General features: G+C 66.2%; 54 protein-coding genes, 1 tRNA gene and 1 riboswitch (2 of these 56 running past the window's edge). Of the genes, 26 read left to right on the top strand and 29 right to left on the bottom strand.

Annotated elements, in window-relative coordinates:
• The 7 genes in view from F2P46_RS09110 to F2P46_RS09080 are tightly spaced (at most 42 nt apart) and all read left to right on the top strand, a layout consistent with a single transcriptional unit that may run on beyond the window.
• Positions 1-807 carry the 3' portion of a hypothetical protein gene (locus tag F2P46_RS09110; protein ID WP_166887832.1) on the top strand. The gene continues 999 nt to the left of window position 1, outside the view, so the window shows 807 of its 1,806 coding nt (coding positions 1,000-1,806); its start codon lies beyond the left edge, outside the window; its stop codon occupies positions 805-807.
• Complete coding sequence (locus F2P46_RS09105) at positions 804-2,603, top strand: hypothetical protein (RefSeq protein ID WP_166887830.1); 1,800 nt, start codon at positions 804-806, stop codon at positions 2,601-2,603. Before F2P46_RS09110 ends, F2P46_RS09105 begins: the two co-directional genes overlap by 4 nt.
• The gene (locus tag F2P46_RS09100) at positions 2,600-4,375 is read left to right on the top strand and encodes a hypothetical protein (RefSeq protein ID WP_166887828.1); all 1,776 of its coding nucleotides are present in this window, start codon (positions 2,600-2,602) and stop codon (positions 4,373-4,375) included. The genes F2P46_RS09105 and F2P46_RS09100 overlap by 4 nt, the downstream gene beginning before the upstream one ends.
• 36 nt (positions 4,376-4,411) lie before the next feature.
• Positions 4,412-7,189 (top strand): bpX6 domain-containing protein, encoded by a 2,778-nt coding sequence (locus F2P46_RS09095; protein WP_166887826.1) that lies wholly within the window; start codon positions 4,412-4,414, stop codon positions 7,187-7,189.
• Positions 7,177-7,668: a DUF805 domain-containing protein gene (locus F2P46_RS09090; RefSeq protein ID WP_166887824.1), complete on the top strand. Its 492-nt coding sequence runs from the start codon at positions 7,177-7,179 to the stop codon at positions 7,666-7,668. Before F2P46_RS09095 ends, F2P46_RS09090 begins: the two co-directional genes overlap by 13 nt.
• A 42-nt stretch (positions 7,669-7,710) precedes the next feature.
• Entirely contained in the window at positions 7,711-8,394 is a 684-nt protein-coding gene (locus F2P46_RS09085; protein ID WP_166887821.1) for a DUF805 domain-containing protein, read from the top strand.
• An 18-nt stretch (positions 8,395-8,412) separates the two neighbouring features.
• On the top strand, positions 8,413-8,910 hold the full coding sequence (locus F2P46_RS09080) for a DUF805 domain-containing protein (protein WP_166887819.1): 498 nt from the start codon (positions 8,413-8,415) through the stop codon (positions 8,908-8,910).
• Positions 8,911-8,992: 82 nt separating this feature from the next.
• On the opposite strand, the gene F2P46_RS37575 is transcribed toward F2P46_RS09080, so the two are convergent.
• From F2P46_RS37575 to F2P46_RS09050, 6 genes are read right to left on the bottom strand one after another with little or no spacing between them, the layout of a single operon-like run.
• The gene (locus F2P46_RS37575) at positions 8,993-10,312 is read right to left on the bottom strand and encodes a DUF58 domain-containing protein (RefSeq protein WP_166887816.1); all 1,320 of its coding nucleotides are present in this window, start codon (positions 10,310-10,312) and stop codon (positions 8,993-8,995) included.
• Complete coding sequence (locus tag F2P46_RS09070; protein WP_166887814.1) at positions 10,305-11,297, bottom strand: MoxR family ATPase; 993 nt, start codon at positions 11,295-11,297, stop codon at positions 10,305-10,307. The genes F2P46_RS37575 and F2P46_RS09070 overlap by 8 nt, the downstream gene beginning before the upstream one ends.
• On the bottom strand, positions 11,287-12,699 hold the full coding sequence (locus F2P46_RS09065; RefSeq protein WP_166887811.1) for a DUF4350 domain-containing protein: 1,413 nt from the start codon (positions 12,697-12,699) through the stop codon (positions 11,287-11,289). The genes F2P46_RS09070 and F2P46_RS09065 overlap by 11 nt, the downstream gene beginning before the upstream one ends.
• Entirely contained in the window at positions 12,696-14,318 is a 1,623-nt protein-coding gene (locus F2P46_RS09060; RefSeq protein WP_166887808.1) for a hypothetical protein, read from the bottom strand. The genes F2P46_RS09065 and F2P46_RS09060 overlap by 4 nt, the downstream gene beginning before the upstream one ends.
• A gap of 9 nt (positions 14,319-14,327) precedes the next feature.
• Positions 14,328-15,275 (bottom strand): stage II sporulation protein M, encoded by a 948-nt coding sequence (locus F2P46_RS09055; protein ID WP_166887805.1) that lies wholly within the window; start codon positions 15,273-15,275, stop codon positions 14,328-14,330.
• On the bottom strand, positions 15,272-15,943 hold the full coding sequence (locus F2P46_RS09050) for an RDD family protein (RefSeq protein WP_166887802.1): 672 nt from the start codon (positions 15,941-15,943) through the stop codon (positions 15,272-15,274). The genes F2P46_RS09055 and F2P46_RS09050 overlap by 4 nt, the downstream gene beginning before the upstream one ends.
• A gap of 274 nt (positions 15,944-16,217) precedes the next feature.
• Here F2P46_RS09050 and F2P46_RS09045 point away from each other — a divergent pair, with 274 nt between their 5' ends.
• Entirely contained in the window at positions 16,218-16,895 is a 678-nt protein-coding gene (locus F2P46_RS09045) for an energy transducer TonB (RefSeq protein WP_229509179.1), read from the top strand.
• Positions 16,896-17,711 carry an ATP-grasp domain-containing protein gene (locus F2P46_RS09040; RefSeq protein WP_166887796.1) on the top strand — a complete coding sequence of 272 codons (816 nt, stop codon included), beginning with the start codon at positions 16,896-16,898 and terminating at the stop codon, positions 17,709-17,711.
• 240 nt (positions 17,712-17,951) lie between these two features.
• On the opposite strand, the gene F2P46_RS09035 is transcribed toward F2P46_RS09040, so the two are convergent.
• The 3 genes from F2P46_RS09035 to F2P46_RS09025 all read right to left on the bottom strand — a co-directional run bounded on the left by F2P46_RS09035 (position 17,952) and on the right by F2P46_RS09025 (position 20,243).
• Entirely contained in the window at positions 17,952-18,701 is a 750-nt protein-coding gene (locus F2P46_RS09035) for a DUF4303 domain-containing protein (RefSeq protein ID WP_166887793.1), read from the bottom strand.
• 41 nt (positions 18,702-18,742) lie between these two features.
• Positions 18,743-19,246 (bottom strand): DUF2004 domain-containing protein, encoded by a 504-nt coding sequence (locus tag F2P46_RS09030; RefSeq protein WP_166887790.1) that lies wholly within the window; start codon positions 19,244-19,246, stop codon positions 18,743-18,745.
• Positions 19,247-19,322: 76 nt separating this feature from the next.
• Positions 19,323-20,243: a LysR family transcriptional regulator gene (locus tag F2P46_RS09025; RefSeq protein ID WP_166887787.1), complete on the bottom strand. Its 921-nt coding sequence runs from the start codon at positions 20,241-20,243 to the stop codon at positions 19,323-19,325.
• A 107-nt stretch (positions 20,244-20,350) separates the two neighbouring features.
• Here F2P46_RS09025 and F2P46_RS09020 point away from each other — a divergent pair, with 107 nt between their 5' ends.
• The 3 genes from F2P46_RS09020 to F2P46_RS38790 all read left to right on the top strand — a co-directional run bounded on the left by F2P46_RS09020 (position 20,351) and on the right by F2P46_RS38790 (position 21,409).
• Complete coding sequence (locus tag F2P46_RS09020; protein ID WP_166887784.1) at positions 20,351-20,680, top strand: nuclear transport factor 2 family protein; 330 nt, start codon at positions 20,351-20,353, stop codon at positions 20,678-20,680.
• Between the two features lie 86 nt (positions 20,681-20,766).
• Positions 20,767-21,192 (top strand): DUF6348 family protein, encoded by a 426-nt coding sequence (locus F2P46_RS09015; RefSeq protein WP_166887781.1) that lies wholly within the window; start codon positions 20,767-20,769, stop codon positions 21,190-21,192.
• Positions 21,173-21,409, top strand: coding sequence for a DUF6348 family protein (locus tag F2P46_RS38790; protein ID WP_166887778.1), 237 nt, complete (start codon positions 21,173-21,175; stop codon positions 21,407-21,409). The genes F2P46_RS09015 and F2P46_RS38790 overlap by 20 nt, the downstream gene beginning before the upstream one ends.
• A 6-nt stretch (positions 21,410-21,415) precedes the next feature.
• Here the strand turns inward: F2P46_RS38790 and F2P46_RS09005 are convergent, their stop codons facing one another.
• From F2P46_RS09005 to F2P46_RS08985, 5 genes are all read right to left on the bottom strand, one after another.
• Positions 21,416-21,808, bottom strand: coding sequence for a DUF5071 domain-containing protein (locus F2P46_RS09005; RefSeq protein WP_166887775.1), 393 nt, complete (start codon positions 21,806-21,808; stop codon positions 21,416-21,418).
• Between the two features lie 64 nt (positions 21,809-21,872).
• Entirely contained in the window at positions 21,873-23,486 is a 1,614-nt protein-coding gene (locus tag F2P46_RS09000) for an RICIN domain-containing protein (RefSeq protein WP_166887772.1), read from the bottom strand.
• 165 nt (positions 23,487-23,651) lie between these two features.
• Positions 23,652-25,754, bottom strand: coding sequence for an EAL domain-containing protein (locus F2P46_RS08995; RefSeq protein ID WP_166887770.1), 2,103 nt, complete (start codon positions 25,752-25,754; stop codon positions 23,652-23,654).
• 20 nt (positions 25,755-25,774) lie between these two features.
• Positions 25,775-26,350 carry a YfiR family protein gene (locus F2P46_RS08990; RefSeq protein ID WP_166887766.1) on the bottom strand — a complete coding sequence of 192 codons (576 nt, stop codon included), beginning with the start codon at positions 26,348-26,350 and terminating at the stop codon, positions 25,775-25,777.
• Positions 26,347-28,374: a TonB-dependent receptor gene (locus F2P46_RS08985; RefSeq protein ID WP_166887763.1), complete on the bottom strand. Its 2,028-nt coding sequence runs from the start codon at positions 28,372-28,374 to the stop codon at positions 26,347-26,349. The genes F2P46_RS08990 and F2P46_RS08985 overlap by 4 nt, the downstream gene beginning before the upstream one ends.
• Positions 28,375-28,809: 435 nt before the next feature.
• Between F2P46_RS08985 and F2P46_RS08980 the strand changes: the two genes are divergently transcribed.
• Positions 28,810-29,094 (top strand): hypothetical protein, encoded by a 285-nt coding sequence (locus F2P46_RS08980; RefSeq protein ID WP_166887760.1) that lies wholly within the window; start codon positions 28,810-28,812, stop codon positions 29,092-29,094.
• Between the two features lie 282 nt (positions 29,095-29,376).
• The gene (locus tag F2P46_RS08975; RefSeq protein WP_166887757.1) at positions 29,377-29,808 is read left to right on the top strand and encodes a hypothetical protein; all 432 of its coding nucleotides are present in this window, start codon (positions 29,377-29,379) and stop codon (positions 29,806-29,808) included.
• A gap of 121 nt (positions 29,809-29,929) precedes the next feature.
• On the opposite strand, the gene F2P46_RS08970 is transcribed toward F2P46_RS08975, so the two are convergent.
• The 9 genes from F2P46_RS08970 to F2P46_RS08930 all read right to left on the bottom strand — a co-directional run bounded on the left by F2P46_RS08970 (position 29,930) and on the right by F2P46_RS08930 (position 36,424).
• A tRNA-Lys gene (locus tag F2P46_RS08970) sits at positions 29,930-30,005 on the bottom strand.
• An 81-nt stretch (positions 30,006-30,086) separates the two neighbouring features.
• Positions 30,087-30,848 (bottom strand): tol-pal system protein YbgF, encoded by a 762-nt coding sequence (gene ybgF / locus F2P46_RS08965; RefSeq protein WP_166887754.1) that lies wholly within the window; start codon positions 30,846-30,848, stop codon positions 30,087-30,089.
• A gap of 117 nt (positions 30,849-30,965) precedes the next feature.
• Complete coding sequence (pal, locus tag F2P46_RS08960) at positions 30,966-31,493, bottom strand: peptidoglycan-associated lipoprotein Pal (protein ID WP_166887751.1); 528 nt, start codon at positions 31,491-31,493, stop codon at positions 30,966-30,968.
• 55 nt (positions 31,494-31,548) lie between these two features.
• On the bottom strand, positions 31,549-32,814 hold the full coding sequence (tolB, locus tag F2P46_RS08955; RefSeq protein WP_166887748.1) for a Tol-Pal system beta propeller repeat protein TolB: 1,266 nt from the start codon (positions 32,812-32,814) through the stop codon (positions 31,549-31,551).
• Positions 32,807-33,868, bottom strand: a complete 1,062-nt coding sequence (gene tolA / locus F2P46_RS08950) for a cell envelope integrity protein TolA (protein WP_166887745.1) — start codon at positions 33,866-33,868, stop codon at positions 32,807-32,809. The genes tolB and tolA overlap by 8 nt, the downstream gene beginning before the upstream one ends.
• A gap of 5 nt (positions 33,869-33,873) precedes the next feature.
• A complete protein-coding gene (locus F2P46_RS08945; protein WP_166887743.1) occupies positions 33,874-34,308 on the bottom strand; it encodes an ExbD/TolR family protein in 435 nt (144 codons plus the stop codon).
• Between the two features lie 12 nt (positions 34,309-34,320).
• Positions 34,321-35,010 (bottom strand): protein TolQ, encoded by a 690-nt coding sequence (gene tolQ / locus F2P46_RS08940; protein ID WP_166873229.1) that lies wholly within the window; start codon positions 35,008-35,010, stop codon positions 34,321-34,323.
• A 29-nt stretch (positions 35,011-35,039) separates the two neighbouring features.
• A complete protein-coding gene (ybgC, locus tag F2P46_RS08935) occupies positions 35,040-35,444 on the bottom strand; it encodes a tol-pal system-associated acyl-CoA thioesterase (RefSeq protein WP_166873232.1) in 405 nt (134 codons plus the stop codon).
• 233 nt (positions 35,445-35,677) lie between these two features.
• Complete coding sequence (locus tag F2P46_RS08930) at positions 35,678-36,424, bottom strand: SDR family oxidoreductase (RefSeq protein ID WP_166887740.1); 747 nt, start codon at positions 36,422-36,424, stop codon at positions 35,678-35,680.
• Positions 36,425-36,554: 130 nt separating this feature from the next.
• Positions 36,555-36,665: riboswitch (ZMP/ZTP riboswitch) on the top strand.
• Between the two features lie 102 nt (positions 36,666-36,767).
• Between F2P46_RS08930 and glyA the strand changes: the two genes are divergently transcribed.
• From glyA to F2P46_RS08875, 11 genes are all read left to right on the top strand, one after another.
• Complete coding sequence (gene glyA / locus F2P46_RS08925) at positions 36,768-38,015, top strand: serine hydroxymethyltransferase (protein ID WP_166887737.1); 1,248 nt, start codon at positions 36,768-36,770, stop codon at positions 38,013-38,015.
• 34 nt (positions 38,016-38,049) lie between these two features.
• Complete coding sequence (nrdR, locus tag F2P46_RS08920) at positions 38,050-38,517, top strand: transcriptional regulator NrdR (protein WP_166887735.1); 468 nt, start codon at positions 38,050-38,052, stop codon at positions 38,515-38,517.
• Between the two features lie 158 nt (positions 38,518-38,675).
• The gene (pilV, locus tag F2P46_RS08915; RefSeq protein WP_166887732.1) at positions 38,676-39,254 is read left to right on the top strand and encodes a type IV pilus modification protein PilV; all 579 of its coding nucleotides are present in this window, start codon (positions 38,676-38,678) and stop codon (positions 39,252-39,254) included.
• Entirely contained in the window at positions 39,251-40,198 is a 948-nt protein-coding gene (locus tag F2P46_RS08910; RefSeq protein ID WP_166887618.1) for a PilW family protein, read from the top strand. Before pilV ends, F2P46_RS08910 begins: the two co-directional genes overlap by 4 nt.
• Positions 40,199-40,204: 6 nt before the next feature.
• Positions 40,205-40,825, top strand: a complete 621-nt coding sequence (locus F2P46_RS08905) for a PilX N-terminal domain-containing pilus assembly protein (protein ID WP_166887729.1) — start codon at positions 40,205-40,207, stop codon at positions 40,823-40,825.
• Entirely contained in the window at positions 40,822-44,646 is a 3,825-nt protein-coding gene (locus tag F2P46_RS08900) for a pilus assembly protein (RefSeq protein ID WP_166887726.1), read from the top strand. Before F2P46_RS08905 ends, F2P46_RS08900 begins: the two co-directional genes overlap by 4 nt.
• Positions 44,647-44,669: 23 nt before the next feature.
• Positions 44,670-45,119 carry a type IV pilin protein gene (locus F2P46_RS08895; protein WP_166887724.1) on the top strand — a complete coding sequence of 150 codons (450 nt, stop codon included), beginning with the start codon at positions 44,670-44,672 and terminating at the stop codon, positions 45,117-45,119.
• The gene (locus F2P46_RS08890) at positions 45,116-45,685 is read left to right on the top strand and encodes a GspH/FimT family protein (protein WP_166887721.1); all 570 of its coding nucleotides are present in this window, start codon (positions 45,116-45,118) and stop codon (positions 45,683-45,685) included. Before F2P46_RS08895 ends, F2P46_RS08890 begins: the two co-directional genes overlap by 4 nt.
• Positions 45,686-45,994: 309 nt before the next feature.
• Entirely contained in the window at positions 45,995-47,071 is a 1,077-nt protein-coding gene (gene ribD, locus F2P46_RS08885; RefSeq protein ID WP_208296557.1) for a bifunctional diaminohydroxyphosphoribosylaminopyrimidine deaminase/5-amino-6-(5-phosphoribosylamino)uracil reductase RibD, read from the top strand.
• A 6-nt stretch (positions 47,072-47,077) separates the two neighbouring features.
• The gene (locus F2P46_RS08880; RefSeq protein ID WP_166887716.1) at positions 47,078-47,707 is read left to right on the top strand and encodes a riboflavin synthase; all 630 of its coding nucleotides are present in this window, start codon (positions 47,078-47,080) and stop codon (positions 47,705-47,707) included.
• Positions 47,708-47,780: 73 nt separating this feature from the next.
• Positions 47,781-48,239, top strand: coding sequence for a GNAT family N-acetyltransferase (locus F2P46_RS08875; RefSeq protein WP_166887713.1), 459 nt, complete (start codon positions 47,781-47,783; stop codon positions 48,237-48,239).
• Between the two features lies 1 nt (position 48,240).
• Here the strand turns inward: F2P46_RS08875 and F2P46_RS08870 are convergent, their stop codons facing one another.
• Entirely contained in the window at positions 48,241-49,179 is a 939-nt protein-coding gene (locus F2P46_RS08870) for a GlxA family transcriptional regulator (protein ID WP_166887711.1), read from the bottom strand.
• Positions 49,180-49,472: 293 nt separating this feature from the next.
• Between F2P46_RS08870 and F2P46_RS08865 the strand changes: the two genes are divergently transcribed.
• The gene (locus F2P46_RS08865) at positions 49,473-51,419 is read left to right on the top strand and encodes a S9 family peptidase (RefSeq protein WP_208296554.1); all 1,947 of its coding nucleotides are present in this window, start codon (positions 49,473-49,475) and stop codon (positions 51,417-51,419) included.
• Positions 51,420-51,492: 73 nt separating this feature from the next.
• Here the strand turns inward: F2P46_RS08865 and F2P46_RS08860 are convergent, their stop codons facing one another.
• The 5 genes in view from F2P46_RS08860 to F2P46_RS08840 are tightly spaced (at most 20 nt apart) and all read right to left on the bottom strand, a layout consistent with a single transcriptional unit that may run on beyond the window.
• Positions 51,493-52,470 carry a hypothetical protein gene (locus F2P46_RS08860; RefSeq protein WP_166887709.1) on the bottom strand — a complete coding sequence of 326 codons (978 nt, stop codon included), beginning with the start codon at positions 52,468-52,470 and terminating at the stop codon, positions 51,493-51,495.
• A 9-nt stretch (positions 52,471-52,479) separates the two neighbouring features.
• Entirely contained in the window at positions 52,480-53,271 is a 792-nt protein-coding gene (locus tag F2P46_RS08855) for a hypothetical protein (protein ID WP_166887708.1), read from the bottom strand.
• Positions 53,272-53,282: 11 nt separating this feature from the next.
• Positions 53,283-53,681 carry a DUF4150 domain-containing protein gene (locus tag F2P46_RS08850; RefSeq protein WP_229509177.1) on the bottom strand — a complete coding sequence of 133 codons (399 nt, stop codon included), beginning with the start codon at positions 53,679-53,681 and terminating at the stop codon, positions 53,283-53,285.
• A gap of 20 nt (positions 53,682-53,701) precedes the next feature.
• Positions 53,702-54,781, bottom strand: a complete 1,080-nt coding sequence (locus tag F2P46_RS08845) for a hypothetical protein (RefSeq protein WP_166887705.1) — start codon at positions 54,779-54,781, stop codon at positions 53,702-53,704.
• Positions 54,778-55,713 carry the 3' portion of a DUF2169 domain-containing protein gene (locus tag F2P46_RS08840; RefSeq protein WP_166887703.1) on the bottom strand. The gene runs 180 nt beyond the window's last position, so only the last 936 of its 1,116 coding nucleotides appear in the window; its start codon lies off the right edge, out of view; the stop codon is at positions 54,778-54,780. The genes F2P46_RS08845 and F2P46_RS08840 overlap by 4 nt, the downstream gene beginning before the upstream one ends.

Raw genomic sequence — 55,713 nt, 5'->3', positions numbered from 1 at the left:
GCGCGCGTGGTCAGCAACGGCACGCACCTGACGTTCATGCGTTTTCCGTCCATGGTATTGGGCCCGCCGCGCAGCGTGCCGCACCCGCCGCTGGCGCACTTCCGGGCGCCACCAGGGCTCGATCGCTGGTTGCCGACGTTTTTCCTGATCGACCATTCCCCCACCGGCGTCGGTGCGCGCGTGTTCATGATCGATGTCGACAATCAGCTGGTGTGCTGGAGCACCGGCATCGCGCATTCCATGCATGAGGTGCGTTTCGACCCGCTGACCGACAAGGTGGTGGGCGCCATCCAGACCGACAACATGCTGCTGTACGCCCGCAGCGATGGCAAGCACACTACGATTCATTCGCTGGCGGCGAAGGCCGCGCAGGCGGAGACAATCGGCGAGTATGAGTTTGCCGTGCTGCAGGTGCGCTTCGGCGGCACGCAGGACGGCTGGCTGTATGCCATGCAGCTCAGTGTGGGGGAATGGCGGCTGATCGACCGCAAGGCCACCCGGCACACCCGGATCCTGGTGCCGCACGGCGCCAAGGTGATTGGCGTCACGCGTGCCGTGCATCAGACCGGACACGGGCCGGCCTTGCTGGTGCTCGCGGCGGACCGGCTCACGCTGGAACTGTTTTCAAAAGGTGACAAGCGGGTGGTCGTGCGCAGCGAGGCGCCGATCGCCCAGGCGACGCTCGATCCGTCGAGCGACCGGCTGTGCTGGCTGACCGGCGCGCACGAACTATGCGTCAAGAACGTGTACCACAGCGGCCCGCCGCTGTTGCGGGTGGGGCCGGCGCACCAAGCGGGCGGCGCATGAAGCTGCCCGCGCAACTGGCGCCGTGGCGCGCCTGGCTGGCGCTGCTGCCGGCGGAACTGGCCGTGCCGCTGGGCGCCATGCTGCTGCGCCTGCAACCGCTGGTGGGCCGCATGGCGGGCGTGGCGCCGGCGCCGGACAGCACGCTGGTCGGGGCGGGCGGCATTGCCCGGCGCGGCCCCTACCATCGGCTGCTCCTGAGCGAATGGGCGGTGCTGGACGGCGCGCCTGATGAATTCTTGCGCCGCGCGGCCGCCGGCGAACTGCTGTTTTCGGCGCCCGAGCCGCAAGTGCAGCGCCGTGGACGCACCTGCGTGGCGCTGTTCGACGCCGGCCCGGAGCAACTGGGCGAACCGCGCCTGGCGCAACTGGCGCTGTTCATCCTGCTGGCGCGCCGTGCGCAGGATGGCGCGGCCGATTTCAAATGGGGCATCCTGCAGCGGCCGGACCGGCTGCACGCCAACAGCGGGCGCGATGCGCTGCGCTCCCTGATGGGCGCGCGCACGCTCGAACGCGTCCGCGCGCAGCACCTGGACGGCTGGAATGCGGTCCTGGCCGGGCTTGGGCTGGGGGACGAGGCCGAGGTGTGGCAAGTGGGCGCCCCCGGCGCCGTCGCCACCGCGCGCGCCAGCGCCCACGCCGCCATCGGACAGTCGCTGTTCGACGCCAGCCTGGAGGTGGCCATCACGCAGGCACGGCAGACGCGCCGCTTGCAGCTGGAGCTGCCCGCGCCGCAGGTCGGCGCGGGCCTGCTGCGCGATCCGTTCAAGCCGCCGCCGCCCAAGCTGCGCAGCGACGTGAGCGCGGGCGACACCGCCTCGCTGCTGTTTGCGCCGCGCTTCGCCGTCAGCGGCGACTGGATCGTCGCGGGCAGGCAGGCCGGCGGCAGCGTGCTGCACGCCGTGCCCACCTCGGCATCCATCGAGCCGGCCCAGCCGCGCCGTTCCCATCCGACCCCGCATGCGAGCGAACTGGGCGTGGTTCTGTTCGGCAAAGTGCTGGCGCGCGTGGTCAGCAGCGGTACGGAGCTGACGCTCATGCGTTTTCCGGGCCAGGCATTCGGCCCGCCGCGCAGCGTGCCGCAGCCGCCGCCGGAGCACTTCCACGCGCCGCCGGGTGAGAACCGCTGGCTGCCGACGTTTTTCCTGAGCGACCGTTCTCCCAAGGGAATCGGCGCGCGCGTGTTCATGATCGATCTCGCCGGCCAATTGGTGTGCTGGAGCGCCGGCAACGAGAAGCATGCGCCGGATGTGCGTTTCGATGCGCTGGCCGACAAGGTGGTGGGCGCCACCCAGAGCGCCAACACGCTGCTGTACGCCCGCAGCGACGGCAAGCGCACCACGATCCATTCCTTGAAGGCCAGGACCGTCGAGCCGGAAACAATCGGCGAATTCGCGTTCGCGGCGCTGCAGGTGCGCTTCAGCAGCACGCCGGAAGGCTGGCTGTACGCGGTGCAGATGAACGTTGGAGAATGGCGGCTGATCGCCCCCAATTGCGACCGGCGCACCCGGATCCTGGTGCCGCACGACGCCACAGTGATCGGCGTCACGCGTGGCCGGCCTTACGGTCCGGCCCTGGTGGTGCTCGCCGCCGACCGGCTCACCCTGGAGCTGTTTTCAAAAAGCGACAAGCGGGTGATCGTGCGCAGCGAGGCGCCGATCGCCCAGGCGACGCTCGATCCGTCAAGCGACCGGCTGTGCTGGCTCACCGGCACGCACGAATTATGCGTCATGAACTTGCACGACAGCGGCCCGCCGCTGTTGCGGGTGGGGCCGGCTCAGGCAGCGGAGGGCGCATGAAGCTGCCCGCGCAACTGGCGCCGTGGCGCGCCTGGCTGGCGCTGCTGCCGGCGGAACTGGCCGCGCCGCTGGGCGCCATGCTGCTGCGCCTGCAGCCGCTGGTGGGCCGCATGGCTGGCTCGGCGCCGGCGCCGGAGAGCACACCGGTCGGGGTGGGCGGCATTGCCCGGCGCGGCCCCTACCATCGCCTGCTCCTGAGCGAATGGGCGGTGCTGGACGCCGCGCCCGATGAATTCTTGCGCCGCGCCGCCGCCGGCGAACTGCTGTTTTCGGCGCCCGAGCCGCGCGTGCAGCGCCGCGCGCGCAGCTGCGTGGCGCTGTTCGACGCCGGTCCGGCGCAACTGGGCGAGCCGCGCCTGGTGCACCTGGCGCTGTTCATCCTGCTGGCGCGCCGCGCGCACGAGGAAGGCGCCAGCTTCCGTTGGGGCATCTTGCAAACGCCCGGCGCGCTCGATGCCGGATGCGGCCAGCAGGCGCTGATGCGCCTGATAAACGCGCGCACGGCGCTGCGTGCTGGCACCGCCGCGCGCGACGGCTGGAATGACGAACTGGCCGGACTCGATCCGCATGCCGAGGTATGGCAGGTGGGCGCGCCCGACGCCGTGGCGCTGCGGCGCGAAAGCGCGCGCGCCGGCATCGTCCAGCCGCTGCTCGGGGATGGCCTGCAAGTGAGCATCGCGCAGCGGGGCAGGGCGCGCGAGCTGACGCTGGACCTGCCGGCGCCAGCCAGCGCGGTGCGCCTGTTGCGCTATCCGGCCGGCGAGCCGGCCAAGCCGGCGCGCAACCGCATGGGCGGGCGCAATACGCCCTCGCTCAAACATGCGCCGCGCTTTGCGTGCTACCAGGAGCGCGTGGTCACCGGCCGGCCGGACGGTGGCACGCTCAGTTTTTCTTATCTGGACGCGTACGCCAGCATGCCGCCGGCGCCGCGGCGCCAGCGCGTGCCGAAACGCGGCAGCGTGCTGGGCATCTGGCCGCTGGGCGACAGGGTGGCCGACGTGGCCGCGTGCGGCGAGAAGCTGATGTTCCGGTATTTCGGCGGGGTGTTCGAACGCTGCGAATGCGCGCGCCCGCCAGCAAGGCGGTTCGCGGCGGCGCGCGGCTTGGGGCGCTGGCTGCCGATTTTCTTCCTGCGCAAGACCGACTATGACCAGGTCTTGATGATCGATAGCGCCGCGCGCCTGGTGCGCTGGCGCGCGCGCCATGACGGCGCTGGCGCGACCAGCTTCGAGCTGCTGGCCGGCGGCGTGGTCGGCGCGGTCCAGAGCCAGAACCGGCTGCTGTACGCCAGCGTGGCGGACGGCTTGACCAGATTGCATCGTTACGAGTCCGCCGCGCCGGAGCCGGTCGACGACCTGGTGTTCGAGTGGCCGGTCCTGCGCGTGCTGTACGGCGAAGTGAACAGCCTCGCCCCGGAGCACATGCTGGCCCTGCAAACCAGCGACACCGAATGGCTGCTGGTGCATGGACGCGCCTCGCGCACGCTGGTGATCGGCGACGGCGCCACGGTGATCGGGGTGGCCCGCCTGGCGCCCGACAGCGCCGAGCTGGCGCTGCTGGTGATCAATCCCGACCGCTGCACGGTGGAGCTGCGCGGCGCGACGCAGCGGCGCACGATCGTGCATGCGCATTTTCCGATCGCCCACCTGACGCTCGATCCGTCCAGCCAGATCATGAGCTGGCTGCTGACCAGCCACGAACTGTTCGTGCGCCGGCTGCACAGCGAACTGGCGCTGCTGCATTACACGCCGCCGGCGCACGTGTACCCATGAGTGCGCGCGTGCATGACATTCCCGATAGAGGTCCGTATGGATATTGAAATTCGCCAACCGCTGTTTTGCGGCTACCTTGAAGTACGCGCGCTGTGGTTCGACTTGCCACTGCTGGGCGAGGCCGAGGCGCGCCGGCGCGTGCTGGGACACTGGCAGGCCGGATCGCAGCTGTTCCTGGCCGCGGGCGGCTATCTGCTGGCCTGGCCGGCGCCGCGCTGGCGGCATGTGGAAGCGCTCGACGCGCTGGCGCTGTGCCGGGTTGGTGAAGTGCTCAGCAGCGCGCCGCTGACGGCGGCCGAACTGGACGCGCTTCCGGCCGGCGCTTACTGGCTGGTGCGGGGCGGGGTGGCGCAAGCGGCGGTGCCACAGGCGCGCGTCGATCCCGCGCCGTGGCTGGCGCTGGACGCGATCGCGCTGCGCCAGCCGCTGGCGCCGCCGCCTCCACCGGTCGAGTTGACCATGCAGGTCCCGATGGCGCTGGGCGACGTGCTGGGCGAGGCCATGCCCGTGCGCAGTGCCGACAGCATCGGGTTCGCGCGCAAGGAGATCGAGCGCATCGAACGGGACGGGGAGGGGACGGGCGTGCCGGAGCCGTCCGGCGCGCGCGCCGCCGCGCTGGCGGCCGGCGTGGCGCTCGGCGTGCTTGGCCTGCTGGCGCGCGGCCTGGGCGCCGGCGGCGCGGCGGGTGCGGGGCAGGGCACAGGGTACGTTCCGGCGTATGGCGCTGGAACGGGAACGGGGACTGGCAAGGGCGCGGCCAAGGGGCCGGGGCAGGACGGCGGCGCGGGGCAAGGCAAGCGCGCCGGGCCGGGTCCATGGGCGCGCCGCCTGTCGGCGCTGATGGCGCGCCTGGCGTCGCTGACCCGGGTGTCGAAAGTGCTGGGCTGGCGCCAGGCCACCTATCTCCAGCAACTGTTCGACCTGTTTGACAAGGGCGACCTGGCCGAAGCGCTGCGCCACGCGGTGCCGATCGATACGATCGGCGGCGGGGCGTCGCGACCGGCCCTGGGCAGGCCGCGTCCGCGCACCAGCTTGACCGTGAGCGGCCCGAGTCCCTCCGCGCCGTCGATCAACTTCGCGGAAGACCTGGTGACGCAGCTGCGCGCAGCCTACCGGCGCAGTTTCGAGCGGCTCGACCGCGAAGGGCGGATCGACGAAGCCGTGTACGTGCTGGCCGAGCTGTTGCAGTGTCCCCTGGAAGCGGTCACCTATCTCGAAAAGAAGGAGCGCTATCTGCAGGCGGCGCAACTGGCCGGCACGGTGGAACTGGCGCCAGCGGTGGCGGTGCGGCTGTGGGTTCTGGCCGGCGATATCGAGCGCGCGGTGCGCGTTGCGCGCCTGCACAACGATTTCGACGCCGCCGTGCGCCTGCTCGAGGGCCGCGACAGCGAGCACGCCGCGCCGCTGCGGCGCGCCTGGGCCGAGTACCTGGCCGCGCGCGGCGACCTGATGGCGGCGATCGATGTCATCTGGCCCTTGCCCGAGCATCATGCGCTGGCGCTGGGCTGGCTGGTGCAGGCCGAACGCAGCGGCGGCACGCTGGGCATGCAGGCGCTGGCGCGCAAACTGGCGCTGATGCCGGGCACCTTGCGCTCGAGCGCGGTGGCGATCGACGCGCTGCTGGCGGCGCCCGGCGAGGAAGGCGTGCAGCGGCGCGCGCGCCTGGCGGTGGCGCTGGTCGGCGCCCTGCCGGCCTCGGACGCCACGCGCCGGGTGGCGGGCGCGCTGCTGCGCAAGGTGTTGCCGGAACGGATGGAAGGCTTGAGCCGGCTCGACAAAACGGTGCTGATGCAACTGACCGACCTGGCCGCCAACGACGCGCTGCGCGCCGACCTGCCGCTGTTTTCGACCAAGGACGCGCAAGCGGCGCCGGGCATGCCGCTCAGCGGGCGCAGCGCGCCGCTGGTGGTGAGCCCGGAGGAACGCGGCCTGATGCCGATCCACGACGCGCGCGCGCTGCCGGACGGCGACTATCTGCTGGCGCTGGGCGAGAGCGGGGTGGTGCGGATCGGGCGCGACGGCGTGCAGCTGGCCCATTATCCGGTGCCGGCCGCGCACCTGGTGATCTCGCACAACGGCAAGCGCGCGCTGGCGCTGATGGCGCGCGAGCGCACATACCGGGTCAGCCGCCTGGACCTGATCAGCGGCGCCGTGTCGGACTGGCTGACGCTGGAACTGACGCACTGGTCGCTCGATTACGATGGCGTGTCCTGGAACGTGGCGCTGGAGCGGCGCCTGGCGGTGCTCGACACGAGCGCGCCGCAGCAAAGCATCGTCTGGCAGGTGGCGGACTTGCCGGGACCGATTGTCGGCTATGCCGACCGGGCCGGCGCGCTGACGCTGCTGCTGAAGGTGGACGACGGCATCGAGCAGTGGTCGTACGAGCAGCCGGGCCGCCATCTGCGCCAGCGCGACTGGTGGAACGACATCGCCTGGCACGAGGGCATGTCGATCCTGCCCGGCGCGGCGGGCGAGGCGCCGTATCTGGTGAGCGCCGACTGGATGAATGAGCAACTGCTGGTCGCCCAGCATGGCAAGCCGAAGCCGGTGACGGTGGCGCTGGAGTCGAACACGCCGCTCACCGTGATCATCGACGGCAAGTGGCTGGTGCTGATGGTGGCGGTGGAACAGGCGGTCCGCTGCCAGATCGCGACCCTGGCCGATGGCAAGGTGCGCGCGCGCGTCGAGTTGGCGCAGGACGATGCCGCGCGTTTCAGTTTTCACGACGGGCGCCTGCTGGTGTTCGACCGGGCCGGGCGCCTGGTCGACATCGATTGCGCGTCCGGCCTGGCGCACAGCCTGTGCCTGAGTTGAGTAATCCCTATGCGGCGCCGGCCGGTAGCGCGCCGGGCGCAGCCTACACGGCCTCGGTGTTCGGCTTGCACGGGCGCATCGGGCGCGGGCGCTACCTGGTGTATTCGGTCTTTCCCACGTGCGCGACGCTGTTGCCGATGGCGCCGCTATTCATGCTTGCCGGCTCGTTTCCGGCTGCTCTTATGCTGGGGTTCGCGCTGCTGGCCTTGCTGTCGCACCTGCTCATCGTGGCTGCGCGCCGCCTCGACGACCTCGATCACGCGCGCCGGTGGGTCTTGCTGCTCGGGGTGCCGGGAGTCAACGTGCTGTTCGTGCTGTATCTGCTGTGCGCCCCCGGCAACCCCAACGCCAACCCGCGCGGCCCGGCGCCCACCTCGAGCGTATCGGCGTTCACCCAGGCGGCGTGCCTGGCCTGCGCGTTGCCGCCGGTCATTGTGGTGCTCTTATACGCCCTCGCCAAGTTCAAATTGCCGGTATGATATTGCCATTTTGATCTGCATGCTTCTTAGCTGGAATTGCCAATGACCAATCTGTACGCTGCGCCATCCGCCGACATGACGGCCACCGCCTATCAAGGCGACACCTATCTGCCGCGCATGTTTCAAAAGGATGGCCGCATCGGCCGGGTGCGCTATCTGGTGTACGAAATGATCGTCACCGTGCTGACCGTGGCCGCGATGAGTGCGCTGCTGACCTGGCTGATCCCGGCGTACGGGCCGATGCTCAGCATGTTCGCCATGGTGGTCTGGATTCCATCGACGGCGCTGACGCTGGTGGTCACGCGCCGCCGCCTGCATGACCTGGGCAAGTCGGGCTGGCTGGGACTGCTGCATCTGGTCCCCGTGGCGAATCTGTTTTTCGGTTTGTGGATGGTGTTCGGGCGCGGCGATCCGGATGCCAACCAGTTCGGCGTGCCGCCGGCGCCGACCACGCGGGCGCTGGTGATTGCCGCCTTCTTGATTCCGGTCGCCATCATCGCGGTCTTGCCGAGTTACCAGGACCTCCAGGAAAAGTGGATTGCCGATATGGTTCGCTTCAAGACCAATGAATTGATGAAAGAGTACAAGGCAGGCGCGGCGGCGAAGGCGGTCGCCGCCGGGGACGACGTTGACGAGGATGCCGCCGCCGCGTCGGACGACGCCAGCACCGATGGCGGGCAAGCGGCCGCGGCGCCGGAGCAGGCCGGTTCGACGCCGCCCCGGTGATCGAGGGGAGCGAGACCATTGGATAATCCCAATCCTTACGCAGCACCGGCATCGGATCTGAATCCGGTGCGGGACCCGCGCGCCAGCTACACGCCGACGCCGTTCAGCCTGGATGGGCGGATCGGCCGTTTGCGTTACCTGGTGTATGGCTTTTTGCCGGGTGTTTTGTTGCTGATGCTGGTCGCGTATCTGATCGGTCCGCTCGGACTGGTCGAGCGGCGCGCGGTGGCGCAGCTACTCGCGCTTGCGGGCGCGCTGGCCGCGCTGGCGCTTGCGCTGGCGATGACGCGGCGCCGCCTGCACGATCTGGCACGGCCGGGATGGTGGGCCTTGCTCATGCTGCTGCCGCCGGTCAATCTGCTGGCGCTTGGCTATCTGTTGTACCGGGCTGGCGACGCGGGCGGCAACCGCTACGGGCCGCCACCGTCCGAGAACACGACCTTGGTGGCGGCAGGGGTGTGGAGCATGCTGCTGCTGGGGGTGACGGCGATTGTGGCGCAGTTCGACGTCGGGTGAGGCGGTCCAGGGGGCCGGCGCGAACAGGGCAGGCGCAATGTTCACCATATCGCATCGGCTCCCCGACCCTTTGTCATTCTCTTTACAACTGCCCGCTTTCCTTGATGTCGAGGTAGCGGTTCACCAGCGCGGTGCTGAGCTGGTCGGGGGTGATATCGATCAGGCGTTCGGCGCGGATGCCGAGGCGGCGGATGGCGTCGCGCCGTTGCTGCAGGTAGTGCACCGTGGCGCTGTAGCGCAGGGCGCTGGCGAAGGTGTCGACCTGTTTCGCGCGGGTGCCGTCCATGACCTTTTCGCGCAGGCTGGCGCAGATCACCAGGTGCTTGCTCGACATCAGCTCGCAGGCCGAGCGCAGCGCCGTGTCGTCTTCGTCGCGCAGGTTGGTGATGATGACGACAAAGGCGCGCTTGCTCAGGCGGTTGAGTAAATTGCTGGCCGCTTGCAGGTAGTCCGGCGCCATTTCGGCCGGCTGCACGTCGTACACCCCGGCCAGCAGGCGATCGAGCCCGTTGCGGCCCTTGCTCGGGGCCAGCCAGCGCGTCTCTTCGCCGCCGAAGGTCATCAGGCCGACCGCGTCGCCCTGTTTCTGGGCCAGGAAGCCAAGCGTGAGCACGGCGTTGAGCGCGTGGTCGAAGTGGGTGGTGACGTCGTCGCGCGCCAGCATGCGGCGCCCGGTGTCGAGCAAGAACACGACTTGCTGGTCGCGCTCTTCCTGGTATTCGCGGGTGATCGGCTTCTGGCGCCGCGCGGTCGCTTTCCAGTCGATCGAGCGCATGCTGTCGCCATCGCGGTATTCGCGCAGCTGGCGGAAATCGGTGCCTTCGCCGCGCCGGCGCTTGCGGATCGCGCCGGCCGCCGGGGCGCGCCTATCGGTCGCCGACAGGGTGTGGCCGAGCAGCTTGGAAAAATCGGGGAATACCTTGATGCTGCTCGATTCGCCGAGGCGGTGCATGCGCTGCCACAGGCGCAGCGGCGAGCGCACGCGCAGGTGGGCCGCCCCGAAACTGGCCGGGCCGCGCTGGTCGGGACACAAGGTATAGGTGACGGCGGCGTAGGCGCCGGGCGCGATTGCGCTGGCGTGGGGCAGGCCCTGCATGCCCCAGCTGGTGGGATAGTCGTCGTACAGGTCGAGCGCGAGCGCGCGCCCGCCGTCGTTATGCAGTTTGAGCGTGACCTTGTTCCAGGTCCCGACCGGCCACACGCCGGCCAGCTCGCGTTCGACCCGCAACTGCGGCGTGCTGCGCGAGAGCCAGGCGTCGGCGCAGGCGGCCACCAGCGCGGCCAGCCCGGCGCCTTGCCACAGCGGCAGCAGCGCCGGCACGTGGCTGGCGGCTGCGCCCAGCAGCGCCCAGCCGCCGGCGACTAGCAGCAGGGTGCGCGACGGCATCAAGGCGTCAGCCACGCGGAGCGGCGATTTCTTCGATCAGGCCAAGCAGCAGGTCGTCGCTGGAGAGGCCATCGAGTTCGCTTTCCGGGGATACCGCGATGCGGTGGCGCAGCACCGGCAGGGCGGCCGATTTGATGTCGTCGGGCGTGACGTAATCGCGCCCGGACGTCAAGGCCATGGCGCGCGCCATGCGCACCAGCGCGATGCACCCGCGCGGGCCGGCGCCGATGGCGATGCCGGGCCAGTCGCGCGTGGCGCGCACCAGCCGCACGGCGTAGGCGGAGACGGCGTCGTCGACGCGGATCTTGGCCACCAGTTGCTGCAGCACGACGATGGTTTCGGGCTTGACCAGGGTGGCCACCTGGTTCACGTCCAGGCCGTCGCCGACGCGGTCGCGCGTGACCATGCGCAGCATCTGTTCTTCTTCCTCGACGCTCGGATAGTCGATCCGCACCTTGATCAAGAAGCGGTCCAGCTGCGCTTCCGGCAGTGGGTAGGTGCCTTCGTTCTCCAACGGATTTTGCGTCGCCAGCACCATGAACGGCGGCGGCAGCTGGTGCGATTCGCCTTCGATCGTCACCTGGCGCTCCTGCATCACTTCGAGCAGCGAGGACTGGGTCTTGGCCGGGGCGCGGTTGATTTCGTCGGCCAGCAGCAGGTGCGAGAACACGGGGCCCTTGCGCACGCTGAAGGACTGGCTCTTCATGTCGTAGACCGCATGGCCCATGACGTCGGCCGGCATCAGGTCGGGCGTGAACTGGATGCGCGAAAAGTCGCCCGAGAAGGTCTTGGCCAGCGCCTTGACCAGCAAGGTCTTGCCCAAACCCGGCACGCCTTCGATCAGCACGTGGCCGCCAGCCAGGCAGCAGGCCAGCACCTGGTCGACGACGGCCTGCTGGCCGATCACGGCGCTGCGGATTTCTTCGCGCATGCGCTGGACGATGCCGATCGCCTGGGCGAGGCGGTCGGCCGGAATGGCGGTGGCGGTGCTATCGTTCATAGTGATTTCTCAGTGTTTGTAGGGTGCGGATCTGGCGTGTGAATCGGGTGACGTGGCTGGCCGCATCCTGCTGCAGGGCCTCGCTGACGTCGGCTTCGGGAAGGGCGCAGGTGCGCGCCAGGGTGGCCCACAGTTCGCCCTCGGGCATGCGGAACAGGGCCGGGACGCGGCGCCGGATCAGCGCCAGCGTGTCGTCGCGCGCCGCGTCGAGCAGCACCTGGCGCCCGCCGTCGGCTTTCCACAGCCAGGCGCCGGAGGCGTCGATATGTTCGAGCAGCGAGCGGCGCTCGGCCTTGGGCACCGGCAGGAGCGGGCCGAAACGGCGCAGCGCGCTCCACAGCAGCAGCGCCAGGCAGACCGCCAGGCTGATCAAGACCAGCTTGTAGTGGCGCCACAGCGCCTTGTACCACGGCAGCACGTTGAGGCGCTTGACGATGGTGACGTGCTTGCCCGGCGTGAGTTCGGTCAGCGCCAGCAGTAGCTGGGCGTGGTCGCGCTGCGGCAGCTTGCTGTTGGTGAAGTAGCCGTCCGCGACCAGCACGATGCGGCCTTTGCCTTCGGCGTACACGCGCACCGCGCCGCCATCGTCGTCGCTCCACAGCGGGGCGACGGCGCCTTGCAGGCTGACCATTTCGGTGGTGCCGGCGTCGAGTTCGAGCGCGTAGCTCTTGCCGGGCAGGGTCAGGTGGCTCAGTGCCAGTTCGCGCGCCTGCCTGGCGGCGGCGATCGCCTCCGGCTTTTTCTTGTCCTTCTCGTCCGGTTCGGTGCGGCACTTGCAGGCCAGCGCATCGGTGCGCGCGCGCACCCCGAAGTGGTCGGTGAGCGGGTCCTTGTCGTTGTCGTCCGGGTCGGCGCTGGCTTCATCGTCGGCGCTGTTTTCTTCGGCGGTGTCGTCCGCCGTCGCTGGCGCTTCGTCGGTGGTGCTGGCGTCTTCGCCGGCGGCCGCTGGCGACGCCTCTTCTTCCGCTTCTTCTTCTGGCTCTTCTTCCTGCTCTTCTTCCACTTCCTCGTCGTCGCTGGCGTCCGTCTCCACGACCAGCGCTCTTTCGGCGGGCGAGATCCAGCGCGGTTCGGCGATCAGCGTATTGCCGCGCCTTACCCACTCAAGCAGTTCGCGCGCCTGGTCGGGCGTGGCGGTGCCGGAAGCGCCGCTGACGATCATGGTGCCGGCCCCGGTCTGGGGCACCACCAGTTCGCCCAGCGAGCCGGCGCCATTGACGCTGCGGCCGTTCTGGCGCAACAGGCGCGTCGCGGCCAGCATCGGATCGGCCGAGGCCAGGCTCGACTCGCGTTGCACCGAGGTCCAGCGCAGTTCCATCTGGTCGTGCCACCACCAATAGCCGAGGGCGCCGAGGATCAGCAGGGCGAACGCGATCAGGATACCTTTTGTGCTGTCGTTCATGGCGTTACCTCGCGCCTTGCGCCGAATTGGGTGTCCCAGGCGGCGCAGCAGGCCAGCAGGGCGTCGTCGTTCGGCCAGCGGGCGGCGTAGGCGCCGTTAAGCCAGAGCGTGGTGGCGCTGTCGGCCACGTCGAGCCGGCCGCGCGTCAGTTGACCGCGCTCCCCGGCCTGGCGCGCCAGGCGCAGGCAGTCGCCTTCGGTATTGCCCTGGCGCAGGGCCAGCGCATCTTCCGTCACCAGGCGCGACAGGGTGGCGCGGTACAGCAAGGCCAGCGCGGCGCGCTGTTCGCCCCTGGCCCAGAAGGCGCGCACCTCGCTCGTCACGTCCGGCGGCAGCGATTCGGCGCGGATGTTCAGGCCGCCGATTTCGGTTGCCACGCGCACCTTGGCGCCACGCTCGAAGGCGGGCAGGTGGTGACGGTAGCGGTACAGCAGCCAGCCCACCAGGCCGATGGCGAACGCGATGACGAGCACCTTGAAGATGTCGGCGGCGAAGTTCATATTGGCCGAAGGAAAATCGAAGTCGCGGTCCTTGTCCTTCTTCTTTTCTTCGTCCGGCTTGCTCTTTTCCTTCAGGTGCCAGGTTTCGATGCAATCATAGCCGCGCAGCTCGTCTGTGCCGTACAACTGCTCGATCTGCTTGCGCACGCCGGCTTGTTCGGGCGCGAGCAGCGGGCCGCGTTCGGGCTGGCGCGGGCCGTCCTCGGGCGGTTTGCACTTGGCCGGGGCGGCCGGCGCGCTGACAGCGGCCGGGGCGGCGAGGGCCGGCAGCGGCAGGCTGGCGCCCGACAGCAGCACGCCGGCGCCGGCCAAGGCCAGCAGCGCCGACAGCAGCGGCGCGGCACGGGTGCGCGCGGCCGGCGGCTTCATCTGGCGCAGCTTGATTTCGATATCCCACGCTTCCATGCTGGCGCGCCGGTTCAGGTAAAGGGTGAAGCAGCACGCGGTATAGACCGGCGCCATGATGGCGGTGGCCACGCCGAAGGCGCCCAGGGACATCAACGCCACCTCCAGGGTTTGCGGGACGGCGCCGTCGGCGTTGACGTACATGACGAAGGGATTGGTGGTTTTGCCGTCGCTGATAAAAATGCCGATGAAGCCGAGCACGCCGAGTTGCAGCACCACTTCGAGGTGGGCGCAGACGATGCCGAACCAGGCGGCCGCGGAGGCGGTGCCGTTGTTGCCAAGCGTGCTGCGGCGCAGATTGGCGACGCGCCCGCGCGCGCCTTCGAGCATCCAGACCGGATGCGACAGGCCGCGCCCGGGGCTGAACGGACGGCCCCAGGTCAGCAGGCGGAAGGCGCCGCCGCCGATCTGGCGCGGCCAGGCGCGCACCGCTTCCTGCCAGGTGACGGTGGTGCCGAACACCTGGCGCGAGAGCACGTACAGGGGCGCGCGTTCGAGCAGCGGCTTGAACCACCACGCCAGCAAGACCCAGGCCCAGCCCAGATCGGGCATCCAGACGGTCAGCGCGGCGCACAGCGCCAGCAGCGGCAGCCACAGGACGAGGAAAGCCATGTAGGCGGCGCTGGCGTGCGAATGCAGCAGGGAAAAGCCCAGGTCAAGCGCCTGGGCATTCGTGCGCGGGCGCAGTTCGATCTGCAGTTTATCGATTTGCATGGCGGCCTCTTATTGCTTGCCGCGGCCGGCGAACAGGAAAAATCCGATCACCAGCACCCAGCAGGTGCCGCCGACGGCGTATTTGACATTGATCGGTATCACAGCCGAGGCGGACCAGAAGGCTTCGATGAAGGCGGCCAGGAAGGTCATCAGGCTGCCGCCGACGATGACCGGGAACATGTACTGGCTGGTCTCGTGCAGGGCGTGGGCGCGCGTGCGCCGGCCCGGATGGATCAGCGCCAGCCCGAGGCGGATGCCGGACATGCCGCACAACAGCAGTCCGGTGACTTCGACACTGGCGTGGGTGATCACGAACGACCAGAACTGGTGCGCGGTGGCCGGGTCGCGGCTCAGCCAGGCGGCGATCACGCCCAGGTGCATGCCGTTGAAAGCGACGCTGACGAGGGCCGGAATGCCGCCGAAGATGCCGCCGGCGAAGGTGCGAAAGCCGATCGAGACGTTGTTCCAGATGTAGTGGCCGAACATCATCACGTCGCCTTCGCTGCCGCCGCGCCCGACGCTGGCCTTGCCCGGCTGGTACATGTCGCGATATCCGTTGAGGTCGCTGGCCGAGGCGAAGCTGTAGGCCCACTGCGGCTTGAACCAGATCAGCAGGCCGACCCCGAGCGCGACCCCGAAAAACGCCACGCAGGTCAGCAGCAGCAAGCGCCATTCGGCGCGCACGCGGCAGGGAAAATCGACCAGCATCCAGCGCACCAGCGTATTCGGGCGCTCGATCGCGGTGCCGTACAGGCGCCGGTGGCAGGCGCCGACCAGTTTTTGCAGATAATCGGTGAGGGCCGGCGAATAGCCGCGCTGGCTCGACAGCGCCAGGCACTGGCACAGGCGGCGATACAGAGCCGGCAGGGCGCGCTGGTCGCTGCCGGCGCCCTCGAGCAGGGCGCTGATCTCGGTCCAGAGGGCGGCGTTGTCGGCTTCGAACTGTTGCTGTTTCATTTGTTAAAGCCTGCCACGTAGCCGCGCATGCGTTCGACGGAATCGGCGCCCTGGACGCCGGTCAGCGCTTCGGCGATGGTGCCCAGCTCGGCCATGCGGTCGAGCGGCAGCCGGTTTTCGCGTTCGAACAGGTCGATCAGGGTGCGCTGCTGGTCCGGGCTGAGCGGGAAAGGCAGCGGCAGCGGGTCGGTCGAGGGCGGGGTCGGGCGCGGCATGGGTTTTTCGAAATAGATGACCTGGGTGCCGGCCACGATGTCGCCCAGGCGGCGAAAACGCACATCGAACAGCATGCACACCAGGCCGCTGGCGTACAGGAACGGCAGGAAGTCGGCCACCAGCAGCAGGTTGCGCAGGGTCGATTCGCGCCAGCCGACCGGCAAGCCGTCGCTGCGCACCACTTCCAGGCCGAGCGCGCGCTTGCCCAGCGTGCGGCCATTGAAATACACTTCGCTGATGATCGGGTAGCCCCAGTAGGAAACGAACAGGATGACCAGGAACAGGCCGCTGCCGAGTTTGCCGCTGGGCATGATCAGCTGGGCCAGGCCGCAGAACAGCAGCCAGACCAGCACATCGATCAGCCAGGCGGCCGAGCGCAGGAACGGACCGGCGGGCGTCAGTTGCAGGCTCACGCCTTCGGGCGTGGTCAGGGACAGGCGGCCGTCTAGCAAGCGGGTGCCTCTTTGCGCTGCCTGGATGCGACTGGTGTGATGACCGCCATGCTTATACCGTGTTAAATTTACTGTAGGATGTATTTATTGTAACCAAGAAACGATGTAACGATGGCAAAAATGTGAGAATTACAGCGTATTTGTTGGGAATGGACCACTTTTGCGGCCCTGTTGCCAGCTTGGGTGTTGCATCGATGCACGGCGTGCCGGGTGCGCGACGCTGCGAGTATACTGCGCCGGCGCGGCTCCCGTCACAGATTACCGGGTGGATTTTTTGAACAGAAAATTGATCATTGGCGTGTGCATCGCCGCCGCCGCCGCCTCGGTGGCGCAGGTGCCGGACAAGCATGCGGCGCCGGCGTCCGCGACGCCGGCTTTTCCGCGTCACTTGCTGGCCGATGCGGGCAGTTGCCCGCTGCCGGCGTGGCCGCGCGAAGCGTTGCTGTACGACCTGCAGGGCAGCACCACGGTGTCGTTCGCGATCGGGCCCGACGGCGCGGTGGAGCAGGCGCGCCTGCTGCGCGGCAGCGGCTGGAGCATGCTCGACGAGGCGGCCCTGCGCGCCATTGCCGCCTGCCGTTTCAAGGCCGGGCTCGATGCGGCCGAGCGCGCCGGGCCGTATCCGATGCAGTTCGCCTGGAAGCTCGACGGCGAGGCCGGCGTGGCGCCGCTGCTGCGCTCCGGCAGTTGCCGGGAATCGGCGCGGTTTGCGCGCTTTGTTCCAGGGGCGACGGGGTCCGCTACGGCGCCGGGCGGCGCCGGCGGCGTGCTGGTGCGCTTCATGGTGGGCGAGGGCGGCGTGCCCACGCGCGTGGCCGCCGAAGCGAACGGGCAGGCGCCGGCGCTGGTGGCCGAGGCGCTCGACTTCATCCGCTCATGCCGCTTCGATGACGACGCCGCCAGTCCGGGCGAGCGCAGCGCCAGCCTGAGCGGACGCGTGGCGGGGCATTAGTTGGATATCGCGCGCCTTGAAAACAAGCTGATTGTCGTCAGCGAGCCGGTCGGCGTGGCCGCCTATGACTTCGACCTTGGCCTGCATGTCACCTGCACCCATCCGTACCGGATCGAGGGGGAAGAAATGTGCGTGCTGCGCATTGGCCCGATTGCCGATTACGCGGCCGAGTTCGAGGACAAGCTGGGCATGGGGCTAAGGCTGGTCAATTCACCCCAGGAGCATGCGCGCGCGAGCGAGCTGGAAGCGTGGTACCCGCTGCTCGGCGCGCTCACGCCGCGCACCGAGGTGTTCGACAGCCTGCCATCAGCCGACACGATCGAGGCCTCGTTCGCGTGGCCGGTGTTCATGAAGGGCTCGCGCCAGACCAGCAAGCATAATCCCGACCTGTCGGTGATCCGCAGCCGCGCGCATTACGAACTCGCCGCGCAGCTGTACCGGGACGATCCGATCCTGCACTGGCAAAAGCCGGTGATCCGCGAATTCGTGGCGCTCGAACCGGTGCGCGGGCAGGTGGCCGGCAAGGTCCAGCCATCGGTCGAATACCGCTCGTTCTGGTGGCACGGGCACTGCGTGGGATGGGGGCGCTACTGGAACCAGGTGGCGCCGTACGCCTGCGCCGACGAGCATGCCGGACGGGCCCTGGCCGCGCAGGCCGCCGCGCTGGTGGCGGTGCCGTTCCTGGTGGTCGATGTGGCCAAAACGGCCGACGGGCGCTGGATCGTCATCGAATGCAACGACGCCCAGGAGTCCGGCTACGCGGGGATCGCGCCGCAATTGCTGTGGCGCGAGCTGCTGGCGCGCATCGACGCCTAATCCGAACCGTGGCCAGCGCTTTCGTTTCCCAACCGGGGTCTGACCTCTGATTCGAAATTTTGCAAAATCTGAAAATCGTCAAGATCGCGCAAAGGCATTGTATTGCGTCTAACGTCTGCGATCGATATATAACCAGTCCGCTTTGTTGCTAGGTCTGCTTAACAATGTTTCGAATCAGAGGTCTGACCCCGGTTCAAAAAAGAAGGGAGGCGAATCAAAGCGAAAAAATGCTGGGGGCGCTTACTTCCAGCTTGCGCGGTAGGCTGCGAAGCGGCTGGCGGAGGCGGGGCTGTTGAGGGGTTCGATGACGTCGTCGGTGCAATCGCCATCGGCCACACAGAACACCACCGACACCGCGTCGCGCTCGGCGCCGCTGCCGAACACGCCTTCGTCGCCCAGTTGGCGCAGCGCGTCGGCGCAGGCCCCGAAGACCCAGCTCCGCAGGGCGTCGATGTCGACCTCGTTCGGAATGTCGCGGTGGTAGGGCAGGATCATGCGGTAGGCAATGTCGAGGTAGGCGCCTTCTTCGAAAAACGACCATTCCTGCGGCGCCCAGCGCATGTCGTCGCCGCCGCCGTCGCCGGCCAGCGCTTGTTCACTGTTGGCTACCGGGACGATGGTCATGGCGCTTTCGTCGCTCATCAAAGCGAAGCCGTTCATGGCCTGATCCGGATGGGCCGCGCGCATGGCCTTGAAGGCGTTGCGCGCGCCGTCGCGGATTTCGGCCGCCAGCAGGGCGGCGTCCAGCCGGTTCAGGTCGATCTCAAGCTGGCGCGTGGGGGTGAAGCCGGCCGCCACGGCCTCGGCGCACAAGGCGTCGTAACGCTCTTGCGCGGCGGCCGGGCTGGCCAGTTCGTCGAGGCCGTCCGTGCCCCAGGTTTCGGCCATGCCGGTGGCGTGCCAGACAGCTTTGCCGAGCAGGCGGACTTCGAAGAACTGGCGCGGTTTGGCGCCGATGTGTTTGTGGAAAAGTGACCAGTTGGTTGTCATTGTTGCGTGTCGATTGTGTAGTGGAGAATGTGGGGGAAGCGTCAGCTTTCCATCTGGACCGAGGTGACGGCGCCGTCGAGGCCGGCGTACACCACGATGATCTGGTCGCTCGCCATGTCGGCCAGCTTGTAGTCGAGCACCATGTAGGTGTCGTCGCTTTCCCAGTAAAAACCGATGCGCAGCAGCCGCAGGGCGGCCAGTAACTGGTCCACGCCGATCTCTTGCGCCACGCCGGTGCCGAAGCAGGCGGCCAGTTCGTCGGTGGAGCACTCGTCCAGATGGTACTCAAGAAAACGCCAGCTGCGGGCGCGCTCGCCGCTGGCGAAGTCGGCGCGGATGCCTGCGCGGGCGCTGGCGTCGAGCGCGCCCACGTCCGACAGGGCCGGGATGGCTTGCGCCGCCACGCTGTCGATGGCAAGGCCTGCGTGCGTGTGGAAGTCAATGCGCAAGCGTCCCAGCGGGGAGTCGGCCTCGTGCCACCAGTCCGGCGCCTCGGCATCGGGAAATGCTACCTGGCCGAGCAGGGGGAGCGGGATCGTGGTCATGGTTTTCCTGATAAATAGCGCTGCGGTGCGGGTAAACCTGGTTGGGAAAGAAGTATGCAGGCCGCGCCCGCTTCTGTCACGCCCAATCTGGGATGCCGCCCGCGCCCGCATGTTCGCGGGCCAGGTCGATGAAGGCGCGCAGCTTGGGCTGGTGCTGGGTCCGCACCGGGAAGTAGAGGAACAGCCCGCTGGTCGATGGCACGAACGGCGCCAGCACGCGTTCGAGCCGGCCGGCGTCGATATCGGCAGCCGCTTCCATGTCGGGCAAATATGCCAGGCCCATGCCGGCCAGCGCGAACTGGCGGATCAGGGTGGTGTCGTTGACGATCACGCCGCCGCCGGTGTCGACATGCAATGCCTGGCCGTCGCGCATGAAGCTCCAGCGGTGCAGCGCGCCGGAAGCGGGGAAGCGGTAGCGCAAGCTCTGGTGCGCCGTGAGCGCTTCGGGCGTGTCCGGACGGCCGCAGCGCGCCAGATAGGCGGGCGAGGCGAGCACCGACCAGCGCAGGTCGGCGCTGAGGCGCACGGCGACCATGTCCTGGGCCACCGACTGGCCGAGCCGGATGCCGGCATCGAAGCCGGCCGCCACCAGGTCGACCGCGCCATCGTCGAGTGCGATATCGAGCGTGACGTCCGGGCAGCGCTGGCAGAAGCGTTCGGCCAGCGGGGCAATGGCCAGGGCGCCCAGCGCGCGCGGCATGGTCAGGCGCAAGGTGCCGCTGGGGCGGCCGTTGGCGGCATGCAAGGTGGCGAAGGCGTCGTCGATCTGCCCGACCGCGCCGCGCAGCATGCCCGCCAGCATGGCGCCAGCGTCGGTCAGGGCCACGCTGCGGGTGGTGCGCCGTAGCAAAACGGTGCCGTGGCGCGCTTCGAGCAGCTTGACTGCCTTGCTGACGGCCGTGGTGGTGACCCCGAGGCGGGCGGCGGCCGCCGTAAAACTGTTCAGGTCGGCAACGGCGAGGAAGGCGCGCACGCCGTCGAAGGAGGATTCCGTCATCGTGATTGTGAACTAATGGTGCATGGACTATGGAGCATTATGCTCTTATTCTTGAGGATGGCGGCGGCTACCATGGAGACTCTTTTGATATACCAAGGGGAACCACCATGACACTTCAGCTCGGCACTCCGATTGCCACCTATTTTGCGGCCGCCAACGCCGCCGATCCCGACCAGCTTGCCTTGTGCTTCGCGCCGGATGCCAGCGTGCGCGACGAGGGACACAGCATGCATGGCCGCGCCGCGATTGCGGCCTGGGCCAGCGAGTCGCAGCGCCGCTACGGGGCCGTGGCCACCCCGCGCACGGTGCGCGAGGAGGGCGCGGAGGTGGTCGTCACCGCCGATGTGAGCGGCAACTTTCCGGGCAGCCCGCTGCCGCTGCATTTTCATTTCACGCTGGGCGAGTCCGGCATCGCGGCGCTGGCGATCACACCCTGAGCGACGTTCGCGCGGGTTCCGCTGTTGCTTTAATCATAACGTAGGCTATGATGGCGCTTCTTCATCACTACAGTGAAAGCGGCGCCATGTCCATCCAGGTCGACAGCAGGTATTTGCAGGTCTTGTTCGAGGGGCATGGCTTGTCTTGCGATGTGGTTGATGGCTGGGTGCTGCCGGAAGGGCGGCGCCCGGCCATCCGTGCCGAGTGGTACCCGAACCGCAACGGCTTCTCGGGCGTGTTCAATGTGCGTGTCCTGATGCCCGATGGCGTCGAGTTCCAGGAGGCCTGCTCCGGCATGGGGACGGGCGACGAAGGCATCGACAATGGCTTCGTCAAGTCCACTGAGAACGCCTTCCACGTGCTGCTGGCGGCGCTGTGGAGACGCGACCAGGACGAGCAGGTACACCGAGGTGCTCGCTACGCGCGGCGGCGTCTACACGGCGTATCAGGGCCTTTTCGTGGCGCGCGGCAAGGCGCACTTTCCGCCGGAGATGCCGGATCGCATCGATGAGTGCATCAAGCAGGCCAGCTTGTCGGCCGAGATCCACTGCGTGCGTTTTTTCTTCGCTAACGACAACGGCGCATTCACTTTCGAGGCGCTCGACAACGGCCAGGCCTGGGACGACGGCCTGCGTGCATTGGAAGGCTGCGCCTGGACGCCGTCCGCGGACTTTTACACGGTGCGCGTCTTCATGGTGCTGCGCCGCGTCGCACCAGGCCAGGCGTAAGCCAGTCTAGCCGAGCGCTTCGAGCGCGGCCTGGTCGACCTCTTCGGCGCGGTCCCCTGCGCTCGGGTGCGCGGCGAGCCGGCGCAGGTCGGCGGCCAGCGCATCGCGCAGGGCCGGCGAGCGCATCACCAGTTGCAAGATGACGTTGGTTTTCCAGATGGCGTCATCGCCATCGAGCACTTGCCTGACGGCGGGCGCGAGCGGCGCACCGATGCTGGCCAAAAACGGCGCGAGTGGCGTCGCCACCGGCCAGTTCATATCCTGCACCCATTCCAGCAAAGCGGGCAGCAGCGGGAGCACGGCGGGCCAGCCGGCTGCGATGGCCGCTTGCACAGCGTCCAGATCGTGCTTGTGTGCGGGAATCAAGGCGACGGGAATCAAGGGCGATGGCGGCGGCATGGGGTTTGGCCTGGACGCCGTTGCCGGCAACAGCGGCAACGGTATCACGAGCGCGCGCTGAAGGTTAACGCGCGCCGGTGCCGCTGGTGAGGGCGGCCGGCAGCTTGTCCACGTTGTCGAGCTGGTACGGGAACAGGGGGGTGTCGCCGAATACTTTGGCGCCGGTATCCTTGTCGGGATCGGTTTCCGACTTGCCGGTGTAGCGGTTGGAGGCGATGTTGGCGTCGATGAAGGCGTCGTTATTGTTCCAGTGCGGCTTGGCGGTGTTGGCGAAGAAATTGCCTTCGACTTTCACCTGGGCTCCGCCGCCGGCGCCGATGGCGAAGTAGGGCACGTCCAGCCAGTAGTTGTTGAACAGGTGGGTGCGCGAGGCGGCGCCGTCGAGCTTCGGATTGCGGCCCGAGGTCTTGTTCCAGAAGTTGTGGTGCATGCTCACCTGCGAGTTGCTGAAGGCGTTGGTGTAGTGGTGCTGGTTGCCGCAGACGGCCGGGTTGACACCGTCGAACCGGTTCCAGCTCAGGGTCACGTTCTTGCTGTCCTGGATGTCGATGTGGCCGTCGCTGATCAGGTTAAAGCGCACATGGTCGACCCACACGTGGCTCGACTTGCTGATGGTGATGCCGTCGCCCGCTTCGACCAGGCCCGGATTGATGTTTTCGATGGCTAGGTTGCGGATGATGACGTTCTGCGCACCCGAGAGGTTGAGCGTGGCGCCGACGATGCGCGCGTCCTTGTTCAGGCCGACCAGGGTCTTGTTGGAGCCGACCCGGATAGTGATTTCATCGCGCGCACGCATGAAGCGCGTTTCGCTGGTCGAGCCGAGTTCCTTGCAGGTCTGCGCGCCGACCGGAAGGCGGTAGGTGCTCTTGCCGGGGTCCTGGTAGGTCGGGCAGGCCACCGCGCAGGTGCTTTCGGAACGCACGGCGGTGCGGCAATCGATGGTCGTGCCGGCGGGAATCTGGATCACGGCGGCGGCGCTCGATTGCAGGGCGCTCGTCAGCGCGCTGCAGGAGTTCACGCTGACCGGCGCGGTGTTGCCGCCGCCGGTGGTGCCGCTCAAGCCGTCAGCGCCGGCCTGGGCCGCGAAGCCGTCGGCCGCCGGGCCGCCGCAGGAACCGTTGGTGGGGTTGAAGTACCAGCGTTGCAGGCCGCCGCCGGTGTCGCTGGCCTGGTAGGCGCGCGAGCCGCTGTTGTTGTCGGCCACGGTGAGCGACTTGCTGGAGTGGCGGGCGACGACGTTGTAGCCGCCGCCGGTCGATTTTTTGAGCAGCCATTGCTGGTTCTGGGCGCCGGTGGCGTTCCACTGGATGATTTTCGCGCCGTCGTTGACTGCCAGGTTCAGCACGTCGAGCAGCAGGCCGCTGTGCCTGGCCTGCATGGTCCAGTAACCGTTGCCGGCGTCGCGCAGGGTGAACTGCTGGTTGGCGCTGGCGGCGTAGCCCCACTGCTGGACTTCGGCCGCGCCCTGGGTCGAGCCGGCCACGACGTCGAGCGCTTTGCCGGAGGCGGCGTTGACGATGCTGTACATGCCGCCGTTGACCACGGCGGCGTTGCAATTGGCGGCGCTGGCCGGGTTGGCCAGCAGGTACAGGGGCATGGCCAGCAAGGCGGCCAGGGTGGTCAGGCGGCGTGCGGGAAGCAGGCGCGATGGCGCGTCTGAAACAGGAAAATTGCTCATCTGGGTGGAACTCCGGGGAAGATTGTCAATCGGGCTACGTGGTGGACTCGCTTGTGTTAGCGAAATGAAAAGAAAACGATGCTATCAGCAAAGTTATGCATATAAATATATGCATTTTCTCGGCATGCATGCCAATTTCGTATGCCTTCTCTTGACTGCGCCACCTCACGCGCCGCATGGCAGCGCCGCTTCGGCCGCCTCATGCTTGCCGCGCCGGAGCAATTCCCTGATCTGGGCCGCCGCCAGCGGCTTGCCGTAGTAATAGCCCTGCGCCTTGTCGCAGCCGTTGGCGCGTAAAAACTCCCCTTGCTCCGGCGTTTCGATTCCTTCGGCCACGGTTTCCATCTTCAGGCTCCTGGCAAGGGCGATGATGGCCCGGGTGATGGCCGCGTCTTCGGTGCTGTGCGGCAGGTCCTGCACGAAGCTGCGGTCGATCTTCAGCGCGCTGACCGGGAACGTCTTGAGGTAGCTCATCGACGAGTAGCCGGTGCCGAAATCGTCGATCGCCAGCGCGATGCCGGCGCGCTTGAGCGTGTGCAGCTTGTCGATCATGCCCGTCGAGGCGTCCATCAGCATGCTTTCGGTCAGTTCCAGTTCCAGCCAGCGGGCGTCGATGCCGCTGTCGTCGACGCTGGCCAGCACCGAGGCGACCAGGCCGTCTTCGCTCAGCTGGCGCCCGGACAGGTTGATCGACATGCGGATCGCGTGGCCCTCGTCATGCCAGGCGCGCAGTTCGCGGCAGGCTTCGCGCAGCACCCATTCGCCGATCGCCACGATCATGCCGGATTCTTCGGCCACGGGAATGAAGTCGGCCGGGCTGATCAGGCCAAGGTCCGGATGAATCCAGCGGATCAGCGCTTCGGCGCCGCACACGGCGCCGCTGCGCAGGTCGATCTGCGGCTGGTAGTGCAAGACGAATTCCTTGCGTTCGAGCGCGCGCCGCAGGTTGTTGTCGAGCGTGAAGCGCTTGCGCGCGTCTTCCTGCATGCTGTGGGTGAACAGCCGGTAGGCGTTCTTGCCGCTGTTTTTGGCGTAGTACATGGCGCTGTCGGCGTATTTGAGCAACTCGTGCATGCTGGCGGCGTGGTCGGGATAGACGCTGATGCCGATGCTGGCGCTGATGTGGATTTCGTGGCCCGAGATGGCGATTGGCTGGGCAATCTTGAGCAGGCATTTTTCGGCCACCACGGCGGCATCGTCGATGTGATGCACGTTTTCGAGGATGATGGCGAACTCGTCGCCGCCAATGCGGGCGATGGCGTCGCCGGGGCGCAAGGTGTCGGTGAGGCTGCGCGAGACCAGGCGCAGCAGGTCGTCGCCGATATCGTGCCCGAGCGTGTCGTTGACGGCCTTGAAGTTGTCGAGGTCGATGAACAGCACCACCGCGCGTTCCTGGCGTTGCCCGGCGCGCGCGATGACTTCTTCGAGCCGCTCGTTGAAGAAGTGGCGGTTGTGCAGCTGGGTCACGTTGTCGAAGTGGGCCAGGCGGTCGAGCTTGACCTCGACCCGCTTGCGCTCGCTGATTTCGGCCTCCAGTTCGCTTTCGCGCTTCTGGATGCGGTCGAGCATGGTGTTGAAGGTCGTCGACAGCGTGCCGATATCGGCCAGCGAACTGACTTCGGCGCGGATCGCGTAGTCGCCCAGGCGCGAAATCTGGGCGCTGGTGTCCGACAGCGCACGCAGGGGATCGGTAATGAAGCGCTGCAGGCGCGTCAGCACCAGGTGGGCGACGGCGAGCACGGCGAGCATGACCGGAATGGTGAGCGCCAGGTACAGCGCAAGCTGGTGGTAGACGCTGGCGAGCGAGCTTTGCACGATGAGCGTGCCGAGCCGCTGGCGCTGGACGATCAAGGGCGCGACCACGGTGACGTGGCGGTAGGAGAGCGTGTAGCCGCCGGCGCTCGCTGGCGGCGGCGCGAGCGGCATGACCTGGGCCGCGCCGGGGTCGCGCAGGTAGCTGGCGAAGCGGCTGTTGGTGTTGTCGTACACCACGGCCGACTGCACATCGGACACCACGCGCAGGGCCGCCAGGATTTCCCTGGCGGCGAGGCGGTCGCCGAAGAGCATGGCGGCCGACATGTTTTCGCTGCCCATGGCCGCTTGCGCCTGGGTCTGGCGCACCAGGGCCGAGGTGAAGAAGTAACTCTGGATTCCGAGCAGGAACAGGGTCGAGAGCAGGATCACGGTCCCGCTGGTGACCAGGTTGGCCCATTTGAGCTTGGTGCTCAGGGTTTGATTCCTGCGGTTGCGCTGCCATGGGCGTTTCATGATGGGTCCGTTTCGTGGGTTCAGTGCACCGCGCGCGCGAGGCGCATCACTTTGGAGCTGAGCGTGATGTTGGCGGCGCGCGCCGCCTCGGCGTTAAATTCGAAGGCGATGCGCTTGTCCTCGACGTTCAGTTCGACCATGATTCCCAGGCGCGCCGCGCCCTTCGCATCGGACACGGTCAGCACGCCTTCCTGGGGCGTCGCCTGGGCCAGCCGGGCCACGCTGTCGCTCTCGGACGCGCTGACGAAGACGATCTGGCACTGTCTGAGCGCGTCGCCGCCCGAACGGGGATAGGCGATCGTCATTGTCGCTTCGCCCAGGGGTTTGCCCTCCAGGCTGGCGAGCAGCTTGCCGAAGGGGTCGCGCCCGAGCACGCACAGCCTGACCAGGGGCGCGTCCGGATTCGGAAACGTGCTGAACAGGGCGATGTTGTAGATGAACGCCGCTTTCGCCGCGAATTCGGCGGCGGCCTGGGCTTGCGCCTGGGCGGGGGCGGGCAGCAGCAGGGCCAGCGCGAGGGCCCAGAAGCGCCGCCGGCGGGTGGCGCCGGCGCGCCAGGCGGCAGGGAAGGAAGCGGAGCGAAGGCGCATCATCATCGGAAGGTGTAGCTCGCCTGGATGCGCCAGTTGCGCCCATCCTGGCCGATGGCGTTCAGGTAGCGGGCCGGCGTGCCGCTGTCGTAATGCTCTTCGCTGGCGGAATCGGCGTAGTGCTTGCCGAGCAGGTTGTAGACGCTGGCGGACAGTTCGACGTGTTTTCCCATTGCGTAGCTGAGCACGGTCAGGTTGAGCAGGCCGAAGCCGCCCACCTGGCCGCCGGCCGTGGTGCGGCGACGGCTGGTGAACTGGCATTCGAGCGCGGCGCGCAGGGTATCGCGCCAGAACGGTTTGGCGTAGTTCAGCTTGAACAACTGGCGCGGCGAGTTGCTCAGCCATTCGCCGCTCACGCCGTTCCGCGCGTATTGCAGGCTGACGCTGGTCTTGAGCGCACTGCCGTCATCGCGCAGCCATTCGGCTTCGAACTCGGCGCCTTTGGAGCGCGCCGAATCGATGTTCGAATGCACCAGCCGGCTGTCGAGCGGGTCGGTGGTGAGGGCGATCAGGTCGATGAAGCGGTACTGGAACAGCGAGGCGCTGGCCCTGAAGTTTTCGGACGGAAAATACTCGCCGATCAGTTCGTAGGTCCGGATGCGCTCGGGCTTGAGTTGCGGATTGAGTTTGTAGCCCGTGCTGGTCGCGTAGTAGCGCTCGTAGGCGTTGGGCGAGCGGTAGGCGGTGCCGTACAGGGCCTTGAGGGTGCTGTGCGCGGCCGCTTTATAGATCAGCGCCACGCGCGGGTTGCTGGCATCGCCGCCTTCGTCGTCGCGGTCGTGGCGCAGGCCGGCGTTGAGGATGATGCGCTCGCCCAGGCGGAACTCGTCTTGCAGGTAGACGGCGACGCGTCGCTTGGGGTGGTCGCTGGCCAGGTAGGAGGCGTACGGGGCCAGGTCGTCGTTGCGCATCATGCGTTTGGCGTCGCTCGCATATTCGACCCCGGCAATGATCTTGTGATCGCGAAACGCCGTGCTCAGCAGGCGCAATTCGGTGGACACGGTACGGCTCTCGGCGGCGTCGATATTCACCGTTGCGCTGTCGGGCACGTAGATGTAGGTACCCTGGTAGCGGTAGCTGCGCAGGCTGAGGCCGGCGTGCAGTTCCAGGGTCGGGCCCAGGGGCGCCTGCCAGGCGGCGCTGGCGGACGCGTAGGCGTCGCTGGTCTGGCTGCGCGGATCGTTGAACTGTTGGCCGTAGGATGCGGTCGGGATGCCCTTGGTGCGCCGTCCGGCATAGGCGCTGGCCGAGAAGCCGCCCCAGCTCAGCTTGGCAAAGACGCGCTGGTAGCGATCATGGTCGAGATGGCGCGCCACGCCGAAGTTGTGCGCAGCATCATCGTATTCGGGGAAATACTGGTCGCCTCCTTTGCGCGCGAGCCAGGCTGCGCCCAGCAGCAGGTCGAGCCCGTTGGCGTCGCCGAAGCCGCTGGCGATGCGCGCCGTGCGCGTGCCTTCGCTGGCGGCGGCGGCGGCCAGGGTGGTGCCCTGGTGCGCCGCGCCGGTCTTGGTGATCACATTGACGACACCGAAAAAGGCGCTGCTGCCGTACATGGCCGAGCCCGGTCCAGGGACGAATTCGACCCGTTCGACCAGGCTGACATCGATCGGGAATTCGGTGCCGAGCGCGCCCTGGTCGTACACCATGTCGTTGAGACGGCGGCCGTCGACCAGGATCAGCAGGCGGGTGTTGAAGTCGCCCGGGCGCCCGGAGCCGCGCGTGCCGACGTAGCTGTAGTTGCGGTCGTCCGTCACGTAGACCCCGCGCACGCTGCGCAGGATGTCGGCCAGGGTGCGGTAGCCGAAGCGGCGGATGTCGTCGGCGGTGATCACCGACACCGAGGAGGGCGCTTCGCTGATTTTCTGGGCGAACTTGGAGGCGGTGATGATTTCCAGATTGAGCAATTGTTCGATGGGCAGGGCGTTCAGGTCTTGCTGGTGGTCGGGGCCGGCCACGACGGGCTGGGCCATGCTGGCCAGCGCGGCGGCGAGCGCGATGGCGCGCAGGGGAAGGTTCGGTGTCGGAGTCATGTCCAGGTCCTGCGCGGTGGCCGCCAGGCGATGCCGGGGCGGAAGGCCCGCGTGCTAGGCGGGAATGTTTCCAGTGGTTAACTTAGTAGCCCAGTGTAAGATTGTCCGACACGCGGCTTGTTGATTAAAGTTAAGCAAGGACGAGCGGGGTGGGATTGCTGCAACAGGGCTGGCGGGCTGGCAAATTGTCGGTTTGGTATCGTTATCGGGTACGCGCCGTCGTGCCAGAAGCGTCTTTGCGGTCGATGGGCTTCCGGGGCGTTAAGGGGAGGCTATTTGCTTGATAATCAACAATGAGGTCATCGCTGTTCCAGCCTGTCGCGCGTGTCGTGAGCGCCGGAAATCGATGACATATAGAAGCAGCGAATTGGCTGGCACTTATCTCCCTGCGCCGCAGTGCGTGCCGCGTCGGGAGAAGATAACTTGGGGAATGTAATGAACGGCTTGATCTACGGCGCATGCCTGCTGATATTGATGTGCTTCGGCATGCTGTATGCCCTTTTCAAGGGCCGCAAGAGCTGGTGGAGCAGGATAAAGTCGGTCGGGGTCGTGGTGCTGATCAATTTCGCGGTCATCGGGGTCGTCATCCTGTTCGATGAGTTCATGCCCGAGTCGATCAAGGACCTTCTGAACACACCGATTCCCTGGTTGATGGGGGCGATTCCGGGTTGGTATTACGCGTATCTGGTGGGCCGGGACGAGGTCGCCGCGGCACAGTGAGTGGGATCGTTTAGTGTGCTGGTTGCTCATTCGCCGGCCGGAGGTATCTGGTCGGTGACGACGTCGCGTTATGTTGTCGGGTCTGAAAACCTGTTGTAGAACTGCGCGCCGCTTTCTGGAGGATAGGGCCGAGGAGCTTGCACAGCGGTAGAATTACGACGCCCCCTCACCCAATAGTCGTACGACAGACAATGGCGGACGCGTCGTCGCTCGTGGCTTGATCGACCGCCGCCGCGAGGCGAGCGCTCCGTTCCGTCAAGCTCAGCATCCTCAGGTGTCATGATGAAGCCGCTAATCCTCTGTTTCGCACTCTTGTTTTCGCAAGCCACGCATGCGGTCCGGCCGGATCGCAATCTTTATGGGGTATGGAAAATCTCGGCGGTGCTCGATAACCAAGAGACCACGTCGCAGTCCAGCGACGAGGCAAGCAAGCTCGTCGGCACGACGCTGGTGATCGATCCGAAGCGCGTCCGCTTCGGGAAGGCCGATTGCGTGAACCCGTCTTTCAAGGTGGCGCAGCGGCGTTTTTATTCTTACTTCGTGAAGCACTATAACTTTGAGCCAACGAAGCTGCCATTGCCGGACAAGGTCCGCGAGATCACGGTCAAGTGCCGGGAACCGGTGGGCATCAATTTCATCTACGTGCGCGACCGCGAGCAACTGGTGCTGTATTGGGAAGGCTACTTCTTGAACGCCGTGAGGCAACAGCGCTGATGCGGCCGGGCTTGAAACGATGCGCGGCGACGATGACTTATCACGACACATGATACTTGCGAATGCAAAAAAGGGTTAGTAAGCCAAAGCTTGCTAACCCAGTTCTGTACTGCTGTATTCGTGGTAGGCCGTGCGGGATTCGAACCTGCGACCAACGGATTAAAAGTCCGCTGCTCTACCAGCTGAGCTAACGACCCGAAGAAGCAAGATTATAGGGGGCATCGACGTTTCTGTCAAATGCCCCAGCACACATTTTTTACCGGGGTGTGACGATCACCCTACTTCAGCACCGCCAGCCGGTCCTTGGCCGCTTGCGCCGCGCTCGAGTCCGGATATTTGGCGACCAGGTCCTTGAGCGCCTTTTTGGCATTCTTGGTGTCCTTCAGTTCGGTATAGCTGCTGGCGATGTTGAGCATCGCGTCAGGCGCCTTGGCGCTGTCGCGGTACTGGCTCACCACCGTTTCCTGGGCCGAGATGGCGTTCTTGTAGTCGCGCAGCGCGTAGTAGGCGTTGCCCAGCCAGTACTGCGCGTTGGCGGCATAGCCCGAGGCCGGAAAGCGGCGTACGAAGTCGCCCAGCGCCGACGCCGCGCTCTTGTAGTCGCCGCCCTTGAACATGGCCATGGCCGCGTCGTAGGTGCGCTGCTCGTTCGGATCGACCGCCGCTTCGCGTCCGTCGATGGTCACCTGGCGCGGTTCGAGCTTGCGCAGGCGCTCGTCGAGGTCGGTGTAGAAATCTTTCTGGCGCTTCTGGGCATTGGCCACTTCGTTGGTCAGCACTTCCAGCTGGCCGCGCAATTTGGCGATCTCGGACAGGGTCTGTTCCTGCTGGTTCACCATGTCGAGCGCGCTGCTGCGGTCGGACTTGCTGTCGATGCGGGCGTTGAGCTCGCGCGCGATGGTGTCGACCTTGGCGCGCAGTTCGAGGATGGCCTTGCGCGCCTCATCATCGTCGAGCAGGCCGGCGTGGCTCTGCAGCGGCACCCAGGCGGCCAGCGCCAGGCAGGCGGCGGCAATGCGGGACTTGGACAGTGTGATCATGATCGTGACTCTTTCAAAACCGTTGAAACTAAAACACCGTGGCACAAGGTCAGCGGGGCGGGCACAGTTCGCACTGCGCGCCGCCCCGATGGTCCGGATGCCGGTTACGGCAAGCGATTAATAGACGATGTCGGCACGACGGTTTTCCGCCCATGCCGCTTCGCCGCCACCGGTCGCTTTTGGCTTTTCTTCGCCCAGCGAGACCGCTTCCATCTGCGACTCGGCCACGCCCAGCGAGGCCATCGACTTGCGCACGGCTTCGGCACGTTTCTGGCCCAGGGCCAGGTTGTACTCGGTGCCGCCGCGTTCATCGGTATTGCCCTGGATGATGATCTTGCGGGTCTTGTTCTTGGTCAGGTAGCCGGCGTGGTTCTCGACGATTGGCTTGCCATCTTCACGCACGACATAGCTGTCGAGGTCGAAGTAGACGCTGCGTTTTGCCAGCGCGCCGGTTGGATCGTTGACAGGATCGACCACCGATTCGGTCGTTTGGGTCTTCACTTCGCGCGTATCGTCGGTCACGACGGTCTTGCCGGCAACCGGCTTTTCGGTCACTGGTGCGGGGGCGTCTTTGACCGGGGTGCTGCAAGCTGTGAGCAGGGCGGCGCTCGAGACGATGAATGCGAGGGTTTTAAAATTGCGCATGGGTGTTTTCTCCTGGACGGTGTTAAAAATAGCGTGAACGACGTTGATACTGCGATTACTTCATGAAGGGACCCCAGTTGGGCTCCCTGATGTTTCCTGCCTGGGTTGTTAAGCGCTGCTTGACCCTTCCATCGACCGACACCACAGCCAGCGAAGTACGGCCGCCGCCTTTGGTTGCGTACATGATGTATTTGCCGTTGGGCGAAAAACTCGGTTCGGTGGCCGCATCGGCCAGGCGCAGTTCCTGGCCGCTGGCCAGGTCCATCGCATAGAGGGAATAGCCACCGTCACGCTGGGAGACCCAGGCCAGGGTTTTGCCGTCCGAGGAGACGCGCGGGCTGATATTGTAACTGCCATTGAAGGTCACGCGCTGCGCATTGCCGCCAGCGGCTGGCATTTTGTAGATTTGCGGACCGCCGCTGCGGTCGCTGGTGAAATAGATGGTCTGGCCGTCGGCCGAAAATTGCGGCTCGGTGTCGATGCCGTTACTGTTCGAGACGCGGCGCAGGCCGCTGCCGTCGATGCCCACCACATACACCTGGGTGTGGCCGTCTTTCGACAAGGCCATCGTCAGGCGCGTGCCGTCGGGCGACCAGGACGGAGCCGAGTTGCTGCCTTTTTCATTGACCACGATCTTGCGCGCGCCGGTCACCAGGTCCTGCACGTAGATGATCGGTTTACGCTTTTCGAACGAGACGTAGGCGACCTTGCTGCCGTCCGGCGACCAGGCCGGCGAGATGATCGGTTCGTTCGAGCGCACCGCCACCTGCACCGCTTCGCCATCGGCATCGGCAATTTCGAGGCGGTAGTCGCGCGCACCGCGGTTTTCGTTGACGTAGGCGACGCGGGTGGCGAAGGCGCCGCGGCTGCCGGTCAGTTTTTCGTAGATATCGTCGGCGATCTTGTGGGCCGACAGGCGCGTGTATTTCGCTTGCGCGGACTGGGTCATGCTCGAGAGCTGATGGGTCTTGATGGTGTCGTGCAGCTTGTAGCGCACTTCGAAACGCCCGTCGGCCAGCTTTTGCACGCTGCCGACCACCAACGCATCGGCGCCGCGCGACTTCCACTGGCCGTAGTCGACCGGGGACGCTTCGGACAGGGTGCTGCCAGCGTCGATGATCTTGAACATGCCGCTGCGTTCGAGGTCGGCGCGGATGATGGCCGAGACCTGCGCGGGCGCCACGCCTTCTTCGGCAAAGGCGGCAATCGCGATGGGAATCTGGTTGCTGCCGACGCCGACCACTTCCACGCGCATTTGCGCGTAGGCCGAGGAACCGGTGATGAGGGCACCGGTCAATATCAATGTGCTGAGTTTAGTCATGGCTTTTTTGGGTTTCCTTCAATTTGAATGCGGCGGGAACTGACGGGTCTACCGTACCATCTTTTTTCTTCGGTAGCGGTGACGATTTGGCGATCGCGTTCTCGACCGCCTGGTCGTACGCCGGTACGCCACTGCTCTTGATCTTCTTGACCGACTTGATCTCACCGGTCGGCCATTGTTCGATCTGGTACACCGCTTGCGGATCGCCCGGCATGCTGGTGCTGCCCGTGTAATTCAGGTTGCTCTTGATCTTGGCGCCGATCGCGCCGAAATAACTCGGGTCGCCTTTCGGTGCGCTGCGCTTGTCGGCATCGCCATTGCCGCCGGTGTCGCCGGTGATGCGGCGCATTTCGGCGTCGCGCAGCTTGTCGAGTTTTTTCTGCTCCTCGGCCAGTTTCTTGTCCTTGGCGGCTTTGTCGGCCTTGGCCGCCTTGTCCTGGGCCTGCTTGTCCGCGAGCTTGTCCTGTTCCTGCTTTTGCTGCTCGAGTTTTTGCTGCTCGAGCTTTTGCTGTTCGAGCTTTTTCTGGTCGAGCTTCTTCTGATCGGCCAGTTTTTTCTGGTCGTCGAGTTTTTTCTCTTCGCGTTTCTTTTGCTCGGCCAATTCCTTGCGGGCCAGTTCCAGCTTGAGCTTTTCCTCGGCCAGGCGCTGCTCCTGCTGGAGTTTTTGTTGCTTGAGTTTCTTCTCGCGTTCGAGCGCAATATCGGGCGGCTTGACGGCGGGCGGCTTCTCCACCGGCTTCTCAGGCGGTTTTTCGACCGCTCTCTCGACCGGTTTCTCGACTGGTTTCTCGACCGGCTTGGGCGGCGTCACCGCTTTCACTACGCGCGGCGGCGGTTCCGCTTGGGCCAGGGGCGCAGCGTCTTGCACTTGCGGGTCCCACAGTTCCGCCTCGGTTGTGGTCGGCGCCACGTTCTGCCAGTTGATGCCAGCCCACAGGAACAGCAACAGACCGGCGTGCACGGCCAGCGCCAGTACGACCGAGGGGACGCGGCTCGGCTCGGGCGGCACGGTGTAGGGGCCGCCCGGATTAGCGGCGGGAGTGAGGGGCGCCATCGTCTTCACTTGGTGGCAAGGCCGACCCGGTTGATGCCCATTTTTTTCGCTTCGGAAACGAGCTGGATCACGTCGTCGTATTTGCTGTCGCGGTCGCCGGCGATCATCACCGGGTATTCCGGATGCTCGGCGTGCAAGGTGCGCAGGCGGCGCATCACGGCGTTACGGTTCGGCAATTCCTCGGCCGCGGCGCTGTTTTTGCCGTTGATGCCGATGCTCAGGCTGGCGTTCGGTTTCAACACGATCTGGATGTAGTCGTCCGGCGGCAGGGCGGATTTCTCCGCGCTCGGCAGGTTGATCACGCTCGGGCTGTTAGCCGGTGGCACGACCATGAAAATGATCAGCAACACCAGCATCACGTCGATGTAGGGGACGACGTTGATCTCGGACTTGAACTTGCGTTTGCGTCCGCCGCGCAGGCTGCTGGAAAACGATGCCATGAGTGCCTCCGATCAGCGCGACTGGCGCTGCAAGATGTTCGAAAATTCTTCGACGAAGCTCTCGAAGCGGATGGCCAGGCGGTCGATATCGTGCGTGAAGCGGTTGTAGGCGACCACGGCCGGAATGGCCGCGAACAGGCCGATGGCGGTCGCGATCAGCGCTTCGGCAATGCCGGGCGCCACGGCGGCCAGGGTCGCCTGCTGCACGTTGGCCAGGCCGCGGAAGGCGTTCATGATGCCCCACACGGTGCCCAACAGGCCGATGTACGGCGAGACCGAGCCGACCGATGCCAAAAAGTTCAGGTGCGAATCGAGGGCGTCGAGTTCGCGCTGGAAGGCGGCGCGCATGGCGCGGCGGGCGCCGTCGAGCACGGCGCCGGTGTCGAGCGGATCGCGCTGCGGGGACGCTTGTTTGCCCTTGATGAATTCGCCCATGCCGGCTTCGAAGATGCGCGCCAGCGCGCCGCTCTGTTCGCGCGTGGTGCTGGCGTTCTGGTGCAGGGTATGCAGGTTGCCGCCGGCCCAGAAGCTGCGTTCGAACTGTTCGGTCTGCTGGCGGGCGGCGCGCACGGCGAAGGCCTTGCGGAAGATATAGGTCCAGCTCATGATGGACAGGCCCAGCAAGAGTGCCATGATCAATTGCACGATCAAGTGCGCGTTACCGATCAGGGCGATAAAGGAAAGGTCTTGGGCTGCATTCATTGGCGTTGGATTTTTCTAGGTGTGAAGTGTCAGGCGGCACGCATTTTAGCAGCGGTAGCGTCGGGCAGGGCGCGTGGACGCAGGGTGACCGCGTCGACGCAGCCCACTTTGACCGTCGCGCTGGCCAGCAATACGTCGCCGTGCCAGGCTTGCTGGAGGAACTGGACCGATGCGCGCCCCAGTTTTTCTATACTCAATGTCAAGTTTAATGCATCATCAAGCCGGGCTGGCGCGTGATAGTCGATGCTGGCGTTCTTGACGACGAAAATCGCGCCGTGTTCGTCGCGCAGCGCCTGTTGGCCGACGTTGGCCGCACGCAGCCATTCGGTGCGCGCGCGTTCGAAGAATTTGAGGTAGTTCGCGTAAAAGACGATGCCGCCGGCGTCCGTGTCTTCGTAATAGACCCGTACCGGCCAACTGAATACTGAGGGCATTTCATTTGCCATAAGTGAATATCGGAAACATTTTACGCGGTTTTTTGCTGTAAATGTACGCAAGCGTACATAAAGATGGCGCCCAGCGGCCCGGATGGCGCACAAGTAGACGTGAGCCATGGCGAAGTGCCAAGTTCTGTAACAATCGCTTACATGGGCGAGTAGTCGTGTTACGCGGCCGCAGCTCCCGCCCATACCCTCGTCGTTCCCGGCCGTGCCGGTAACGACGAAAGTTACGTCCGCTTGATCGCAAACGGCCCGAACCCCTGGCAGGTCGGCATCATCTCGATCGTATTGATATTGATATGCGGCGGCAGTGTGGCGATCCAGAACGCGGTGGCGGCGATATCCTTGGCCGTCAGCGGCTGCGTGCCTTCGTACACCTTGGCCGCTTTCTCATCGTCGCCCTTGAAGCGCACGTTCGAAAACTCGGTTCCGCCGCACAAGCCCGGCGCCAGGTTGGTCGCGCGCACGCCCGTGCCGGCCAGGTCGGCGCGCAGGTTCAGGGTGAACTGGTCCACGAATGCCTTGGTCGCACCGTACACATTGCCGCCCGGGTAAGGGTAGTTGCCGGCCACCGATCCCAGATTAATGATCAGCCCGCTTCCGCGCTCGACCATGGCCGGCAGCAGCGCGCGCGTCATCGTCACCAGGCCGGTGCAGTTGGTGGCGATCATGGTTTCCCAATCGGCCAGCGGGGCTTCGTGGGCCGGCTCGGTGCCCAGCGCCAGGCCGGCATTGTTGATCAGCACATCGACCTGGCGCCACGATTGCGGCAACATCGACAAGGCTTCGTTGATCGACTCCTTGCAGGTGACATCCATGACGATCGGCAAAGCCAGGTCGCCCAGCTCGGCCGCGAGGGCATCCAGGCGGTCCTTGCGGCGCCCGCTGATGACGACTTGATGGCCGTTGTTGACGAAGGTACGCGCCATTTCGGCGCCGAAGCCGGCCGAGGCGCCGGTGATGAAAACGATCATAGTGGTGTCCTGGAGAAGTGCAAAGCTGTGCCGGATTGTAGCCCAAGTGACCCGATTGGCCGCTACCTGCCATTTAGGCAATCCCATTCCTTGCCCTATTCAAGGACTTAACTTACAATTTGGGCTCCATTACGTCTCACGTAACTGGCGAAAAGTCGCGGCGCATTGCTGCCTGGCGGCGAAAGGTGGGCATCCACCGGGGAACGTGAGATTTCATCAGCCGTTCGCCTGGGCAGCCACCGATGGAAGCGCACGATGAGGCTGCCTGTTCCATTTCCGACGGCTCCCCTCATTCGATCCTTGCAATCAGGTGCCTCGCACTCTTATCGATTGGAGTTTTTTCATGTTTTCAAAAGAACACACGCTCGCCCATGTTGACCCGGAATTGTGGGGCGCGATCCAGAAGGAAAACGCACGCCAGCAAGATCACATCGAACTGATCGCGTCCGAGAACTACACCTCGCCGGCCGTCATGCAAGCCCAGGGCTCGCAGCTGACCAATAAATACGCCGAAGGCTATCCAGGCAAGCGCTACTACGGCGGCTGCGAATTCGTCGACATCGCGGAACAACTGGCGATCGACCGTGTCAAACAACTGTTCGGCGCCGAAGCGGCCAACGTGCAGCCGAACTCCGGCTCCCAGGCCAACCAGGGCGTGTTCTTCGCCATGCTCAAGCCGGGCGATACCATCATGGGCATGTCGCTGGCCGAAGGCGGCCACCTGACCCACGGCATGGCGCTGAACATGTCGGGCAAGTGGTTCAACGTGGTGTCGTACGGCCTGACCGAGCAGGAAGACATCGACTACGACGCCATGGAGCGCCTGGCGCATGAGCACAAGCCGAAAATGATCATCGCCGGCGCATCGGCGTTTTCGCTGAAAATCGACTTCGAGCGTTTCGCCAAGGTCGCCAAGGCAGTGGGCGCGTACTTCATGGTCGACATGGCGCACTACGCCGGCCTGATCGCCGCTGGCGTCTACCCGAACCCGGTGCCGCACGCCGACTTCGTCACCTCGACCACGCACAAGTCGCTGCGCGGCCCGCGCGGCGGCATCATCCTGATGAAGGCCGAGCACGAAAAGGCCATCAATTCGGCCATCTTCCCCGGCATCCAGGGCGGCCCGCTGATGCACGTGATCGCCGGCAAGGCCGTTGCCTTCAAGGAAGCGCTGGAGCCGTCGTTCACCGAGTACCAGAAACAGGTCGTCAAGAACGCCGACGCGCTGGCCAAGGCGTTGATCGCGCGCGGCCTGCGCATCGTGTCCGGTCGCACCGAGTCGCATGTCATGCTGGTCGACCTGCGCGCCAAGAACCTGACCGGCAAGGAAGCCGAAGCCTTGCTGGGCGCCGCCCACATGACCTGCAACAAGAACGGCATCCCGAACGATCCGCAAAAACCGTTCGTGACGTCCGGCATCCGCCTCGGCAGCCCGGCCTTCACCACGCGCGGCTTCAAGGAAGAAGACGCCACCACGGTCGGCAACCTGATCGCGGACATCCTCGACAATCCGAACGACGCGGCAGTCGTGGAGCGCGTCAAGGCCGAAGTCAAGAAGCTGACCGACAAGTATCCGGTCTACGCGGCTTGATCTAAGCGACACTCACAGCAGCAGCCCCGGCCCCATGAAATGTCCCTTCTGCCAGCATGAAGATACGCAGGTCCTCGATACGCGCGTATCCGAGGAGGGCGATTCGATCCGGCGCCGGCGCCGCTGCGTCAAGTGCGACAAGCGCTTTACCACTTATGAACGGATCGAATTGTCGATGCCGATCATTGTCAAGAAAAACGGCAGCCGCACCGAGTACGCCTCGGTCAAGCTGCGCGGCAGCCTGATGCTGGCGCTGCGCAAGCGGCCGGTGTCGGCCGAGGCCATCGATCAGGCCGTCGCGTCGATCGAGGAAAAACTGCTCACCAGCGGACAGCGCGAGGTCGATACCGGCCACGTGGGCGAGCTGGTCATGCAGGAACTGAAACGCCTCGACAAGATTGCCTACATCCGTTTCGCGTCCGTGTATAAAAACTTCGAAGACCTGGCCGAGTTCCAGGAAGCTATTGCCGAAGTAGGTCACGAGCGCAAACCGCGTAAATAGTTCAGCTCACACTCTTGAGGCAGGCCATGCGCGCCTGCCCTCAGCACTGTTAACGTAGCTCCCAAGCGATCCAGATCACACCACCACCGACCTTGCAGCCCTGGCTGACAGGCTGCGGCGGCATGACCGGGCGCGTCGTTCAACGTTGCGGGGGAGTCATGCGCGCATTGCGAAATCATGTCGCCGGCGGATTCACGCTCATCGAAGTGCTGGTGGCGCTGGTGCTGCTTGCCATCGGCATCCTGGGCGCGCTCGGCACCCAGGTCGCGGCGCTGCGCACCCGCCAGGAGTCGAGCCTGATGTCGCGCGGGATGCATCTGGCCAGCGGCCTGGCCGAACGCATGCGCGCCAATGCCGCGCAAATGCGCCTGGACGACGCCATCAATCCCTATTTGCAACTGCGCTACGAGGCGGGCGAGGGCGCGCCGCCGCCCGCGCCCTCCCAGTGCTACGGGGCGGGTCGTTGCGACAGTGCGCAACTGGCGCGCTTCGACATCGCCGATACGGTGGCCGCGCTGCACGCCGGCTTTCCGGGCGGGCGTATCGCGGTGTGCCGCGACGCCGTCGTGTGGGACGATGCGGGCCAGGCGCTGGCGTGGGAATGCGCCGGCGCGGCCGGGGCGCCGGTGGTCATCAAGCTCGGCTGGCATGTCCGCTCCGCGCAGCGCGCCGGGCCGGGCGCCGCCGCGTCCTCCGCTCCAGCGCTGGCGGTGATGCTGGGCACGGGGGCGCCGTGAGGGCGCGCCCCGCTTTGCGATGGCTGCGCCAGGCCGGCCTGGGCCTGGTCGAACTGATGGTCGCGCTGGTGCTCGGCCTGCTGGTGACCCTGGCGGCTGCGGCGCTGCTGGTGTCCGCCCAGTCCGGCTACGCCGCACAGAACGCACTGGCGCAGACCGACGACGCCGGCCGCTTCGCGCTCGAGGCCATCGAACGGGCGGCGCGCCAGAGTGCCTGGGTCGATCTCGAGCGCGAAGGCGCGCCGCCATCGTCCGCCGCGACGGCCGCCCGCATCGGCGGGCTGGACAACCATGTGCTGGCGGGCGGCGGGCCTGGCATCGCCGCCGCGCGACCGGGCGGCGTCAACGGCAGCGACGTGCTGGCGCTGCGCTTCGACGGCGCGGGAGCCGGACCCGATGGCGACGGCAGCGTGCTCAGCTGCGCCGGCTTCGCGGTCGGCGCCGCTAACGAGGGCTGGAGCATTTTCTATGTCGCTCCGGATGCCGCCGGCGACGCCGAACTGCGCTGCAAATACCGTGGCCAGAAGGGCTGGCGCAGCGAGGCGCTGGTGGGCGGGGTCGATACCTTCCAGGTCCTGTACGGGCTCGACACCGACGAGCCCGGGGACGGCTTGCCCGACCGCTACCTGGCCGCCGCGGCCGTCAACGCGCTGGACGCCTCCCTGATACTCGACGGCGCCACCCCGGCAGAGCGCGAGCGCGACCTGCGCCGCAAAACCCACTGGAAGCGCGTGGCCAGCGTCAGGGTGGCGCTGTTGCTGCATGGCGCGCCCGGCGGCGCCGGCGGGCGCGAACCGCTTGCCTACGAGCTGTTCGGCCCCGGCTACAGCGGCGCCGATGACCCAGGCACGCGCATCGACGAAGCACGCCTGCCGCCAGCGCAGCGCTGGCGCGAGCGGCGCATCTTCGCCACCACCATCGTAATGCGCAACGCGGCCCTGTGAAACGCCATGCCAACCCTTCCTTGCCGAAGTGACCGCCAACATGGCGCCGTGCTGCTGACAGCGCTGTTCGTGCTGCTGGCGCTGATGATCCTCGGCGTGTCCGCCGCCCGTAGCGCGCTGAGCAGCGAAAAGTCGGCGCGCCACGAACGCGACCGCCAGATCGCATTCGGTGCGGCCGAGGCCGCGCTGGCCGACGCCGAACACGATATCGAGGGCGGCAGCGATCCCTCATCCCAGCGCGCGGCACTGTTTTCGCGTGGCAATGCGCTCGGCTTTGTCGACGGCTGCGGGGCCGAGCGCGAGCTCAATGCCGGCCTGTGCCTGCACGTGCCGGGGCAGGCGGCGTGGCAGCATGCCGATCTGTCGGGCAATGACGCAAGGCCGGCGGCTGGCGTGGCGTACGGCCGCTTTACCGGTGCGCAGCTGCCGTCGGGCAAGGGCACGCTGCCGCTGCGAGCGCCGCGCTACCTCATCGAACTGTTGCCGCACACCCAGGCAGGGGCCGATGCCGCCCGTCCGCCAAGCAACTTTTATCGCATCACGGCGGTCGGCTTCGGCGCGCTCGATGCGACCCGGGTGGTGCTGCAAACCTTCTACCTCAAGGCGGCGCCGGAGGAGGGGGCATGAACGCCATCCTTCAACGCTTGCGGGCGCCGTTACTCACTGCACTGCTGACCTTGCTGCTCGCTTGCTGGACCTGCGCGGCCGGCGCCGCGCCGCCGCTGTTGCAGGTACCCGACGGCGTGCTCGGCGCACCGGGCCAGATGCCGCCTAACCTGCTGATCAATCTGTCGCTCACGTTCGACGACGCCGGCGCGGCCTATCGCGGCGAGTATGCGAACGCGACCGATTATCCCGGTTACTTCAATCCGCGCCTGTGTTACCAGTATCCGATGAAGGCGCACTCGCGTTCGGTGCGCGAGCCCGACCTGGACGAACGCCTCGGGCATTTCGCGCCGCTCGGGCCGGCGCGGGCGGACCATGGCTGCGGCGGCGATGCGTTCAGCGGCAATGTGCTGAACTGGGCCACGGCCTCGACCCTCGACCTGGTGCGCCTGGGCCTGACTGGCGGCGACCGCGTGATCGACGACGCCGGCATCACCGTGCTGCAACGCGCCTGGTTGCCCGATGGCGCGGCACATGTCGATTTTTACGCGAACGCCCTGCATTTCCCGCGCAAGATGCTGCCCGCCGCCGAGAGCGCGGCGCTGACCCCGTTCGGCAAAACCGACCTGTATATCGTGTCGTGCCGCAATCGGGTGCTCTTCAGCGGCACCAACAAAGGCAAAAGCTGCGACGCACCCCGTTATGGCACGGACGGTACGCGGCTGGTGTCCGATAAATTCCATGGCGAATTTCTTGCACGTGTGCGCGTCTGCACGCCTGAGGACAGCGCCAGCCGGCCGGCCTTGTGCCGACCGTACGGCGGCGCCTTCAAACCGGAAGGCGCGCTGCAACGGCACGCCGGGAGCGCGCGTATCGGCGTGATGGCCTACGCGGCAGGCGAGCGCCAGCAGGGCGGCGCGCCCGATGGCGGCGTCCTGCGCGCACCGCTCAAGTTCATCGGCGCCCAGGCCATCGACGCCCCAGGCTACGAGGCGCAGCCCAACCCGCGTGCCGAATGGAGCGACCAGACCGGCGTGTTCGTCCCCAATCCCGATCGCGGCGACGGCGCGGCCAGCGGCAGCATTGCCGCCATCAACCTGGCGGGCAGGAGCAAGCCGGCCAGCGCCGGCAGCTACGCCGTCGGCGACCCCGGCGCGGAACTGTATTACGAAGCGCTGCGCTATTTGCAGGACCGCGAACCGGGCGCGGCAACTGGTGGCGTCGCGCCGGATGGCTTGCCGGTGTGGGCTAGCCGCAGCGACCCGGTGAGCGCCGCCTGCCAGCGCAACGTGATCGCCACCATCGGCCACCCGGCCTTTATCGACGACCGCCACGTGCCGGGCAACACCCGGACCGGGCGCAACGACGCCGCGCGCGCCGCCGATACCTTCGCCGTGGTCCGTTTCGACGTCATGCAGGCAACGCGCCGCGTTGGCGACATGGAAGCCGACCGTGGCGGCGCCTACGGCAACAGCGCGCCCCGGTCCGATTTGAGCGGGCTCGACATGCTCAGCGACGGGCCGAACAAGGCCGGCAGCCTGTACCTGGCCGGCGCGGCCTGGTGGGCGCACACCAACCCGATCCGGCGCGACAAGCCGGTCACCGTCACCAGCATGGCGCTCGAACTCGGCATACCGGCACGCGAGGGCGCCAGCGCGCTGTACCTGGCCGCCAAATACGGCGCCTTCGACGACCGCAACGGCGACGCCAATCCCTTCATCACCAGTGGCGAGCGGCGCGACGATACGGAGTGGCGTGGTGCCGGCGGCGTCCCCGCCGGCTTCTTTGGCGCCAGGGACGCGTTTGCGATCGGACCGGCCATCGACGCCCTGTTCGCCGCTGCGGGTAACAGCGGCGGCGACACGCCCGGTGCGCTGGTGGCCAGCCCTGTCGGCAAGGGGCGCGGCTTCGTGCTCCAGGCCAGCGGCGACCTGTCCAGGGCCAGCGGCAGCCTGCGGCGGCGAGCGCTTACCGTGGGCAAGGACGTCCTGCCGTCCATCTCGGACAAGGTGGAATGGGACGCCGCCGAACTGTTGACCGGCAACGATGGCGTGCGGCCAGCGCTGCCGCCCCGTACGGCGCCGGCGGCGCGCAAGATCTACACCTTGGCCTACCGGCCCGACAAAACGGTGACGATCCCGTTCGACTGGGCCAGCCTGCCGCAGGAAATGCGCGCCGTGCTTGACGTTGCCCTTGCCGGCGGCGCGCCGGACGGACTGGGCGAAGCGCGCACGGCCTTCCTGCGTGGCGAGCGCGGCAGGGAAGCCGGCCAGCCGGGCGGCGTCTTGCGGCGCCGCGCCAGCGTGCTCGGTGATGTGGTTCACAGCGTGCCCCTGCTGGTCGGGCCGCCGCCGCCATCGCGCGGCGAGCCGGCCTATCTCGACTTCTACAAGCGCCAGCGCGCGCGGCCCGGCGTGGCCTATGTCGGCGCCAACGACGGCATGCTGCACGCTTTCGACGCCGCCACCGGTGTCGAACTGTTTGCCTACGTGCCGCACGCCTTGACGCCGGCGCTGGCGCGGCTGGCCGACCCCGGCTACCGCCACCGACCCTATGTCGACGCCAGCGCCGGCAGCGGCGAAGCGCTGCTCGACGGGCGCTGGCGCACCATTCTCGCTTCGGGCATGGGCATGGGTGCGCGCGGCGTCTTCGCGCTCGACATCTCCGACCCGGCCGCCTTCGACGCCGGCCTTGGCGCGCTGTGGGAATTCACCGGGCGCGACGACCCGGCCATGGGCCATGTCGCCACGCCGCCGCAGGTCGCCAGGTTCCGGACCGCCGTCAAGGATGGCGTGCCGCAGTACCGCGACTTTGTCGTCGTCGCCAGCGGCATCAACAATGGCCTCGGGGATGGCGGCGGCGCGCTGTTCCTGCTCGCGCTCGACAAGCCGGCCTCCGCGCGCTGGCAGCGCGGCGTCAATTACTACCGCTTCATCACGCCGGCGTCCGATCCGGCGCAGCCCAATGCGCTCTCGCCCCCGGCGCTGGCGCTGGCCGGCGATGCCAGCGTGCGCCATGCCTACGCGGGCGACTTGCAGGGCCGGCTGTGGCGTGTGGATTTCAGCGGACCGGCGCCATGGAACTCGGCGGTGTCGCCGCTGTTCGACGCCCGCGACGCCGGCGGCAGGCCCCAGCCCATCGCGCACGCGCCCCGCATCGTGTTCGCCCCCGGTGGCGGCTACCTTGTGCTGTTTGGCACCGGCAAGTTCATCGAACCGGCCGACACCCAGCGCAGCAGTTTCCTGCCGCAATCGTTTTACGCCGTCCACGATGCCTTGGGCAAGCAGCCACCGCTGTCGCGCGCGCGGCTGGCGCCACGCACCCTGAGCGGCACGGCGCGCTATGCGGTGGCGGGCGCGCCCGCCGAACTGGACGGGATGGACGCGCCAAAAGGCTGGTTCTTCGATTTCCCCCGGACCGCCCTCGACGGCGAGCGCGCCGCCGCCAGCCCGGTAACGCGCGGAGGCGCCCTGATCGTCGACACCTTGCTGCCTGGCGCCGACCCGTGCAGTGCGCCAGCGTCGCGCAGCTATGTGCTCGACGCGCTGAGCGGCCTGGCCATCGGCGCCGACGGCCGGGTGCGTTCCGGCGAAAGCACGGGCGAGCGCTACCCCACCTTGGCCGGCGTGCCGCCGCTGCTGATCGAGACCAGCACCAGCACCGGCGCGCGCGGCGCCAGCGGGCGAGCCGAGGCGGCGCACACCTACGCCATCGTGCGCCCGCAGGACGGCGGCAAGGCCGTGCCGGCGCAGCAGGTCGGCATCCGCACCCCGTCGCGCCGCCTCGGCTGGCGCGAGGTGCACAACTGGCAAGACCTGCACGATGCGGTAAAGAAAAAGTAACCACCCAAGCAAAGGAGCCGGCAATGAAACGCAGTCGAGGCTTTACCCTGATCGAAACCATGATCGCGATGACCATCATCGCCCTGCTGGCCGCGCTGGCCTATCCCGGCTACCAGGGCTTCGTGGTCAAGGCGCGCCGTACCGAAGCCCAGGCGGTCCTGCTCGACCTGATGCAAAAGCAGGAGCGCTATTACACGCAACACAACCGCTACCTTGCGTTTTCGGCCGACCAGGGCGGGCCGGAACAAGAGCGCTTCAAATGGTGGTCCGGCGGCAGCGCGAAGTCGAGCGCCTACGAACTGCGCGGCAAGCCGTGTGCCGGCCAGGCGATCGCGCGCTGCATCGTCATCGAAGCCATACCCGGCACCGACAGGGTCGACGCCACGTTCCGCGATGGCGAATGCCAGATCCTGACGCTCGACAGCGCCGGCGAACATACGGCCAGCGGCAGCGCCACCGGTTGCTGGCCATGAAGCACGCAAGCGCGCCGCCGGGGAGCGCGTTTTCGCTGGTCGAGCTGATGGTGGTGTTGCTTGTCGCCGCCATCGGGCTCACCGTCGCCGTCCCGGACATGCGCGCCATGATCCGCCTGTACCAGCTCAACGCCGCCGTGAACGACTTGTCCGGCGCCATCGGCACGACGCGTGCGCAAGCGATGGCGCGCGGCCAGCGCGTCGTTCTCGCACCGCTTGAGCCCGCCGGCGCCGACTGGAGCCTGGGCTGGGTGGCGTTTGTCGACCACGACGGCGACCGCCGGCCGGGCGCCTCCGACGAGCTGATCGTCACGCACGGCCCGGTGGGGAAGGGCATTGTGGTCAGCGCCGTGTTTTCCAGCCAGAAGCTGCCGGATTACCTGGCTTACAACAGTGCCGGGCGCAGCTGCACGGCGACCAGCAGCGCGGCGGCGCGCTGGGGCACCTTGTCGCTGTTTCAGGGCGAGCAAACGCGGCGCATCAAGATCAACATGCTCGGCCGCGCCCGCGTGTGCGATCCGGCCCGGGACGGCGCCAATTGCGAAGGGGAAGAGGAGGAGTCTTAGCGCTGACCTTGACAACCGGCGGCGCGATTGCCTTGTCGCCGGCGTCGCTTGCATCGGCACTCGCGCGCCGCTTGCATTGGCGCCGGCGCGGCGCTTGCATTGGCCGCTTGCTTTGCGCCGCTGTCGCGCTTGCCGTCGTCGACGGCGTAGCGTCTGCCTCGTCACGGGCGCGGGTAAAGCAGGGCCAGATCCAGGCTGCGAAAAAGCAGGCATCGCAGCCTCCCCGGCGGGAACGGCTGTCTTGGCGTAAAATCGCGGTCAGCCATTTACGCTGGGACACTTGTGCAATTACTTACTGATTCAGCAGCCATGACCCTGGCCCTCGACTGGGCCGCCAAAGGGCTGTACACCACCTCGCCGAACCCGCGTGTCGGCTGCGTCATCGTGCGCGACGGTGTGGTCATCGGCGCCGGTCACACGCAACCGGCCGGCCAGGCGCACGCCGAAATCGACGCCCTGCGCGACGCCGAGGCCCGCGGTAACGACGTGCGCGGCGCCACCGCTTACGTCACCCTGGAGCCGTGCAACCATTTCGGCCGCACGCCACCGTGTTCGGACGCCCTCGTGCGTGCGGGCCTGGGCCGCGTCGTCGCCGCCATGGTCGACCCCAATCCCCTGGTCGCCGGGCAAGGGCTGGCCAAGCTGGCGGCGGCCGGCATCGCCGTCAGTTCCGGACTGCACGAAGCCGAAGCGCGCGAACTGAACATCGGCTTCCTGTCGCGCATGCAGCGCGGCTTGCCGTGGGTCCGCCTCAAGACCGCCGCCAGCCTCGACGGCATGACGGCCTTGCACAATGGCGCCAGCCAGTGGATCACGGGCCAGCAAGCACGGGCAGACGGCCATGCATGGCGCGCGCGCGCCTGCGCCATTCTCACCGGCATCGGCACCGTCAAGGCCGACGACCCGCAACTGAACGTGCGTGCCGTCGAAACCACGCGCCAGCCGCGCCGCGTCATCGTCGACAGCAAGCTCGAGATCGACCCCGCCGCGCGCGTGCTGGCCGGCGCGCCGAGCTGGATCGTGGCCGCCGTGCCCGATCCCGGCAAAGAAACCGTGCTGCGCACCGCCGGCCACGACATCATCCTGCTGCCCAACGAGAGCGGCAAGGTCGACCTGCCGGCCCTGATGCGCGAGCTGGGCCGGCGCGACATCAACGAACTGCACGTCGAAGCCGGCACCAGGCTGAACGGATCGCTGATCCGCGAGGGTTGCGTCGACGAACTGCTGGTCTACCTCGCGCCGAGCCTGCTCGGCGAAGCCCAGGGCATGTTCGCGCTGCCCGCCCTGACCAGCCTCGACCAGCAAAAGCGCCTGCGCTTTCACGATATTGCCCCGCTGGGCGAGGATCTGCGCATCCTCGCCCGCTTTACCCATACCAAGGAATAGACCAGCATGTTTACAGGAATCGTCGCCGCCGTCGGCAAGATCAGCTCCGTCCAACCCCTCGAAGGCGGCCTCGACGCAGGCGTGCGCCTCGACATCGATGCCGGCGGCCTGCCGCTGGCCGACGTCGCCCTGGGCGACTCCATCGCCATCAACGGCGCCTGCATGACCGTGGTCGCCAAAACCGACGCCGCCTTCAGCGTCGACGTCTCGCGCGAAAGCCTCAACTGCACGGTCGGCCTCGACGCCCCGGGCGAAGTCAACCTCGAAAAGGCGCTGACCCTGGCCGAACGCCTGGGCGGCCACCTGGTGTCCGGCCACGTCGACGGGCTGGGGCTGGTGCACCGCTTCGAGGCCGTGGGCGAATCATGGGAACTAGTCATCGACGCCCCGCACGAGCTGGCCAAGTTCCTCGCCTTCAAGGGCTCGGTGGTCATCAACGGCGTCTCGCTGACGGTGAACCGGGTGGAAGACCTGGACGCCGCCTCGGGCAAGCTGTGCCGCTTCTCGATCAACCTGATTCCGCACACCATCTCGGTCACCACGCTCAAGCACTTGCGCGCCGGCAGCAAGGTCAACCTGGAAATCGACCTGATCGCGCGCTACGTCGAGCGCATGCTCTCGGTCGGCAAATCCTGACCGCGAGCATGGTATCCATCCGGCGGCGCACCCGCGTCGCGCCGCCAACCCCAGCGCCACCGAAAGCCGCCGCATGACGATCACCCTGCAAGCTGTTACCGAAGACAATTTCGACACCCTCATCGAGCTGCCCCTGCTGCCGGAGCAGCAGGACTACCTCGCCAGCAATGCCTACTCCATCGCCCAGGCAAGTTTCTATCCCAACAGTTTCTTTACGCGCGCCATCTGCCTTGACGACAAGCCGATCGGTTTCCTGATGTATGTGTCGCTGGCCGATGAAGGCCAGCCGGGCGAGTACGCGATCTACCGGTTCATGATCGACAGCGGCGAGCAGGGCAAAGGCTACGGCCGGCGCGCGATCGGCCTGGCGCTCGACGAGATCCGCAGCCGTCCCGATGCGACGGTGATCCAGATCTGCTACTGGCCGAGCAACCCGGTGGCAAAAGACTTTTACGCCAGCCTGGGCTTCGTCGAAACCGGGCTGGACGAACAGGGTGAGATGTATGCGGAAATCCGCCTGGGCGGCGCTTAGTTTAACTCGACCGGAAATTTTGCCGGTAATGTTGGGGACTGGTGCCGACCTGTTTGCTGAAACACGCCCGCATGGCCGCGCTGGTGCCGAATCCGGTAGCGTTGGCAACTTGCTCGACTGACAGCGCACTCGTTTCCAGCAGATACTGGGCCCGCCGCACGCGCGCGCCCAGCAGCCATTGCAGGGGCGAGGTGCCGGTTTGCTCCAGAAAGCGCCGGCTGAGCGTACGCTTGCTCAGCGCGGCATGCGCGGCGATGGCCTCCAGCGTCAACGCGCGATGCAATTGCGACTCCATCCATTTCAGCACCGGCTGCAGCGCCAGCGACGATGACGGTTCCGGATGCACGATGAACTGGGCCTGGCCGCCGCCACGTTCGGGCGGCATCACCGCCGCGCGCGCGGCGTCGGCCGCGACGGCGGCGCCGTAGTCGCGCCGCACCAGGTGCAGACACAGGTCGAGCCCGGCTGCGGCGCCCGCCGAGGTCAGCACCTTGCCGTTATCGACGAACAGCACGTTCGGGTCCACGGTCACGGTGGGAAAACGGCGCGCCAGTTCGCTTGCCGCCATCCAGTGCGTGGTGGCGCGCTGGCCATCGAGCACACCGCTCGCCGCCAGCAGAAAAGCGCCACTGCAAATCGAAGCGATCCGCGTCCCGCTGGCGGCAGCGGCCCTGATCGTGGCCAGCACCGCTTGCGACACCGGCGCGTCGATGTCGTCGATGCCCGGAATGATCAAGGTGTGCGCGCCGCCCGCATGGCTCAGGTTGAATCGTGTGTGCAAGTCGAACAGCCTGGCCGCGACCGACGGCGCTTCGCCGCAAACGATCACTTCGTAAGCCGCAGGCAAGCCCGCCACGCGAACGCGGCTGAACACTTCACAGGCCGTGGCCAGATCAAAAGGAATGACGCCGTGCGGCGCCAGGATGACGATTTTATGCATGGCGCAATTCTAGCGGCCCTATGCTGTCGTGTCAGTGCCAAGATAGGGTTTGGCGCGATCCTTGCGCAATATGGCAATCGAGCCAATGTACCGACGCGGCGCAAGGGATTGAGCGGTGATGGACGATGCCGACGCTTGCCACTGGCCGATACAAAGCAAGGCGCAGTACGCCTTGGTAGCGCACGGCGCAATCGTATATATTGAAGCCGCTGAAAGCGTCGTCCCGGATTTCCTGGCCGATCATTGTCCGCCTCTTACAAGAGCCGGCAGAATCCCACATACATAAACTCACTATGTCACAACTCAACACAGTCCTGTTCTCGGCCATGCTGGCCGGCGCCATCGCACCCGCATGGGCGGCCGAGCCGGCGGCCCTGCGCGACTACCGCGCCCTGGCGATCAGCCCCGACGGCAAACGCATCGCCGCGCTCGAATCGCTCGACCCGGGCGGCCTGCCGCTGCGCCCGCACGCCGTCGTGGTCGTGCGCGACGCCGCCAGCGGCGCCATCGTCGCCCAGTACGACCCGTGCGCCACCTGCATCTACGACCATCCCGCCTGGTCGCCCGACCGGCAAGCGCTGGCCTTCATCAGCGCCGATGCCAGGGCCGGCACCGCCACGCTGTACATCGCCGGCGCTGCGGGCGCCGCGCCGGCCGCCGTCATCAAGGGCGTGGCCAGCACCGCGCGCTGGTCGCCGGAAGGCAAACGGATTTCGCTGCTAGCCACGGCGGGCGCCAAAAAGCTCCCCGGCGCGGTCGAAGCCGGGGCGCGCCAGGTCGGCGAAATCGGCGTGCAGGAAGACGCCCAGCGCCTCGCGGTGGTCCCCGCGAACGGCGGCGAACTGACCATGGTGTCGCCGCCCGACAGCTATATTTACGAGTACGACTGGACCCCGGACGGCAAAGGCTTCGCCGTTACCAGCGCCAAGGGCAATGGCGACAACAACTGGTGGGTCGCCACGCTCGGCCATGTCGACATCGCCAGTGGCGCGCTGCGCGTGCTGGCCGCCCCCAAGATGCAGATGAATATCCCGCGCGTCTCGCCCGACGGGCGCAGCGTCGCCTTCATCGCGGGCCTCATGAGCGACTTCGGCTCGGTCGGCGGCGACGTCTTTACCGTGCCGCTGTCCGGCGGCGAACCGCACAACGTCACCCCGCGCTTCGCCGGCTCTTTTAACGGGCTGGCGTGGCAGGGCAAGCAGCTGATCGCCTCGGCGCTGGTCGGCAGCGAGCATGCGGTGCTCGCCATCGACCCGGTCAAGCGCGGCACGCGCACGCTCTGGTCGGGCGCGGTCAGCGCAAGCGGTTCGCGCCAGGGACGTTTTGTGTTCAGCGCCGACGGCGCCATCGCCGCCTCCGTGCACGAAGACTTCGCGCGCGCGCCGCACATCGTCGCCGGACGCCTGCCGCACCTGGCCGCCATCACGCGCGACAACGACGGCTTTGCGCCGCAGGTGCGCGCCACCAGCGTCGAATGGAACAACGACGGCTTCAGGATGCAGGGCTGGCTGCTCGCGCCGCTGGCGACCGAGCCTGGCAAAAAACATCCGATGGTGGTGCAGGTGCATGGCGGGCCGGCGTCGGCCGCCTCGCCGCGCTTCGTCTCCGATGGGGAACAGGCCAACCCGCTGCTGCGCGACCTCACGCGCAAGGGATACTACGTGTTCCTGCCCAACCCGCGCGGCAGCTTCGGCCAGGGCGTCGCCTTCGGCAGCGCCAACAAGCGCGATTTCGGGGGAGGCGACTGGCGCGACATCCTGGCCGGCATCGACGCCGCCGCCAAAAGCGCGCCGGTGGACGCGGGCCGGCTTGGCCTGATGGGACACTCCTACGGCGGCTTCATGACCATGTGGGGCGTGACCCACAGCCAGCGCTTCAAGGCCGCAGTGGCCGGCGCCGGCATCGCCAACTGGATCAGCTACTACGGCCAGAACGGCATCGACCAGTGGATGATTCCCTTCTTCGGCGCCTCGGCCTACGACGACCCGGCGGTGTACCGGGCGGCCTCGCCGATCGAGTCGATCAAGGCCGCGAAGACGCCGACCTTGCTGTACGTGGGCGAGCGCGATGTGGAAACGCCGGCGGTGCAATCGATGGAATTCTGGCACGGCCTGCGCGCCATGGGCACGCCGACCGCGCTGGTGATTTATGACGGCGAAGGCCACGCGATCCGCAAGCCCGAGCACCAGCGCGACCAGCGTGCGCGCACGGTGGGGTGGTTCGAGCGCTATCTTAAATAGGAGTGAGAATGCCGGGCGGCTGTAGTCGTCCGGTATCGGCAATCGGAGCTCGAACGCCCGTTAGCGAGCGCATTTAGATATTGTCGGGATGATCGATGCGCTTCCAGTGCATCCCGTCGAACACCGACAGCCAGCGCTTGGCCACCACTAGCATCTGCCCATGCCCGGCATCCAACGCCCTGCATTTGAAATTTCCCTGTCCTGTCTCCACGTAACGTAATTCGTCCTTGTCCAGCCGGTAGAGACCTTTCAGGCCGCCGACGTAAAGATGCCCGTCAAACCAAGTAGCCGCATAAAAATTGTCATGTATGCCCGTATGCAAAGCATGGAAATGGTTGCCTTTCCCTCGGACCAGCACTCCGTTGTTTCCGCCAGCATAAACAAACCCATCCCCCGCGCAGTGCACGCAGTTGAGGTCAACATTGGTCGGCTTTTCTGCCTGAAGCCACATATTCCCGTCGAAGTAAAAAATCAACCCCTCCCTGCCTACACAAAAGATAGCGGCTTCGGAGTATCCATCGACGGCGCACATGTCGCGTTGGGTAATATCATCGGCTTCGAGTGCTTCAGACAGTGGCATGCCTTGCCTTAAATAGTCACCTAATCCTGTGGTCTTTAAGCCGTTGTCAAACGCCACCCATTTCCCTGCTGCGCGTTGCATGACTTTGCCGCCATATCCACATAGATATAGGCTAGTCCCGATTTGGTTGATGTCCGTTAACGAAGGTATTCCGTGTCCGTTTTCAGCACCTGGAAGAATTTCATCGATCAAATTCTCACTTCCTGGTACATAAAATCCAACAATGCCCGAGCTTTCTTCCAGTGCTACGTATGCACGCTTCATGTCTCCGGCAAAGTTGGACATGACGCAGACTGAGCTTACTTGCCAGTTTCGGTCTTGATAAAACCACTCCCCATCATCAAACCATTGAAGACGACCATGGTCGTACTCATCCATGGGTTGAGCGTCCATCCGCGTAGACGTGAAAAAATAGTCATTTTCGATAATGCAACCGTCTAAGAATTCCACCGAAGCTTGACTTTTGGCCATACATCGCTCCTATCGCAAAGGTTTTTTCTGAGAACCACTGGAGAGTATTTCAACAAATCTTTCCATTGTTAACCCACTCTGGCCGTACGGGTCGGCTCTAAGTAATGTGTCTTTTTGTAATCCCAAATTCTCGTGCCGCATGCGCAGGGTATCCTTAATTTTGTTTGCGTTGCAAGCTGTCACTCTTGATACCGACTTGGCTCCGAGGGTTTCCAGTTGATCGAGAGTAGCGGTCCATTGTGGCCTGGCTTCTTCTCCGAGGATTTTCTCAGCCCCGTCGTAAATTTTGTGAATGGCAAGGTGTTCTTCTTCCGATACGCAAATGCATTGCCCCTTGCCCTCATCCATCTTGTCCGCGTAATAATAACCTCCACCTCGCCCGGGCAAGTATTCATCCAAAATCGAATCGAGAATTGGACCCAATGATACTTTCCCGGTTTTGGGGCCGCGCGTGCCAGGAGAGCGCCAGCTCCGATCGGGAACAATATGATGGGAGCGACCATCTGGACACTCTTTTTGCGCATCTTTGTACGAATAGATCTTGCATTTGTCCTTCTCCTCGTCATTTTGATTATCCCTGTGGCGATTCGTTGCCACGTTCAATAAACTCAGCAATGCCAAGTAATAGTCCAGGGGGCCGAGCAGTACAGGCCCCTTCGGCGGCGCTCCGGGGCTGGCAGGCAACTCGTCCACCGGAAAACCGCCCGGCGGCCGTGGCGCCGGCAATCTCGGCGGCCCTTTTCTCACCAGCACGCCAGCCCCCGCCTGCTGCCCCACAGCCCCTTGAGCCAGGATAGACATCGTCGCCGCCCTTAAGTTTTATGGTTGTGGCTCATGAGGTCAAGATGTCGCGGCACGTTATATCCCTCGACGAAGACGTTCGGCGACCACGACAAAAAATACGCTTTTCCCTTGATGACGCCGCTCTTGATTCCCTTCCTGAATGCCTCGGTGGCCGGCTCGTTGCCGGTACTGGTCGCGATCCGGCTCTTGTCGCGCAGCGCCACCGGCTCGCCATACATGAAGACACTGGTCGAACCGTTTTCCAGGTCGCTGATCCTGGCGGTGTTGGGGTAGGGGACCGGCACGCCGATCCTGGCCGGCCCGGGCGGGCTGCCGCACACGTCGGGAAAGGCCGCCGCGCTCATGCCGGCCTTGGACGCCTTGCCGGCAATCGACATGCTGTTGGCGTAAATTCTGAACATGGCCATGGACCATCCTTTCCCTATGATCAGGCTGAAAACTCTCCAAAACTGAGCAGGGCGGCGCTGCGTTCCCCTTCATCGCTCGCCATCAGGCACAGCATGTTGTACGACGGCGCATAGCCCTTGTGCGCGGACGCATAAGCCCACGCCAGCGCCAGCAAGCCCGCCGCCGCGCCGGTCTCGCCAAGACTGTCGGCCAGCATCCACAAGGGCGTGGCGGAGACATTCATGCGCGCTGCCGCAAGCGCGAATTCTTTCGCATAAAAGTCTTCGCTGGACTGGCCGCTGATGCGCAAGCCCACGCTGCCCGAATCGGCCGGCAATCCACCCAGCGCCGTGTTGATGGCTGCGCTCAAGGCAATCGCCCTGTTCGGCGCTGCGCCTCCGATAACGGCCAATTCCCGCGCGATTCCCAGGCCGGTGCAGAACAAGGTGGCCTCTGGCGCAGCGGGAGCTGTCGACCGCCTGTTGCTGAAACGTGGCGCGACCTGCGTTATCTGGTCCGGGCGCGCCACCAGCAGCGCGCATGCTGCCTCGCCCGGAATGAATCCGTGCGTATTGACGGACGAGAGCACCCGCCCGGCCCTGTGCATGGCCAACAAGGTATCCGCATTGGCATACGAATCGACGGCGGCAATCAACACGAAGGGATGCGACCTGGCCAGGTCAAAAGCCTCGTTGAGGGCCATCGCGGCGCCAGCCTGGCCGTACGCATACACCCGCGACTGTGCCGCAAAGCGTCGGCCGAGCGCCTCCTCGACGCCCGCACGCAAGACCGAATCGAGTGCCGCGATGCGTCCCGGCCGGGTCACTTCGGCCAGGCACAGGAGCAGTGGAATGCCCTGCGTGTCCAGGTGCGGCAAACCGTCGAGGCATTCGCCGATCGCGCGCGCCAGCATCGCGCCATGCTTGTCGATGGCTGGCGCGCGGTGGGCTTCCCATCCCAGCCTGACCAGTGCCGCCGTTATCGGCTCGCCACGGGGATCGATGAAGGGCAGGTCGTTAAAGTCGTTGAGCCTCGTGCGCAACGCGGCAAAGGTGGACGGCGCGTTCAGCCCTGCGGAGGTGACCGCGCCGGTGCGTAACAGGGCGAGCGGTTCGGTCATGGCGCATCCGCGTCAATGTCGCGTCGCCGGGATGGCAATTCATCGACCAGCACATCCAGCGCAATGTGAATGACGTGCCCCTTCGGACGTTCGCCAATTTCGATTGCACCGAATCGCAATATATCGTTGTCCAGATTTCTGACCACCCGCCACACGACCGTAAAGCGCTGCTTGTCCGGCTCGAAAACCAGGGTGTCGGCGCGGGCGGGCACGCGTTCGGCACTGCCCTGGCGTGGAGTAAGCGTGACGTGCATGGCCAGATCGGGGAGATTGAATTCGAGCCGGCCCGATGGCGTCAATGCCGGGTGCGTGAGGTTCACCAGCATCACGGCTTCTCCACCGCCAAGCTGCGCCAACTGCTGGTCTTCCGGCGCGCTCTGAAAATAGCGGGCGTCGAAATCAGGCGGCAGGAAAGGAAAAACCTGCTCCATCCATTGCGCGTCGTACGTGCCTGCATACTGAATGCGCGGCTCCCAATTGCGCCCCACCGGCCCGAAACTCAGTGGCGCGTATTTGCCGCCTGGGCTGGTGACCGGGTCGATCGGCGATTCTGTCTGCGCCACCGGCGATCCATCCGCAAATTTGCCGTGCGGGCGATAGCCGCAGCCGACCGGGTTGCGAGCATACGCGAATCGATCCGCTTCCTTTTCGGGATCGTTTTCCGTGCCGCCGTACGCAATGTCGTAGCTGATGGTTTGCCTGGTAAACGGTTCCGGCTTGCCGGCGCCCACGAACGCCCCGAGCAAATGGGTGCGCCACGGGCGCTTGCCGAGCACATTGAAAGCCTTGGCCATGCTCCCCACCCGCAGTCCTACCGGGACCACGCCCGCCGCAACGGCTCGTGGAGCGTAGGCGCTGCCCAGCAAAAGGACATCGACCTTCGGCTTGTCCAGGCAATAATCGCATTCGTACTCCGGGGCGCTCAAGCCAGG

The sequence above is a fragment of the Massilia sp. CCM 8734 genome (assembly GCF_011682155.1).
GTDB lineage: Bacteria > Pseudomonadota > Gammaproteobacteria > Burkholderiales > Burkholderiaceae_D > Telluria_A > Telluria_A rubra.
This window is presented reverse-complemented; position numbering and strand designations above follow the sequence as displayed.

What these genes read in the sequence shown, in the direction of transcription:
- F2P46_RS08895 (WP_166887724.1), top strand. Translation starts at nt 44,670, where the DNA reads ATGAAACGCAGTCGAGGCTTTACCCTGATCGAAACCATGATCGCGATG.
- ribD (WP_208296557.1), top strand. Translation starts at nt 45,995, where the DNA reads ATGACCCTGGCCCTCGACTGGGCCGCCAAAGGGCTGTACACCACCTCG.
- F2P46_RS09065 (WP_166887811.1), bottom strand. Translation starts at nt 12,699, where the DNA reads ATGAACGACAGCACAAAAGGTATCCTGATCGCGTTCGCCCTGCTGATC.
- F2P46_RS09015 (WP_166887781.1), top strand. Translation starts at nt 20,767, where the DNA reads ATGTCCATCCAGGTCGACAGCAGGTATTTGCAGGTCTTGTTCGAGGGG.
- F2P46_RS08860 (WP_166887709.1), bottom strand. Translation starts at nt 52,470, where the DNA reads ATGGCCAAAAGTCAAGCTTCGGTGGAATTCTTAGACGGTTGCATTATC.
- F2P46_RS08980 (WP_166887760.1), top strand. Translation starts at nt 28,810, where the DNA reads ATGAACGGCTTGATCTACGGCGCATGCCTGCTGATATTGATGTGCTTC.
- F2P46_RS09100 (WP_166887828.1), top strand. Translation starts at nt 2,600, where the DNA reads ATGAAGCTGCCCGCGCAACTGGCGCCGTGGCGCGCCTGGCTGGCGCTG.
- F2P46_RS09005 (WP_166887775.1), bottom strand. Translation starts at nt 21,808, where the DNA reads ATGCCGCCGCCATCGCCCTTGATTCCCGTCGCCTTGATTCCCGCACAC.
- F2P46_RS08880 (WP_166887716.1), top strand. Translation starts at nt 47,078, where the DNA reads ATGTTTACAGGAATCGTCGCCGCCGTCGGCAAGATCAGCTCCGTCCAA.
- pal (WP_166887751.1), bottom strand. Translation starts at nt 31,493, where the DNA reads ATGCGCAATTTTAAAACCCTCGCATTCATCGTCTCGAGCGCCGCCCTG.
- F2P46_RS08985 (WP_166887763.1), bottom strand. Translation starts at nt 28,374, where the DNA reads ATGACTCCGACACCGAACCTTCCCCTGCGCGCCATCGCGCTCGCCGCC.
- F2P46_RS08850 (WP_229509177.1), bottom strand. Translation starts at nt 53,681, where the DNA reads ATGGCCATGTTCAGAATTTACGCCAACAGCATGTCGATTGCCGGCAAG.
- F2P46_RS08995 (WP_166887770.1), bottom strand. Translation starts at nt 25,754, where the DNA reads ATGAAACGCCCATGGCAGCGCAACCGCAGGAATCAAACCCTGAGCACC.
- F2P46_RS09020 (WP_166887784.1), top strand. Translation starts at nt 20,351, where the DNA reads ATGACACTTCAGCTCGGCACTCCGATTGCCACCTATTTTGCGGCCGCC.
- F2P46_RS08900 (WP_166887726.1), top strand. Translation starts at nt 40,822, where the DNA reads ATGAACGCCATCCTTCAACGCTTGCGGGCGCCGTTACTCACTGCACTG.
- pilV (WP_166887732.1), top strand. Translation starts at nt 38,676, where the DNA reads ATGCGCGCATTGCGAAATCATGTCGCCGGCGGATTCACGCTCATCGAA.
- tolB (WP_166887748.1), bottom strand. Translation starts at nt 32,814, where the DNA reads ATGACTAAACTCAGCACATTGATATTGACCGGTGCCCTCATCACCGGT.
- F2P46_RS08975 (WP_166887757.1), top strand. Translation starts at nt 29,377, where the DNA reads ATGAAGCCGCTAATCCTCTGTTTCGCACTCTTGTTTTCGCAAGCCACG.
- F2P46_RS08875 (WP_166887713.1), top strand. Translation starts at nt 47,781, where the DNA reads ATGACGATCACCCTGCAAGCTGTTACCGAAGACAATTTCGACACCCTC.
- tolQ (WP_166873229.1), bottom strand. Translation starts at nt 35,010, where the DNA reads ATGAATGCAGCCCAAGACCTTTCCTTTATCGCCCTGATCGGTAACGCG.
- F2P46_RS09060 (WP_166887808.1), bottom strand. Translation starts at nt 14,318, where the DNA reads ATGCAAATCGATAAACTGCAGATCGAACTGCGCCCGCGCACGAATGCC.
- F2P46_RS08905 (WP_166887729.1), top strand. Translation starts at nt 40,205, where the DNA reads ATGCCAACCCTTCCTTGCCGAAGTGACCGCCAACATGGCGCCGTGCTG.
- tolA (WP_166887745.1), bottom strand. Translation starts at nt 33,868, where the DNA reads ATGGCGCCCCTCACTCCCGCCGCTAATCCGGGCGGCCCCTACACCGTG.
- F2P46_RS09105 (WP_166887830.1), top strand. Translation starts at nt 804, where the DNA reads ATGAAGCTGCCCGCGCAACTGGCGCCGTGGCGCGCCTGGCTGGCGCTG.
- F2P46_RS09095 (WP_166887826.1), top strand. Translation starts at nt 4,412, where the DNA reads ATGGATATTGAAATTCGCCAACCGCTGTTTTGCGGCTACCTTGAAGTA.
- F2P46_RS08930 (WP_166887740.1), bottom strand. Translation starts at nt 36,424, where the DNA reads ATGATCGTTTTCATCACCGGCGCCTCGGCCGGCTTCGGCGCCGAAATG.
- ybgF (WP_166887754.1), bottom strand. Translation starts at nt 30,848, where the DNA reads ATGATCACACTGTCCAAGTCCCGCATTGCCGCCGCCTGCCTGGCGCTG.
- F2P46_RS09035 (WP_166887793.1), bottom strand. Translation starts at nt 18,701, where the DNA reads ATGACAACCAACTGGTCACTTTTCCACAAACACATCGGCGCCAAACCG.
- F2P46_RS09030 (WP_166887790.1), bottom strand. Translation starts at nt 19,246, where the DNA reads ATGACCACGATCCCGCTCCCCCTGCTCGGCCAGGTAGCATTTCCCGAT.
- F2P46_RS09070 (WP_166887814.1), bottom strand. Translation starts at nt 11,297, where the DNA reads ATGAACGATAGCACCGCCACCGCCATTCCGGCCGACCGCCTCGCCCAG.
- F2P46_RS08855 (WP_166887708.1), bottom strand. Translation starts at nt 53,271, where the DNA reads ATGTCTATCCTGGCTCAAGGGGCTGTGGGGCAGCAGGCGGGGGCTGGC.
- ybgC (WP_166873232.1), bottom strand. Translation starts at nt 35,444, where the DNA reads ATGCCCTCAGTATTCAGTTGGCCGGTACGGGTCTATTACGAAGACACG.
- F2P46_RS08845 (WP_166887705.1), bottom strand. Translation starts at nt 54,781, where the DNA reads ATGACCGAACCGCTCGCCCTGTTACGCACCGGCGCGGTCACCTCCGCA.
- glyA (WP_166887737.1), top strand. Translation starts at nt 36,768, where the DNA reads ATGTTTTCAAAAGAACACACGCTCGCCCATGTTGACCCGGAATTGTGG.
- F2P46_RS08870 (WP_166887711.1), bottom strand. Translation starts at nt 49,179, where the DNA reads ATGCATAAAATCGTCATCCTGGCGCCGCACGGCGTCATTCCTTTTGAT.
- F2P46_RS08865 (WP_208296554.1), top strand. Translation starts at nt 49,473, where the DNA reads ATGTCACAACTCAACACAGTCCTGTTCTCGGCCATGCTGGCCGGCGCC.
- F2P46_RS08945 (WP_166887743.1), bottom strand. Translation starts at nt 34,308, where the DNA reads ATGGCATCGTTTTCCAGCAGCCTGCGCGGCGGACGCAAACGCAAGTTC.
- F2P46_RS08990 (WP_166887766.1), bottom strand. Translation starts at nt 26,350, where the DNA reads ATGATGATGCGCCTTCGCTCCGCTTCCTTCCCTGCCGCCTGGCGCGCC.
- F2P46_RS08890 (WP_166887721.1), top strand. Translation starts at nt 45,116, where the DNA reads ATGAAGCACGCAAGCGCGCCGCCGGGGAGCGCGTTTTCGCTGGTCGAG.
- F2P46_RS38790 (WP_166887778.1), top strand. Translation starts at nt 21,173, where the DNA reads ATGCCGGATCGCATCGATGAGTGCATCAAGCAGGCCAGCTTGTCGGCC.
- F2P46_RS09000 (WP_166887772.1), bottom strand. Translation starts at nt 23,486, where the DNA reads ATGAGCAATTTTCCTGTTTCAGACGCGCCATCGCGCCTGCTTCCCGCA.
- nrdR (WP_166887735.1), top strand. Translation starts at nt 38,050, where the DNA reads ATGAAATGTCCCTTCTGCCAGCATGAAGATACGCAGGTCCTCGATACG.
- F2P46_RS09055 (WP_166887805.1), bottom strand. Translation starts at nt 15,275, where the DNA reads ATGAAACAGCAACAGTTCGAAGCCGACAACGCCGCCCTCTGGACCGAG.
- F2P46_RS09085 (WP_166887821.1), top strand. Translation starts at nt 7,711, where the DNA reads ATGACCAATCTGTACGCTGCGCCATCCGCCGACATGACGGCCACCGCC.
- F2P46_RS09025 (WP_166887787.1), bottom strand. Translation starts at nt 20,243, where the DNA reads ATGACGGAATCCTCCTTCGACGGCGTGCGCGCCTTCCTCGCCGTTGCC.